The organism is Candidatus Allofournierella excrementigallinarum, assembly GCF_944388085.1.
GTDB classification, from domain to species: Bacteria; Bacillota; Clostridia; order Oscillospirales; family Ruminococcaceae; genus Allofournierella_A; species Allofournierella_A excrementigallinarum.
Window position 1 is genome coordinate 1 of record NZ_CALXHK010000011.1, and the last position, 53398, is coordinate 53398.

Below are 53398 nucleotides of genomic sequence, written 5' to 3' on the forward strand. Positions count from 1 at the left end.
ACCGATCCCGCCACCGGCGAGGTGATCGTGCCCGAGGGCAAGATGATGGACCTGTTCGACGCCGACAAGATCATGGCCGCCGGCATCACCAGCCTGGAGATCCGCAGCGTGCTGAGCTGCCGCAGCAAGCTGGGCGTGTGCGCCCGGTGCTACGGCGCCAACCTGGCCAACGGCAACCCCGTGCATGTGGGCGAGTCTGTGGGCGTCATCGCGGCTCAGTCCATCGGCGAGCCCGGCACCCAGCTGACCATGCGCACCTTCCACACTGGCGGCATCGCCTCTGCGGAAGACATCACCCAGGGTCTGCCCCGCGTTGAGGAGCTGTTCGAGAGCCGCCGCCCCAAGGCGCTGGCCATCATGACCGAGATCGCAGGCACCGCCCACATCGACGACACCAAGAAGAACCGCCATGTGGTGGTCAGCGGCGTGGACGAGAACGGAGCCCCCTGTGAGAAGAGCTATCTGATCCCCTTCGGCCAGCGCGTGCGCGTGGCCGAGGGCGACCAGCTGGAGAAGGGCGACATGATCACCGAAGGCCATGCCTACCCCCACGACATCCTGGCCATCAAGGGCCGCACCGCCGTGGAGAACTACCTCATCCAGGAAGTGCAGAAGGTCTACCGCCTGCAGGGCGTTGAGATCAACGACAAGCACATCGAGGTCATCGTGCGGCAGATGCTGCGCAAGGTCCGGGTGGACGACGCCGGTTCCACCAACCTCATCGGCGGCGCTCTGGCCGACAAGATGAAGGTGGAGGAGCAGAACGAGATCATCCGCCAGCGCATCGCCGACGGCGAGGAGGGCCTGAAGGAGGCCAAGTGGACCCAGGTGCTGCTGGGCATCACCAAGGCGTCTCTTGCCACCGACAGCTTCATGTCCGCCGCCTCCTTCCAGGAGACCACCCGCGTGCTCACCGAGGCCGCCATCAAGGGCAAGGTGGACCCGCTCATGGGCCTGAAGGAGAACGTCATCATCGGCAAGCTGATCCCCGCAGGCACCGGCCTGCCGGAGGTGGAAGAGGAACTCATCCGCCGCGAGGCCGAGCAGCTGGGCCTGCCCATCCCCGAGAAGGCCGAGGAGCCCGAAACGGCCCCCGCCGCCTCCGTGGAGGAATGAGCCGCCTGGCGTAAAATGAACCGAAGCGCGGCGCTTTCCCCGTTGAGGGAGAGCGCCGCGCTTTCCTTTGCGCAAGATCGTGCAATAAACCGGCGGCTTGTATCGTTTTTTGGTATAGACAAAAACATTGCAAAAGGGGGAGGAACACATGAAGCATTGCCGCCGCGTGGCGCTGGCTGTCCTGGCAGCGCTGCTGCTCCTTTCCGGCTGCGCCGCGCCCGCGCCCAGCGTTCCGCCCGCCGCCACGGCGGTCCCTTCTCCCAGCCCCACGCCCGCGCCCACCCCGGAGCCCACGCCCCGGCCCGCCGCGCAGCAGCTGGACCTCGCCGCCAGCGGCGAAGGGCTGGCCCTGGACGGCATCAACGACCACGACGGTTTCAGCAAGGTGCGCCTTTCCGCCGGCACTGCCATCACCCTGCAGGCAGAAACGGACATCGGCGGGCTTTACCTCATCTTTGACCGCCCGGTGGAGTGGCGGCTGGAAACTTCCGACGGAAAGACGCAGGCCTGCGGCCAGAACGGATTCATCCACGAGTATGTGGAGCTGGAGCAGCCCGCATCCTCGGTGACGCTCCACCTGCCAGAGGGCACGGTGCTCTGCCAGGTGTACGCCTTCACGCCGGGGCAGCCGCCGGACTGGGTGCAGCAGTGGCAGCCGCCCTGCGAAAAAGCGGACCTGCTGGTGCTGCCCACCCACGCCGACGACGAGCACCTCTGGTTCGGCGGGGCGCTCCCCTGGTACGCCGGGGAAAAGGGCTATGCGGTGCAGGTGGCCTACATGACCAACCACTGGGCCGAGCCCTACCGCCCCCATGAGCTGCTGAACGGCCTGTGGACGGTGGGGGTGCGCAACTATCCCGTCATCTCCGGCTTCCCGGACCTGTACGCCTCCAAGGAAAGCCTGGAGAGCGCCCGTCAGGTCTATGACGAAGAGGCGGTCACCGCCTGGCAGGTGGAGCAGCTGCGCCGCTTCAAACCCAGCGTGGTGCTGGGCCATGACATCGACGGCGAGTACGGCCACGGGGCCCACATGCTCAACGCCGCCACCCTGCTGGCCGCGCTGGAATGCAGCGCAGACGCGGCCCAATATCCAGAAAGCGCCAACGAATACGGCGCCTGGCAGGTGCCCAAGTGCTACCTGCATCTCTGGCCCGAGAACACCATACAGATGGAGTGGGGCGAGATGCCCATGGCCGCCTTCGGCGGGCGCACTGCGCTGGAACTGGCCGCCGAGGGCTTTGCCTGCCATGTCAGCCAGAGCCAGTGGTTCGAGGTGAAGGCGGGCGGCAGCAACGACTGCCGCAAGTTCGGCCTGGCCTACACCAATGTGGGGCCGGACGAGGCGAAGAATGACTTTTTTGAGCACATTCCCTTTGCCGGGCCGGCGGAATGACGGGAAGGAGCGAGAGAGATTTTGACTACCCTGCAAGACCCTGCGGACAGGACCGCCGCCCAGGCCCGCTGGCCCGGGCGGCCCCGGCGCCCGGTGCTTCGCGTGCTGGCGATGGCGGGCGTGTTTCTGTGCGCGCTGGCCGCGTTCCTGCTGGGGGCGGTCTACATCATCTGCAAAGGCCCCAGCCCCGCCGCGCGGGACCTGTTTGTGCACACGGTGATGGAGACCAGCGCCGCCAAATTCACCGCCCGCCTTTTCCTCAGCGAAGAGGAGGTCCAGGCCATCCTGGACAAAAACGGCGTGCTGGAGACCGGCGAAGTCACCCAGGCCGGCGGTGAATTCGAGGCCGGCGACGCCCAGGTGCCCAAGGACACCATCGAGCTTCACGACGTCACCGGCGGCAGCTTCAAGGGCAAGATGCTGGTGGTCCACGACCCCAGCCGGGTGCGGGTGGCGGCCATCGCCTCCTTCGACCCCGAGGGCAAGGGCCAGAAGCTGGAGCAGCTGGTGGCGGACGCAGGCGCGGTGGCCGGCGTCAACGGCGGCGGCTTTGCCGACGAGAACGGCGTGGGCAGCGGCAGCGTGCCGCTGGGCCTGGTCATCCAGCAGGGCCAGCTGCGGGCCGGCGACATGGACCAGGAATATTCGGTCATCGGCTTTGACGAGAGCGACCACCTGGTGGTGGGCCGCATGACCGGCCGCCAGGCGGTGGAGCGCGGCCTGCGGGACGCCCTCAGCTTCGGCCCGGCTTTCATCGTCAACGGCGAGGCCGCCGAGATCTCCGGCACCGGCGGCGGGCTGAATCCCCGCACGGTGATCGGCCAGCGGGCGGACGGCGCGGTGCTGCTGCTGGTCATCGACGGACGGCAGCCCCAGAGCCTGGGCGCGACCTATCAGGACTGCATCCAGGTCATGCAGGAGTGGGGCGCGGTGAACGCCGCCAATCTGGACGGCGGGTCCAGCACCCAGATGATCTACCAGGGAGAAACGGTGAACGTTTGCGCGTCGCTCTACGGCCCGCGCAACATCCCCACCGCCTTTGTGGTGGACGGGGCAGGGGAGGGGCAGGCATGAGCGAACGGAAATGGCGCTATGGGCGCCCCCGCCCCTTCTGGCCCTGGCCGGTGGGCTTCGCCCTTGTGCTCTTTGCCCTGGGCGGCGCGGCGCTGGCGATGCTTTGGGGCGCGCTGGAACGCTATGAGGGATCCACCCCCGAGGCGGCCATCCTGCGCAGCGTGCAGGCGGTGCAGGCCGGGGAAGTGAAAGAGGAAGACGTGCCCGCAGCCGTGCTGCCCGGGCGTTTTGCCACCGCGGCCCAGTATCTGAAAGAGGCCCGGGCGCTGCTGGAAGGCCTGCCCACCGACCGGGACAGCCTGCGTTTTGTGCGCAGGGGCGAAGCCGGCGGGGCCGAGGAATACGTGGTGGTGGATGAAGAAGGCGGCCGGGCGGAGTTCCTGCTCTTCCCCGAAGAAAAGGGCTGGCGGGCCTGGCCCAGGGTGCAGGCGCTGTCCACGGTGACCATCCGCGCCCCCAAAGGGGTGGCCCTCACGGTGGACGGCCGCCCGCTGGAAGAGAGCGAGCGAAGCGAGACTGCCGCCGTCCCCGGCTTTGAGGCGCTGGGCGAGGCCGCGCCCCAGCAGTGCGTCTGGCAGGTGGAGGGGCTTCTGGAACAGCCGGAAGTGACCGCCAAAAGCGAGGCGGGCAGCTGCCGGGTGGAGTGGGAGACGCCCCTGAGCGCCGTGGTCACGGTGGAGCCAAACGGGCAAGACGCCGCCTCTTTGGAGGAATTCCTTGACCGCACCGCCCGCGTCTATGCCCGCTATGTTTCTGCCGACGCCTCCTTCGCCGAGCTGAAAGGCTCCCTCGTGCCGGGCACGGAGTTTTACAACAGCCTGCGCACCTTCGACTCCAGCTGGTATGTGAGCCACGACTCCACCGCCTTTGAAGAGTTTTCGGTCTCGGAGCTGGAAAGCCTTGGTCCCGATGCGGCGGCGGGCACGGTGCGCTTCACCTACATGGTCTACAAGGAGGGCCTGCGCCCCCGCAGCTATCCCTCGGTGTACCGCATGTACGCGGTGCGGGAAGGGGAGGGTTGGAAGCTGCTGGATCTGCAGGTGCAATAAACAGAAAGAGCCGCCTGTTAGCCGGGGTGGCATAAGAAAACGACGGTTCTGCCGTAGGATTTTGGAGCATAAAACACGCAGAGCGGCCCCACAAGCCACCAAGGCTTGCGGGGCCACTCTTTGTGCTTTCTTCATCCAAAATCCTGGGGCGTGGGCTGCGGGCGCAACAATGATGCGCCCGCTCTGCTTTGCAGACCGCCCAGCCGGTCCAAGGCCCCACCGGGGCCTTGGCCGCTTCGCGGACCCGGACTGCGCAGCACCAGGAAAAGTGGCGATTTTGATGGGAACGCAAGGAAAAGCGCCGCAGAGGCTGCGGGCGCGACGAGGGTGCGCCCGCTCCGCTTTGCGGACCGCCCTGCCGGTCGAAGGCCCCACCGGGGCCTTCGCGGCTTTGCCGCCCCGGCACCCTTGGTGGTTGTCAAGGCGCTTTGACGCCGCGATACCGCAAAAGCGCCTGCTTCCCGGCGCCGTTTTCTTACGGCACCCCGGCTTCGCAGGGCGGCTCTCTTTCTGCCCTGCAAAAAGCGGGCTGGCGCGGCGGCGGCAGGTGTTGTATAATGAACGGGGAAAAACGACCAAAAGGGGAGAAGAGCCGAGTGAGAGGGATACTGAAAACGCAGGATCGCAGCGGGACGCAGCGGAAGCTGGAGTGGTGCCTGTGGGCGCTGGCGGTGGCCGCGGTGAGCCTGAGCCTTGCCCTGGCGCGCGTCGAGACCTGCGACTATGTCTCGGTCAACGGCGATTTCCAAAGCTACAATGTGTTCCGCCGGATGCTGGCGGGCCAGACCCCTTACGTGGATTTTGTCAATTACATCGGCATGGCCCCGGTGTGGGTGAACCTGCCGCTGGTGGCGCTGAACAACACCTTTGCCGGCAGCCTGTTCGCCACAAACTTCACCTCCAACGTCCTGTTCAGCGTCACGGTGCTGCTGTGGGTCTGGCTCATCACCCAAAACCGCCCGGCGGCGATGCTGGCCTCCGTGTGCCTCACGAAATTCGTCTCCTCCGGGCTGATGGCCACCCTCTTCGGCCCGGCGCTGGGGGGCTACTGGGCGAGCCTCTTCCAGAACCTTTACGCCCCGGGCAATTCCATGCGCATCGCCCGGCTGTTTTTGACGTTCCTGCTGGCGGGGCTGGGCCTTGCCTGGCTGCGCGCGAAGGGCGAGCCGGCAGAGGGCACGGCCCTGCAAGAGGCCTTCGCCCGCCTGCCCGCCTGCGGCGTGCTGGGGGCGCTGGCAGGGGCGGGCCTTTTGTGGAGCAGCGACTTCGGCCTTGCCGCCGCTTTTTGCGTAACGGTGCTGTTTTTGCTGGAACAGGCGCTGCGCCTGTGGGCCGGGCCGCGGGCTTTTTTCGCGCGGCTGGGCGTCTATGCGGCGGGCTTTGCTTTGGGCCTGCTTGCCTGCGCCAGCCTTGTCACCGGCCTGCATCCCGGCGTGTGGCTGCAAAGCCTTGCGGCCACCGGCGGCTGGCAGTATTTCTACTTCAACGGCACCGGGGGAAAGGCCCTGCTGCTCTATGTGCTCGCCACCCCCCGCCTTTTGCTGTTCGCGGCGCCCTGTGGGGCGTTTTTGATCTGGTGCCTTGTGGGGCTTTGGAAAAAGAAACTCACCGACCGGCAGCTGCTGCTGGGGTTTGTCGCCTTCACCATCCTCGCCGCCACCGGCGCCTATGTGCTCAGCGGCAGCGGCTACAACTTCAAGGAGGCGCTGGAGGGCTATTCCTGGCTGGCGGCCTTCGCCCTGGCGGGGCGCGGCCTTCTGTGGCTTGCCCGCCGCATCGCGCCCCGGCGTGACCTGGCCCTTCGGGCCGCTGCCGGCACGCTGTCGCTGGCCCTCATCGCCCTGGCGGGGCTGGATGCGGCCCGCTGGCCCTCCGCCGCCCATAGCGGGCAGTATCTGGAGGCCCTGGGCGGCTACACCACCTATCAAAAGGCATTGGTGGAACTGCCGGAGATCACCGGCGGCGAGCCGGTATTCTCCCTGTACGCCACCGGCCTGGAAGCGGTGGAAGGTACGTTCCAGCCCACCGGCTGCGACTACATCATCCACGCCCTGGGCGGCGAAAAGCGGGCGGAATATGTCTCCGCCTTCGCAGAGGGCGGCTGGGCCTGGGCCCAGACCCCCCGCATGGACCTGGAAAACTGGCTCACGATGCAGAACTGGGACGTCTACCGCCATCTCTGGGCGGGGTATGAGCGCTGCTATGCCACCGAATACAGCTGGCTGTGGCGGGCCTGCGGCGACCGCAGCCTGCCGGTGGAGGCTCAGGTGCGCGCCGAGCGGCAAAGCGATTCCAGCTGGGCCGTCACGGTGAGCGCACCGGAGGGGCAGACCTTCACCGCCGACCTTTACATCCGCTGGGAGAGCGGCTTCACCGGCGCGAAAGGTGCGTTTCTCTCCCTGGGGCGCAGCATGGTGGGCTGTGCGGCGCCCCTCTTCGGCGACATGCCGGGGGTGGCGGGCTATTTCCCCGCATCGGGTGAGGCGCATATCCCCGTGCGGGTGGAGGACGGGCAGGGAACGGCCACCCTGTGGAGCGCCGACGAGGCATTCACCGAACTGACCGTCACCGAGGCGCGCTTTGAGCGGGCGCTGCCCGCCCTCGACCTCTACGAACAGGAGGCGGCCCAATGAAACAGACCCTTCGCCGCGCCGCCCCCTCTCTGGCAGGAGTGACTATCGGCCTTGCGGTGTTCCTGCTGGTGTACGGCCCGGCGCCCCTTGACCCCACCCGGGACGACTGGTTGTTGGGCGGCTACATCGAGACCGACCTTTTGCAGCACTACGCCGCTTGGCTGGCCATCAAGAACCGGGGCCTCGGCTGGCCGCTCACCTTCACCGCCGGCCTCAACTGGCCGGCAGGCGCGGCGGCGGCCCTGGCGGACTGCATCCCGCTGCTGGCGGTGCCCTTCGGCCTGCTCCGGGGCCTGCTGCCCGATACCTTCCAGTACTTCGGCCTCTTTGTCTGCGGCAGCCTGATGCTTCAGGGCGAGGCGGCGGTGCGCCTTCTGCGCCTGTTCACAAAGCGGATGGAATGGGTGCTGGGCGGCGCGGCGCTTTTCTGCCTTTCGCCCATCCTGCTGGAGCGGGCCTTCCGCCACACCGCCCTGTGCGCCCACTGGCTCATCCTCTATGCCCTCTGGCTCTACTTCAAAAGCGCCGGCGAAGGCCTTTCTGTGCGCCGGGCGGCGGGCTTTGCGGCGCTGGCGGCGCTGGCGGCTTCCATCCACCTGTACTTCGTGCCCATGGTGCTGGCCATCGCCTTTGCCGCGGGCCTGCGGGCGCTGGCGCTCACCCGCCGCTGGCAGCCCTTTGCCCTCGCCGCCGGCGGCGGAAGCCTTGCCGCGCTGGCGGTGGCCTGGGCGCTGGGCTTCTTCACCGTCAGCGGCAGCGCCGACGGGGGCTACGGCGCCTTCGGCATGAACCTGAACGCTTTGTGGAACCCGGTCAGCCTGGATTGGAACTGGTGGGTGCCGGGCTGCGGCCAGCTGCACTGGTCCCGGGTGCTGCCCATCCGGCCGCTGGTGGCCAACAGCCTGGACTCCTTCAACTATCTGGGCCTTGGCCTGCTGGCAGCCCTGGCGGGGTGCGCTTTCGCGGCGGCGTGGCTGCTGGCGCGGCGGCGCGCCGGGGCAAAAGCGCTGGCAGAACGGGCGCTGAGCCACTGGCCGCTGGCGCTGGTGTGCTGTGCGCTGGCCGCCTTCGCGGTGAGCAACGTGGTCACCGCCGGCAGCCGCGTCCTCTTCACCCTGCCCCTGCCCCGGTGGCTCACCGCCCTGTGCGGGGTGTTCCGGGCAAGCGGCCGCATGTTCTGGCCGGTGTGGTACCTGATCGCGGCGCTGGCGCTGGCGGCGTTGGCAAAACTGCCCCGCCGCGGGCTGGCCGCCGCCGCGTTGGCGGCCGTGCTGGCGCTGCAGGTGTTCGACCTCTCAGGGGCGCTGGCGCAAAAGCACAACTGGTTCGCCGAGCCTGCCCTGCGCGCCGCCGCGCCGGCCCCCGCGGAAGAAGAGCTGGCCCTGCTGGAGGGCTGCGACGCTTTCTACACGCTGGAAGTGTGCACCGACCGGGGGCTGGCGGTGGCGCTGGGCCGTGCGGGCCTTGCCACCAACATCAGCCTGCTTGCCCGGGGGGACGATTCCGCCCTGGCCGCCGGCATCGAAACGGCACGCGCCGCCCTCGAAGCGGGGGAGAGCGCGCCCCTGGGCGAAGGGGTGGCCTTTTACACTGCGGACGAAGCCTTTGCCAACGCTGCATCCGCCGCTTCGGGGCTGCGAAAAGCGCCTTTTTACCAGGGCTGGGTGCTGCTTTCGCCGTAAATATGCCCTTCCCCAAAAAGTTTTTTAAAATTCAGTGTTTTGGACAATCTTTTTCGGCAAATACTGTTGACATGCACAGCCCCAGTGTGTAAAATAAAAACTGTTGCGCCCCCTGGCGTAATTATGCCCTTTTGGTGTTTTGGCGGCTCTGCCGCCTGAACATAAATCATTGAAGAAAGGAGATCACAATGCCTACTTTCAACCAGCTTGTACGCAAAGGCCGTGAGGTGTCTGTCCGCAAGTCTACCGCCCCTGCTCTGCAGAAGGCTTACAACTCCCTGGACAAGTCCTACAGCAATGCCAACAGCCCCCAGAAGCGTGGCGTTTGCACCGCTGTTCGTACCATGACCCCCAAAAAGCCGAACTCTGCTCTGCGTAAGGTAGCCCGTGTTAAGCTCACGAATGGTATCGAGGTAACCTCTTACATTCCGGGCATCGGCCACAACCTGCAGGAGCACAGCGTAGTACTGATCCGTGGCGGCCGTGTGAGGGACCTTCCCGGTGTGCGTTACCACATCATCCGTGGTACTCTGGACACCCAGGGTGTGGCCAACCGCAACCAGGCCCGCTCCAAGTACGGCGCGAAACGCCCCAAGGCCGGTGCCGCGAAGAAGTGATCAAACGTATACCCCGCCATCAAAGGCTTATTTATATAAATAGTAAGACCTTGCATGGCACAACGGGAGTTTATTGCTTTCGAGTACCGATGATATCATTCTGTGAAGGAGGGAAGAAAGATGCCTAGAAGAGGTATTACTGCAAAGCGTGACGTTTTGGCCGATCCTGTCTACAATTCCAAGATGGTCACCCGTCTGATCAACAGCGTTATGCTGGACGGCAAGAAGGGCGTTGCCCAGAAGATCGTTTACGATGCGTTCGACATCGTGAAGGAGAAGAGCGGCAACGATCCCCTGGAGATGTTCGAGAAAGCCCTCGAGAACATCATGCCCAGCCTGGAGGTCAAGGCCCGCCGCGTCGGCGGTTCCACCTACCAGGTGCCCATGGAAGTGCGCCCCGAGCGCCGCGAGACCCTGGGCCTGCGGTGGCTGACCAGCTACTCTCGCAGCCGCAGCGAGCGCACCATGCGCGAGCGTCTGGCCAACGAGATCATGGACGCCGTGAACGGTACCGGTAACGCCGTGAAGAAGCGTGAGGATACCCACAAGATGGCCGAGGCCAACAAGGCGTTCGCCCATTACCGCTATTGATCCTGTCTGGAGTTTTAGGAGGTTAACATGCCAAGAGACGTTTCTCTGGAAATGACCAGAAACATCGGCATTATGGCGCACATCGACGCCGGCAAGACCACCACCACCGAGCGTATCCTTTACTACACCGGCGTGAATCACAAGATCGGTGAGACGCACGATGGCGCGGCTACCATGGACTGGATGGCGCAGGAGCAGGAGCGTGGCATCACCATCACTTCTGCCGCCACCACCTGCTACTGGAGCCACACGGAATTGCTGAACGATCCCGCCGCCGCTAAAAAGAATCGGCACCGGATCAACATCATCGACACCCCGGGCCACGTGGACTTCACCGTCGAGGTGGAGCGCAGCCTGCGCGTGCTGGACGGTTCCGTTACCGTTCTGTGCGCCAAGGGCGGCGTGGAGCCCCAGTCCGAGACCGTTTGGCGTCAGGCCGACAAGTATCACGTTCCCCGCATGGCTTACGTGAACAAGATGGACATCATGGGCGCCGATTTCTACCGTGTTGTGAAGATGATGCGCGAGCGTCTGAAGTGCAACGCGGTGCCCATCCAGCTGCCGATCGGCAAGGAAGACGATTTCAAGGGCATCATCGATCTGATCGACATGAAGGCCGACGTCTACTACGACGATATGGGCAAGGATATCCGCGTGGAAGAGATCCCCGAGGATATGCGCGAGCTGGCTGAGCAGTACCATGCCGAGCTCATCGAGGCCGTGGCCGAGAGCGACGAGGAGCTGATGATGAAGTACCTGGAGGGCGAGGAGCTCACCAAGGACGAGATCAAGAAGGCCCTGCGCCGCGAGACCATCGCCAACACCGTGGTGCCTGTGACCTGCGGCACTTCCTACCGCAACAAGGGCGTGCAGAAGCTGCTGGACGCCATTGTGGATTACATGCCCGCCCCCACCGACATCGAGGACATCAAGGGCATCGATCCCCGCACCGGCGAGGAGACCAGCCGTCCTTCCGACGACAGCGCTCCCTTCGCCGCGCTGGCGTTCAAGATCGCCACTGACCCCTTTGTCGGCAAGCTGTGCTTCTTCCGCGTTTACTCCGGCAAGGTCGAAGCCGGCAGCACCGTGTACAATTCGGTGAAAGACAACAACGAGCGCATGGGCCGCATCCTGCAGATGCACGCCAATCACCGGCAGGACATCGACATCTGCTACGCTGGCGACATTGCCGCCGCCGTGGGCCTGAAGAACACCACCACCGGCGACACCCTGTGCGATCCCAAGAACCCCGTCATCCTGGAGAGCATGGAGTTCCCCGAGCCCGTTATCCGCGTTGCCATCGAGCCCAAGACCAAGGCTGGCCAGGAGAAGATGGGCATTGCGCTGAACAAGCTGGCTGAAGAGGACCCCACCTTCCGCACCTGGACCGACGAGGAGACCGGCCAGACCATCATCGCCGGCATGGGCGAGCTGCACCTGGAGATCATCGTGGACCGTCTGCTCCGCGAGTTCAAGGTGGAGGCCAACGTGGGCGCGCCTCAGGTCGCTTACCGCGAGTGCATCCGCCGTCCGGCCAGCGCCAACACCAAGTACGCCCGTCAGTCCGGCGGTAAGGGCCAGTACGGTCATTGTATCATCGACATCGAGCCGAACGAGCCTGGCAAGGGCTACGAGTTCGTCAACGCCGTTGTGGGCGGTGATGTGCCCAAGGAGTTCATCCCCGCCATTGACCAGGGCATCCAGGGCGCCATGAAGGCCGGCATCCTGGCCGGCTACCCGGTGGAAGACGTGAAGGTCACCCTGAAGGGCGGTTCCTACCACGAGGTCGACTCCTCTGAAATGGCGTTCAAGATCGCCGGCTCCATGGCCTTCAAGGAGGCTATGGCCAAGGCCGATCCCGCCATCATGGAGCCCATCATGAAGGTCGCCGTCATCGTTCCCGATGAGTACATGGGCGACGTCATCGGCGACCTGAACAGCCGCCGCGGCCAGATCCAGGGCATGGAAGCCCTGACCGGCTCGCAGCAGATCAACGCCTTCGTCCCGCTGAGCAACATGTTCGGTTATTCCACCGACCTGCGCAGCAAGACCCAGGGCCGCGGTCAGTATTCCATGGAGCCCAGCCACTACGCTGAGGTCCCCAAGAACATTGCCGAGAGCATCATGGCCGGCCGCAAGAAGGACTGAGCCATCGCCCCCAAAAAGAACTTGATTTTTGGCAAATGTTTTAGTATTATAACCATAGGTTCAATGGTTCAAAAAAAGGAGGACTATTAAAATGGCAAAAGCTAAGTTTGAGCGTACTAAGCCTCATGTCAACATTGGCACCATCGGCCACGTTGACCATGGCAAGACCACCCTGACCGCCGCCATCACCAAGGTGCTGGCCCTGAAGGGCGACGCTGAGTTCACCGATTACGCCAACATCGATAAGGCTCCTGAGGAGCGCGAGCGCGGCATCACCATCAACACCGCTCACGTGGAGTATGAGACCGACAAGCGTCACTACGCCCATGTGGACTGCCCGGGCCACGCCGACTACGTCAAGAACATGATCACCGGTGCTGCCCAGATGGACGGCGCTATCCTGGTCGTGTCCTCCGCCGACGGCCCCATGCCTCAGACCCGTGAGCACATCCTGCTGAGCCGTCAGGTCGGCGTGCCCTACATCGTTGTGTTCATGAACAAGGTCGACCAGGTCGACGATCCCGAGCTGCTGGACCTGGTCGAGATGGAGATCCGCGACCTGCTGAGCGAGTACGACTTCCCCGGCGACGACACCCCCATCATCAAGGGTTCCGCCCTGGCCGTGCTGGAGAGCACCTCCACCGACATCAACGCTCCTGAGTACAAGTGCATCCTGGACCTGATGGACGCTGTGGATGACTACATCCCCACCCCCGACCGTAAGGCCGACCTGCCCTTCCTGATGCCTGTTGAGGACGTGTTCACCATCACCGGCCGCGGCACCGTGGCTACCGGTCGTGTGGAGCGCGGCATGATCAAGGTCGGCGAGGAAGTTGAGATCGTCGGTCTGAAGGAAGAGAAGATGAAGACCACCGTTACCGGTCTGGAGATGTTCCGCAAGCTGCTGGACGACGCCGAGGCCGGCGACAACATCGGCGCTCTGCTCCGTGGCGTGCAGCGCACCGACATCGAGCGCGGCCAGGTTCTGGCTAAGCCCGGTTCCATCCATCCCCACACCAAGTTCCAGGGCCAGGTCTACGTCCTGAAGAAGGACGAGGGCGGCCGTCACACCCCCTTCTTCAACAACTACCGTCCTCAGTTCTACTTCCGCACCACCGACGTGACCGGCGTCATCACCCTGCCCGAGGGCACCGAGATGTGCATGCCTGGCGATAACGTCACCATGGACGTTGAGCTGATCACCTCCATCGCTATGGACGAGGGTCTGCGTTTCGCTATCCGCGAGGGTGGCCGCACCGTTGGCTCCGGCGTTGTTTCCAAGATCTACGAGTGATCGAAAGAGCTTGTGAGGCTTTCAAAGGCCCCCTGCCTTGCGGCAGGGGGCCTTTTTCTCTGCGGCTGCAAACTTTTGCCAGCGCCGTTTAACAGCGGCGTGACCGCCCATACTGCCCTTAGAAAAATTCAAAGGGGCAGTGAACCACACCATGCAGTATCGTTTCAAAGGTTTTTCCCGCCAGGGGGCAAAAATGCTCAACCAGGCGCTCATCATCGCGGGGGAGATGGGGCAGACCCAGGCAGGCACAGGCCACATCCTGCTGGCCATCCTCCGGGGCGAAGCCACCCCCGCAGCCCGCTTTTTGCAGTCGCGCCAGATCGCCGAAACCCAGGTCATGCAGCGGGTGGCCGCCCTGGGAGGCATGAATGAGAGCCGCCGCCTCTCGCCCCGGGACTTTCAGCCCGAGGCATGCAAGGCACTGGATTTTGCGGTGCTGGGGGCCCACGCCGCCCGCATGAAGGAGGCTCAGCCCGAGCATGTGCTCTGCGCCATTCTGGAGGACCCTAACTGTACCGCCAGCCGGTGGCTGACGGAGTGGGGCGTGGAGCTGAGCGAAGCCGCCCGGGAATGCCGTCAGCTCTCCGGCCAGCTGGTGCTTCCGCTCCAGCCGCGGCTTTCCGCCCCCACCCGCGGGGGCAAAGCCACCGAGAAGTACGGCCGCGACCTGACCCAGATGGCGGCGGAAAGCCGGCTGGACCCGGTGCTCTGCCGGGAGCAGGAATTGGAGCGGGTCATCGAGATCCTCTGCCGCCGCCAGAAGAATAATCCCTGCCTTGTGGGGGAGCCGGGCGTGGGCAAGACCGCCCTGGCGGAGGCGCTGGCCCAGGCCATCGCGGCGGGCCGCGCCCCGGCCCAGCTGCTGCACAAGCGCATCCTCAGCCTTGACATGGCCAGCCTGGTGGCCGGCACCAAGTACCGGGGCGACTTTGAAGAGCGGTTCAAAAACCTGCTGGACGAGATATACAAAGACCGCAGCACCATCCTGTTCATCGACGAGATCCATGTGATCGTGGGTGCGGGTGCGGCAGAGGGGGCCATCGACGCCGCCAGCATCCTCAAGCCGATGCTTGCCCGGGGCGAAATACAGGTCATCGGCGCCACCACCCAGGAGGAGTACCGCCGGTGCATCCAGAAGGACGCGGCGCTGGAGCGCCGCTTCGGACGGGTGGTGGTGGAAGAGCCGGACCCGGACACCGCCAAACGTATCCTGGCGGGCCTTGTGCCCCGCTATGAGCGCTACCATCAGGTGACCATCCCGGCCCAGGCGGTGGCGGCGGCAGTGGACCTGTCGGTGCGGTATCTGCCGGGGCGTTTTCTGCCGGACAAGGCCGTGGACCTGCTGGACGAAGCCGCCGCTGCTTTGCGCATCCACTGCGAGCGGGAGAACGACCGCAGCCGCGAGCTGACCGCCGAGGACGTGGCCCGGGTGGTGGCCCGGGCCAGCGGTGTGCCGGTGCAGCGCATCACCGAGGCGGAACGGGAAAAACTGGCCCGGCTGGAACAAAGGCTCTCCGAGAGCGTGGTGGGCCAGCAGAGAGCGGTGCACACGGTGGCGGGGGCGGTGCGCCGGGCCCGCACCGGCCTGCGGGAGGCGGGCAGGCCCCTGGGCGCAATGCTGTTCCTCGGCCCCACCGGGGTGGGCAAGACCCATCTGGCGCGAACCCTGGCCCGCCAGTGGTTCGGCACCGAAAAGGCGCTGCTGCGCTTTGACATGAGCGAGTATATGGAGGCCCATGCGGCGGCAAAACTCATCGGCGCGCCTCCGGGCTATGTGGGCCACGACGAGGGCGGCCTGCTCACCGAGGCGGTGCGCCGCCGGCCTTATGCCGTGGTGCTGTTCGATGAGATAGAAAAAGCCCACCCGGACGTGCAGAACCTGCTGCTGCAGATCCTGGAGGACGGCCGCCTGACCGATTCCATGGGCCGCAGCGCCAGTTTCTGCAACACCATCATCCTGCTCACCTCCAACCTGGGGGCGGAGCATCTTGCAGGGCAGGGAGGCCTGGTTGGCTTCGGCGCAACGCCGGAGACCATCCCCCAGCGCCAGCGCCAGCAGGTGATCGGGGAGGCAAAGAAGTACTTCCGCCCCGAGCTGCTGGGCCGCATGGACGAGCTGGTGGTGTTCGGCCCGCTGCTGCACGAGGACCTGGCCTGCATCGCGGAGCAGATGCTGACGGAGCTGGAACAGCGGGCCCAGGCCCGGGGCTATCGTTTGCAACACAGCCCCGACCTGCCCGCCATGCTGGCGGGAGGCGACCGTCCTGTGTATGGCGCGCGGGATCTGCGCCGCACGGTGAGCCGGGCGGTGGAGCAGGCCCTGGCGGACAGCATCGCCGCCGGGCGGGTCCATCCGGGCGAGAGCTTCACCGCCTGCGTGCAGGATGGGCAGGTGGTGCTGCGCAGTGAAAACGACGCCGCGGGCCAGCGCACCGAGGCCACCGTGTAAAAAGAAGCCGCCCGCGCCGTTCCTTTTTGGGGAATGGCGCGGGCGGCTGCTCGGTTCAGAGGCGGCAGAGAGCGCCGCCCGGTTCAGAATTTTTTGCGCAGCAGCGCAAAATCGAAGAAGGCAGTATAGTAAGAAAGAGAATACATCACCGGCCTTGCCAGCTTGGTGTAGCTCACTTCCTCCATCAAAAGAAGGGCTTCATGAGGCTGGACCGCCAGGATGCGCCGGGAAGAAGGGTCGCCCATCACAGCGCTCACATGGGCCACAGTGCTCACCACCGAAACGCCGGCTACCTCTTCCAGAATGTCAAACACCGGGCGGCCGAAGTCCAGCCGGTCCACCAGCGCGGGAGGAAAGAGGGCGGCGGGCAGATAGTCCACCGACCAGATCACCGGCTGGCGGCCCGCCAGCACCCGCTTTTTCACCATCAGCACCGGCTGCCCCGGCTCGATGCACAGCCGGGCGGCCATGGCTTCGTCCGCGTCCAGGCGCTGCACCAGAACATGGTCGGCGTGAGGGGTGCGGCCCATGGCCTGGATCATGGCGTTGTATTCAAATTTCTGGTCCAGGCGGCCCCGCACGGCCACCACCTGCCGGTTGATGACGGTGCCGATGCCCCGCACCCGCTCCACATAGCCTTCCCGCTCCAGTTCCGCCAGCGCGTCCCGGATGACGGTGCGGCTCACGCCCAGATTTGCGGCCAGCTCCACCTCTGCGGGCAGCCGGTCGGTCCCGGCGTAGCACCCGTCCCGAAGCTCCTCCAGCAGCCGCGCCGCGATCTGCTGGCTGATCACCGCACCGCCCAGCGGGCCGTCCTCCGCCCTGTGTGTCCTTGCCATCAAGCGCACCTCCGCTCCGTGCCCGGCCGGGCACGGCCAAAAATCATACTTTTCATCCCAGTATACCACATTCAGCGAAAAAATGCACGATTCCTGCCGCGCTGCCCTTGCGGCGGGGGCAAAACCGTGGTATCATGGCGGTGCATTCCTGGAAAGGGGAGGGGACACGATGCAGATACGCCCTTACCGCCCGTCCGACTGCGGCTCGATGGCGGAACTGTTCTATACTACGGTCCACACGGTGAACGCCGCCGATTATACGCCCCGGCAGCTGAACGCCTGGGCCGACGGCCAGGTGGACCTGGCGGCCTGGGATCGTTCCTTCCGGGCGCACTGCACCCTTGTGGCCGAAGAGGGCGGCGCGCTCATCGGATTCGGGGACATCACCGCCGGCGGCTATCTGGACCGGCTTTATGTCCACCATCTGCACCAGCGGCAGGGCGTCGCCTCGGCCCTTTGCGACCGGCTGGAAGAAACGGTGGAGGGCTCCGTCACCACCCACGCCTCCATCACCGCGCGCACGTTCTTTGAAAAGCGGGGCTATCGGGTGGTGAAAGAGCAGCAGGTGGAGCGCCACGGTGTTCTGCTGACCAATTTCGTGATGGAAAAACAGCGCTGAGATCAAAGACCGGGCAGGGAAGGGAAGCCTTCTCTGCCCGGTCCTGTATGTTTGTGCCTCAGCGGTTCTGGATGTACTCGTCGATGGCCCTGGCGGCTTCCTTGCCCGCGCCCATGGCCAGGATGACGGTGGCTGCGCCGGTCACCGCGTCGCCGCCGGCGAACACGCCCGGCCGGCTGGTGGCGCCGGTCTCGTCCGTCACGATGCAGCCGCGCCGGTCGGTGTCAAGACCCGGCGTGGTGGAGCGGATGAGGGGATTGGGGCTGGTGCCGATGGCCATGATGACCGTGTCCAGCGGCAGCTCAAAGCGGCTGTCCGGCTTTTCCACCGGGCGGCGGCGGCCGGTGGCGTCCGGCTCGCCCAGTTCCATCTCCACGCAGGCGATGCCGCGCACCCGCTTGTTCTCGTCGCCCAGCACTTCCACGGGGTTGGCGAGCAGCTTGAAAACGACGCCCTCCTCCTGGGCGTGCTCCACCTCTTCGCGGCGGGCGGGCAGCTCCTCCATGCTGCGGCGGTATACGATGTACACTTCCTCCGCGCCCAGGCGTTTGGCGCATCGGGCCGCGTCCATAGCCACGTTGCCGCCGCCCACCACCGCCACCCGGCGGCTGTGCTGGATGGGGGTGCGGCTGCCCGGCTGATAGGCTTTCATCAGATTCACGCGGGTCAGATACTCGTTGGCGGAGTAAACGCCGTTCAGGCTCTCGCCGGGGATGTTCATGAAACGGGGCAGCCCCGCGCCGGAAGCCACATACACCGCCTCGAAGCCCTCTTCTTCCATCAGTTCGTCCACGGTGAGCACCTTGCCGATGACCATGTTGGTCTCGATGGAAACGCCCAGCGCCTTGAGCCCGTCGATCTCCTGCTGCACGATGTCCTTGGGCAGGCGGAACTCCGGGATGCCGTAGACCAGCACGCCGCCCGCCAGATGCAGTGCTTCGAACACCGTCACGGCATAGCCCTTTTTGGCCAGCTCGCCTGCGGCGGTGAGGCCAGAGGGGCCGGAACCGATGATGGCCACCTTGTGGCCGTTGGGCGCGGGTTTTTCGGGGGCGGCGGCGGAGTGGGCGCGGTGCCAGTCGGCGGCAAAGCGCTCCAGCCGGCCGATGCCCACGCTCTCGCCCTTGATGCCCCGCACGCACCTGCCCTCGCACTGGTTCTCCTGGGGGCACACCCGGCCGCACACGGCGGGCAGCGCGCTGCTGGCGCTGAGCACCTGATAGGCGCCCTCAAAATCCTCTTCCGCGATTTTTTCGATGAATTCGGGGATGCGGATGCCCACCGGGCAGCCGGACACGCAGGGCATGTTTTTGCAGTGCAGGCAGCGCCTGGCCTCGTTCACCGCCATCTCGGGGGTGTAGCCCAGGGCCACCTCGTCAAAATTTTTGTTGCGCACGTGTGCCGCCTGGCTGGGCATGGGGCAGCGCTTCGGGTCCATGTTCCGTTCCATCAGCGCACCTCCCCCTTCAGCAGATTGCAGCTTTCCTCGCGGGCGTGGGCCTCGAACTCCCGGTACATGCCGCCTCGCTGCAAAGCCTCGTCAAAGTCCACCAGATGCCCGTCAAAGTCCGGCCCGTCCACGCAGGCGAAGCGCGTCTTTCCGCCCACCGTCAGGCGGCAGCCGCCGCACATGCCGGTGCCGTCGATCATAATGGGGTTCATGGAAACGATGGTCTTCACGTTGTACTTTTTGGTGGTCAGGCTGACGAACTTCATCATCACCAGCGGGCCGATGGCAATGACCTCGTCGTAGCCTTCGCCGGCGGCGATGAGCTCTTCCAGAGGTTTTGTCACAACGCCCTTCTCGCCCCGGCTACCGTCGTCGGTCATCAGGATGAAACGGTCGCTCACCGCCTTGAACTCGTCTTCCAGGATGACCAGGTCCTGGCTGCGGAAACCGGCGATGGCGTGCACCACACAGCCCATCTCATGCAGCTTCTTTGCCACGGGATAGGCGATGGCACAGCCCACGCCGCCGCCCACCACGGCCACTTTTTTCAGGCCCGCCAGCTCGGTGGGGCGGCCCAGCGGGCCCACAAAATCGTGCAGCGCATCGCCCACGGCCAGGCCGTTCAGCTGCATGGTGCCCGCACCCACCACCTGGAAGATGACGGTCACGGTGCCGGCGGCAGGGTCCTGATCGGCGATGGTCAGCGGGATGCGCTCGGAGTCGGCGCAGGCCCGCAGGATGACGAACTGCCCCGGCTGGGCCTTCTTTGCGATCAGCGGCGCTTTTACCACCAGTTTGGTCACGGTGGGGTTCAGCTCGCTGCGCTCCACAATGGTAAACATGGCTTTCCCTCTTTCCCTTGTTTGCCCTCTATGGGTACTTCTTTATAGTATAGCGGAAAAGCGCCTCCCGCGCAAGGGCCCGGCGGCGTCGTTAAAAAGAAAACGGCGGGCTGTGCGCCCGCCGCTGAAACGTTATATGCTGATGGGGTAGGTGCTCTCCACGCCGCCGTTGTCCACCACGTGCAGATGGTATTCCAGTCGGGGGAGGGAAAGGCCGTCTTGGCCGTATCCTTCGTCCCAGGGCAGGACATATTCCTTCTCCTCCAGCGAAAAGCGGAAGTAGTAGATGACCCAGCGCACCGAGGGCAGGGTGGGGGCGTATTCCGTCTCCGGGGGCACAAAGGTGTTGGTCACCGGCATGTTCAGCACATCTTCCCCCGCCAGGGTGGCGGTGACCCAGGCCTTTTCCGGCCAGACGAAGGGCTGACCGTTCTCCCCGTAATACACCTCCACGCCGATCTCGTAATCGCCGGCCTGCTGCCGCACGGTAAAGGTGTCTTCGCTGGAGACATGGCTGGCGCTTTGCATCACGATGGGCTGGCTGCGGACGACCATGTCCAGCTGCCCGAAAGAGATGTCCTCCGCAAGCTGTTCGGCGGAGGTCTCGCCGTTTTGGGTGACGTTTGCGTGCAGCGAAAGGTTTGTCGACGCGGGCACCCAGCCCTCGGCCGCAAAAAAGCCCGCTTCGTTTCGCACCCCGTCCAGCGTCAGGGTCTGGCCGTCGTCGAGTGCCAGGATGAACTGGACGGCGCAGTCATCGGTGAGGGTGCGGGGCATGGCCGCAAAGCGCATCCGCACCGTGCGCTCCGCCGCCGAGAACTCATCCATGCCATACTTCCAGCTGGCCAGCAGGCTGTCGGCGGCAGCGGGCCGGGTCTGTTCCTGGCCCGATGTGTCCGACTGGTCTTGCAGCGCGGCAAGGGAGCCGTCCAGGGCGGCCATATCGCTTTGCACCGAGCCCAGCTGTTCCTCTACCGCATCGAACCGCCGGTCGAAGGCGGCCAGCTGCCCGCCCTGCCAGGCAAGGCCCGCCGCCAGGGCCGCCACCGCCAGCGCTGCCGGAACGCCCAGCCGCAGCGCCGTACGCTTTTGCCGTTTTTGCCGGGTCTTGTCCTGCGCGTCCAGCATGGCCTGGATGGCCTCCAGCGAAAGGGCAGGGGCCGTTTTTTCGCCGCTGCCCGCCGGTGCGCCCGGCTTTCCGCCGCCCGCCAGCAGCGCGTCGATGGTCACCCCCAGCTCTTTTGCCAGCTGGTGCAGGTTATCCAGCCCCGGCAGGCTGGCGTCCGCCTCCCATTTGCCGATGGCCTGCCGGCTGACCCCCAGCTTTGCGGCCAGCGCCTCCTGGGAGAGGCCGGCCGCCTTGCGAAGGGCCGCGATGCGGCTGCCCAGGGTCATGCTTTTCACTCCTTTGCTGTTTTGTCCGCCTTTATTTTATCAGAAAAGGCAAATGCGCGCCACCAACATTCTTTTCCATGGAGAGCAACCAGCGGTTGCCTCCACAAAAAAGGCCGCCCCGGCGGGGCGGCTTTGAAAGAACAGAGGAAAATCACTTCTGCCGGTTGAACAGCCTGGGAGCAACGCCGGCCAGCACCACCATGGCGATCACGGTGAGGATGGTCTCGGGGATCATGTAGGTGGCGTTGTAGACTGCGCTGTACAGCCAGCACAGGGCGTTCTCGCCCATGTTGGCGATGGCTGCGCCCCAGCCGAAGCCTTCCATCCACTCAAAGGCGGTCTCGTAGTCCTTCCAGACGATGTAGCCGGAGAGGAAGCTGCACAGATAACGGCCAAAGCACATGATGACGGTGCTCACGCCCACGCCCAGCGCCAGGGGCTTTTTGGGCCTGGCCACCAGGCAGGCCAGGCCCAGCAGGGTGAAGGCCAGCACATAGTCCAGCAGGATGCAGCCCACCACGGCGCCGAAGGTCTGGCACCAGGCCAGGTTCTTGATGCCCAGCATCAGCTGGATCAGGCTGTGGACAAAGGCGGTCAGCACGCCCCACTTCACGCCGTGGCGGTGGCTCACAAGCAGGATGGGCGCCATGCTCACCAGCGTCACCGAGCCGCCCCGGGGCAGTTCGTAGACAGGAATGAAGCCCAGAATGGTGGCCAGTGCCACCATCAGCGCGCATTCCACCAGGATGCGGGTCTTGGAGAAGGTTTTGTTCATACAGGTTCAGCGACCTTTCAATGGATAGTACATAAAAACAAAAACGCCCCCGCGCAAACTCGCACAGGGGCGCCCGTCAAGCGTCCGACCCTCAAACTTCCTACGCCGGCATTACCCGGATCAGGTTCAAGGCGACCCGAGGCTGCGTTTTGCCTCGATCTCAGCCGGGTATGGCACCCAGCGCCCCTGTTTTTATGTCCGGGGTAAAGTATAGCGCCGAGGGAAAAGATTGTCAAGCCTTGGCGACGGCTTTGCCCGTCTTGCAGATGTCCCGAAGGCAGCAGGCGGCGCAGTCCGGCTTGCGGGCGTCGCACACCGCCCGCCCGTGCAGCACGAAGCGATGGCACAGGTCGCTGCCCTCCTCCGGGGGGATGATCTTCCACAGGGCCATCTCCACCTTTTTGGGGTCCTTTTCGTCTTTCACAAGGCCGATGCGGTTGCACAGCCGGATGCAGTGGGTGTCGGTGACGATGGCGGGCTTGCCGAACACGTCCCCCATAATGAGGTTGGCGCTCTTGCGGCCCACGCCGGGCAGGCTCAGCAGGGCGTCGAAGTCATCCGGCACCTTGCAGCCGTATTCGTCCCGCAGCTTGCGCATGCACAGGCTGATGTCCCGCGCCTTGGAGCGGCCCAGCCCGCAGGGCTTCACGATGGCCTCGATGTCCTCCGGCTCGGCGTCGGCCAGCTCTTTCACGCCGGGATATCTGGCAAACAGGTCCTTCACCACCACATTCACCCGCGCGTCGGTGCACTGGGCGGCAAGGCGCACCTCCACCAGCAGCTGCCATGCGTGGTCATAGTCCAGCGTGCACTCCGCCAGCGGGTAGGCCTGCTTCAGCCGTTCGATCACTTCCAGTGCAAGGGCCTTTGCGGTCATGATTTCTCCCTCGTTTCCGATGTTTTCCGCCATTATAGCATGAATTCTCACAAAGCGCAAACCGGCCCTTGTGCCGGCGGCCCGGCGGGGGTATAATGATAAATATACTGTCCATCGGGGCAAAAGCACGCTGAGAAAAGAGGGGAACTTCATGTACAAGGAAATGATCGACACCATCGGCTTTGTGGCCGGGCAGGACCCGGAACTGGCCGCCGCCATGGAACGGGAACTGGCCCGCCAGCGGCAGAACATCGAGCTCATCGCCAGCGAGAACATCGTCAGCCCGGCGGTGATGGCCGCCATGGGCACTGTGCTCACCAACAAGTACGCCGAGGGCTATCCTGCCCACCGCTATTACGGCGGCTGTGCCTGCGTGGACGAGGTGGAGGAGCTGGCCATCCGGCGCGCCTGCCAGCTGTTCGGCGCGAAGTTCGCCAACGTGCAGCCCCACTCCGGCGCGCAGGCCAACCTGGGCGTCTACTTCGCCCTGCTGGACCTGGGCGACACCATCCTGGGCATGGATCTGGCCGCCGGCGGCCACCTGACCCACGGCAGCCCGGTGAACATGAGCGGCAAAAACTACAACTTCGTGGCCTACGGCGTGGACGAAAACGGCTTTATCGACTACGACGCTGTGCGCCGTCAGGCGCTGGAAGTGCGGCCCAAGATGATCGTGGCGGGAGCTTCCGCTTATCCCCGGGCCATCAAGTTTGACGTTCTGGCGGATATCGCCCACGAGGCGGGCGCGCTTTTGATGGTGGACATGGCCCACATCGCGGGCCTTGTGGCGGGCGGCGCCCACATGAGCCCCATCCCTTACGCCGACGTGGTCACCACCACCACCCACAAGACCCTGCGCGGGCCCCGGGGCGGCATGATCCTCACCAACAACGAGGAGATCGCCAAAAAGGTGAACAAGGCCATCTTCCCCGGCACCCAGGGCGGCCCGCTGGAGCACATCATCGCCTCCAAGGCGGTCTGCTTCGGCGAGGCCCTCAAGCCGGAGTTCAAGACCTACGCCCGGAACATCGTGACCAACGCCAGGGCACTGGCCGACGGCCTGCAAAGCCGGGGCGTGAAGCTGGTGAGCGGCGGCACCGACAACCACATGATGCTCATCGACCTCTCCGGCCTTGAATGCACCGGCAAGGAGCTGGAGCACAACCTGGACGAGGTGCACATCACCGCAAACAAGAACGCGGTGCCCGGCGAAAAGCGCAGTCCTTTCATCACCAGCGGCTTGCGCGTGGGCACCCCGGCGGTCACCACCCGCGGCTTCGGCGCGGCGGAGATGGACGTTATCGCCGGCTGCATCGCCGACTGCATCTTTGATTTTGAAGGCAAGAAAGCGGATGTGGCCGCCCGTGTGGAGGAACTTGTGCGCCGCTTCCCGCTGTACGAATAAAAATGCTGCGCTCCCGGCGGCCGGGCCTTCGTTCGGCCGCCGGGGGTGTTTTGAGGAGAAAAGGCTATGGCTTACATCGAATGCAAACTGAAATCCCAGCGGCTGCTCACCACCGTGGGCGTCAAGATCTATCTACCCTGCGACCTGCCGGTGGAGGTGGGCAACCAGGTAAAGGGCGTGTTCACCCTGCTCCACGGCTTCACCAACAGCGGCGACGACTGGATGCAGATGACCGCCGCCCCCCGCTACGCCGCCGACAACGGCCTGGCGCTGGTGGCGCCGGACTGCGGCAACTCCTTCTATCAGGACATGACCTACGGCGGGGCCTGGGCGGGCTTTGTCACCGAGGAACTGCCCGTGCTGCTGCGGGAGATGTTCCACCTGCCCGCCGGGCGGGAGAAAAACTTCATCGGCGGCCTTTCCATGGGCGGCTACGGCGCGCTGTATCTGGGCCTCAGCCGCCCGGACCTCTATGCGGGGTGCGCCTCCTTCTCCGGCGCGGTGGATGTGGCCATGATGCTGGAGCACTCCCACATTCCCGGCGTCAAGGAGGTGTTTGAACCCATTTTCGGGCCGGACCTGCGCCTGCCCGAGGCCAGCGAGATACGCCGGCTGGCGGCCAGGGTGGCCTCTCTGCCCGCAGACCAGCAGCCCAAGATCATGCTCACCAACGGCTTCCAGGATCAGGAGCCCTACTACATCCGCTACCAGAACGACGCGGTGGACGAGTGCCTGCGGGCGCTGCCTCTGGCCCACTACCGCCGCCTCCAGTGGGACGGCGTGCATGAGTGGAACTTCTGGGACCGCAGCCTCGTCTATGCCATCGACGACTTTGTAAACCCCGGCTATGCGGCCAAAAAACTGAACGACTGGGCCGCGCCGGTCACCGAGACGGGGGGTGCCGCCCGTGGCTGAACCGCTGGCCCAGCGCCTGCGGCCCCGCACCCTCGGCCAGGTGTGGGGCCAGAAGCATCTGCTGGGAGAAGGCTGCGTGTTCCGCCGTGCCATCGAGAGCGGGACGGTGCCCAATATGATCTTCTACGGCCCGCCGGGGGTGGGCAAGACCACCGTGGCCCGCATCATCGCCCAGCAAAGCGGCATGCGGCTGCACAAGCTCAACGGCACCTCCGCCTCCACGGGGGACATCAAGGCCGTGCTGGGGGAGATCGGCACCTTGCAGGGCCAGGGCGGGCTGCTGCTCTATCTGGACGAGATCCAGTACCTGAACAAAAAGCAGCAGCAGAGCCTGTTGGAGTGCATCGAGGACGGCACCGTCACCCTCATTGCCTCCACCACCGAAAACCCCTATTTCTACATCTACAGCGCCCTGCTCAGCCGGTGCGCCGTGTTCGAGTTCAAGCCCCTCACCCCCGCCGACGTGGCCGAAGGCCTGCGCAATGCGGCCCGGCGCCTCTCCGAAATGGACGGCGCGCCCCTGACGGTGGAGGAGGAGGCTCTGGACATCCTGGCCCACGGCTGCGGCGGCGACATGCGCAAGGCGCTGGGCTGTTTGGAACTGGCGGCCGCCGCGGCCCCCGCTGATGAAACGGGTGCGCGCCGGGTGGAAGGGGAGATGGCCCGGCAGGTCACCGGGCGCACCGCCATGCGCTACGACAAAAACGGTGACGACCACTACGACATCCTGTCGGCCTATCAGAAATCCATGCGAGGCTCCGACCCGGACGCGGCGCTTCACTATCTGGCCCGCCTGCTGGAAGCGGGGGACCTGGTGAGCGCCTGCCGGCGGCTGATGGTCTGCGCCTGCGAGGATGTGGGCCTTGCCTGGCCCCAGATCATCCCCATCGTCAAGGCGGCGGTGGACGCCGCCACCATGCTGGGCCTGCCGGAGGGGCGCATCCCTCTGGCGGACGCGGTCATCCTGGTGGCCACCGCGCCCAAGTCCAACAGCGGTGAGGCCGGCATCAACGCCGCCATGGCCGACCTGCAGAAAGGGCGCAGCGGCCCCATCCCGCGCCAGCTGCAGAACAAGCACTTCGACGGCGAGGACGCGGCGGTGAAAGGCCAGCACTACAAATACCCCCACGACTATCCCGGCAGCTGGGTGGCCCAGCAGTACCTGCCCGACGCGCTGGCGGGCGTTCAGTATTATCACTGGGGCGCAAACAAGGCCGAGCAGGCGGCCCGGAGCTATTGGCAGCGGGTCAAGGGCCAGGCGGGCAACGGGGAAGAAAGCTGAAACAATGCGCGCCCGCTCGGGCAGGGCGCCCTTGACAAAATATGTGAAAACAATTACTATTATAAAAAACAACGACGCACCGCACGGCCGTCAGGCTGCAGCGGGCGGGAACAGGAGGGAAAGGACCATGCGCTATTCACGGCAGCGGGAGCTGGTGATGCGGCAGGTGCAGAGCCGCTGCGATCACCCCACCGCCGACGAGATCTATACCGCCGTGCGGGACGACTGCCCCGGCCTGAGCCTGGGCACGGTGTACCGCAACCTGAACGGCCTTGTGGAGGCCGGGCGTGTGCGCCGGGTGAGCGTTCCCGGCCAGGCCGACCGGTTTGACCGCACCCTGGCCGATCACGACCATATGTTCTGCACCCGGTGCGGCCGGGTGGAGGACGTGCAGCTGGACAAAACGCCGCTGGACAAGATGATCGCCGGCAGGCCGGAACTTGCCATCGAGGGCTATGCGCTCACCCTGTATGGGGTGTGCAGCGCCTGCCGCGAGGCGAGCGGTTCCTGACGCATAAAGAAATCCCCGCCTGTTTATTTTGGCAAACAGGCGGGGATTTTCTATGTCCGAAACAGTTCGGCTTACTTCTCGGCGATGGCCTCGATCTCGCACAGAACGCCCTTCGGCAGGGCCTTCACAGCCACGCAGCTGCGGGCGGGCTTGGAAACGAAGTACTTGGCGTACACTTCGTTGAAAGCGGCAAAGTCGCCCATGTCAGCCAGGAAGCAGGTGGTCTTGACCACGTTCTCAAAGCCCACGCCGGCAGCCTCCAGAATGGCGCCCACGTTCTTGCAGCTCCACTCAGCCTGCGCAGCGATGCCCTCGGGCACGTTGCCGGTGGAGGGGTCCACGGGGATCTGGCCGCTGGTGAATACGAAGCCGTTCACCTCAAAACCCTGAGAATAGGGGCCGATGGCGCCCGGCGCCTTGCTGGTCTCGATAACTTTCATCTTGTATGACCTCCTTGCAGTATTCCGTCGTTCAAAGGAGAGGCCTTTTTTGTGAAAAGGCCGTCTTTATCTTTATTATAACAGACCCGTCTGTGAAATCAACCTTTTTTGCACGATGCGAAAAAAATTGCAGGGCCGCCCCGTTTTTGAGCGGGACAGCCCTGCGCGCGTCACTCCGCAGGCTCGCTCTGGCAGCCGCAGCCGCGCTGGTCCGGACCGCACTCTTCGGGTCCGACAGGCTTGCGCTGCTCGGGGGCAGCGCCCCCGAACACCGAGGGGAAATAGGCGCCCATGCCCAGCCCCTCGTAAAAGGCGTCGGCCTCGGTCACAAGGCCCTCCGCCCGGGGCGGGCGGCAGCCGGGCTGATGAGGGTCGGGCACGCCCACCTCGGTCACGGCGTTCTGGTCCTCGTGATGCGTTTCATGGTATTCGTGGTCCATAGATCGTTCCTTCCTTTCTTTTCAAGCGGGGCTCATCGCCCCGCTTTTAGTATGCCCCATGCCCGCGGGATTTCTCACAAAAAGAGGCAGCTTGACAAACGTCCGAAATCGTACTAAAATGGCGAGTACGATTTCGGACCAAAAAGGGGAGCGGAGAATGACCAGGACCACTCAGGAAAGACTGAACCGATTCAACTACCTGCTCGGCGAGACCGAGGCTGCCTACCACGAGCTCAGCCTCAAGATGGGCTACCCGGACAGCGCCATGAAAGTGCTGTACGCGATCTGCGACAATGGGGGCAGCTGCCCGCTGCGCACCATCCGCCGGCGTTCAGGCCTGAGCAAGCAGACGATGAACTCCGCCATCCGCAAGCTGGAGGCGGAGGACGTGCTGCAACTGGAACTGGACGGAGGCCGGGCCAAAAACGCACATCTGACTGCCCACGGCCAGACGGTGGCGGAAGCGACGGCCATGCGCATCCTCCGGATCGAAAAAGACATATTCGCGTGCTGGTCCGAAGAGGAAGTGGAGACCTATCTGCGCCTGACGGAGAGGTACCTCGCCGATTTTAAGGAAAGGACGGCACAGCTGAAAAGAAAGGTATAACATGCAGATACGATTCTCTGACCATTTCACCTGCAAAAAACTTCTGCGCCTGACCTTCCCCTCCATGATCATGCTGGTGTTCACCTCCATCTACGGCGTGGTGGACGGGTTCTTTGTGTCCAACTTTGTGGGCAAAAACGCCTTCACCGCGGTGAATTTCATCATGCCTTTCCTGATGATCCTGGGCGCGGTGGGCTTTATGTTCGGCACGGGCGGCGGCGCGCTGATCGCCAAGACTCTGGGCGAAGGGGACAAAGAAAAGGTCGGGCGGCTGTTCTCCCTGGTGGTGTATGCCTCGGCGGGGCTGGGCGTGGTGCTGGCGGCAGCGGGCCTTCTGCTGCTTCGCCCGCTGCTGGTGCTGCTGGGGGCCGAAGGCCAGCTGCTGGAAAACTGCGTGCTCTACGGCCGCATCATCCTGCTGGCAAACCCCATCTATATCCTGCAATATGAATTCCAGTGTTTGTTCCCCACGGCGGGCAAGCCTGCCCTCGGACTGTATGTCACGGTGGCGGCGGGGCTCACCAACATGGTGCTGGACGCGCTGTTCGTGGCGGTGCTGCCCTGGGGCATCCAGGGCGCCGCGGCGGCCACGGCCATCAGCCAGTGCGTGGGCGGGCTCGTCCCGCTGGTCTATTTTGCGCTGCCAAACCGCAGCCTGCTCCGCCTGGGCCGCGCGCGCATGGAGCCGCGGGCGCTGGGCAAGGTGTGCGCCAATGGCTCCTCCGAGCTGATGAGCAACATTTCCATCCCGCTGGTGAGCATGCTCTACAATCTGCAGCTGCTGGCCATGGCAGGGGAGGACGGTGTGGCCGCCTACGGTGTGCTGATGTATGTCAGCCTTATCTTCCAGGCGGTGTTCCTGGGCTATTCCGTGGGCACAGCGCCGGTCATCAGCTACCACTACGGCGCGCGGAACACCGCAGAGGTCAAGGGCATTTTGCGCCGCAGCCTGGGGCTGATAAGCGTGTTCGCCCTGGCGATGTTTGCGGCTGCCCTGGGGCTGGCACAGCCGCTGTCCCGCCTGTTCGTGGGCTACGACCAGGCGCTCTATGGCTTCACGGTGCGCGCCTTCGGCATTTTTGCCTTTTCCTTCCTGTTCACCGGCTTTGCCATCTTCGGCTCGGCCTTCTTCACCGCGCTGAACAACGGCCTTGTGTCGGCGGTCATCTCCTTTTTGCGCACGCTGCTGTTCCAGGTGGCGGCGGTGCTGATCCTGCCGCTGTTCTGGCAGGTGGACGGAATCTGGGCCGCCACCGTCGCGGCGGAATGCATGGCCGCCCTGGTGGCCAGGGCGTTCCTCTGGCGCTGCCGGGATGAGGCAAACCTCATGGCCGCGTGAGAAAAAAAGCCGCGCCTGCAAGCTGCTGCTTGCGGGCGCGGCTCTTTTTGATGCGAAGAAACGCTTTTTACTCCAATTTGCGCAGATGGGCCTCGGTCTCGCGCAGAAAAGCCTCCTCCTCCGGGCGCAGAAGATGGTCCTTGCGCCATATCACCGAGAAGTGGGCGCGCCGGTTGGTCTCAAGGGGGATGGCGCGGATCTCCGGGTCATTGTCGAACAGACCCTGCAAAAGCACGCAGGAAGCCCGGCCCTCCCGAATGGCTTGCCCGATGCCGTTCAGGTCTGTGGAGAAAAACAGGATGTTCTCTGGCCAGACGTTGTTGAGCAGGGTGCTCATCATCTCGCCAAACTCGGAGCGGCTCATGGGATATTCGGTGAAGGCGGCCAGCGGCACTTGCTGCAGTTGACGGGGGTCCAGGGTGCTGAAACTGCACAAGGGGTCGTCCCGGCGGGTGTACAGTACCACATCGAAACTGGCCAGGTCGTAAACGCAGAATTCCTCCAGGTCCCGGCTGTCCACCGAGGAGATGATGGCGAGGTCCAGAAGTCCGTCCCGCACCGACTGCATCAGATAATCGCAGCCGTAAAACCCCAAAAAGGCGAGAGACTCGCGGGACATGTCAAATCCGCCGGCGAACATCCGCTGCACCAGCTGCTGCACGATGATGGAAATGCCCACCCGCAGGGGCGAGCGCTGGCTGCCGATGCTGCGCATCTGGCGGGAGATGTCCTCAAACCCGTTCAGCAGCGGGCCTGCCAGCTGGGCAAGGCGCTGCCCGGCCTGGGTGGGCTGCAGCGGCTTGGTGCGCAGGAACAGCTTGACGCTGAACTCGTCCTCCAGCTCCTGAATGGCAGTGGAGACCGACGGCTGCGAAACATACAGCGCGTTGGCCGCTCTCGTCATGTTGCGGTATTCATACACCGCCTGAAAGTATTGAAGCTGCAAAATGGTCATGCCCACACCCCCTGACAATCAGTATAGCAAAAACCGGCCTGCCTTGTAAGCTGTTTGTGAAAAAGCAAACATAGTTTTCTTTTATGCCTTTGCCGTTTGCATCGCAAACCCGTATTTCCATTTTGGCGGCGGGGATGTGTACAATGAAAACGGCGCTGAAAGCCAAAGCGCAAAAACAAAAAACGGAAGGATGAGGAAGCATGAAACGGCTGGAAAACAAGGTGGCCATCATCACGGGAGCGGCCATGGGGCAGGGCGCGGCCGAAGCGTATCTGTTCGCAAGAGAGGGCGCCAAAGTGGTGGCGGCGGACATGGCGGAGGACGCACTGAAAGAGACCGTGGACGCCATCAACGCGGATTTCCCCGGCATGGCGCTGGGCGTGCACCTGGATGTGGCCAGCGAAGAGAACTGGCAGCAGGTGGTGAAGCAGGCCGTGGAAACGTTCGGCACGGTGGACATCCTTGTGAACAACGCGGGCGTGGGTTCCCGGGGCGTCAACTATGACAAGACCGACCGGGAAGCCTTTGACCGCATCATGGGCATCAACGCCTGGGGCTCCTTTGCGGGCATCAAAACGGTGGTGCCGGTGATGAAGAAGGCTGGCGGCGGTTCCATCGTGAACGTGTCCTCGCTGGCCGCGGTGGTGGGCGTGGAGTTCAACGCCTACACGCTGACCAAGGGCGCCGTGGTCTCCATGACCCGCGCCGCTGCCGTGGACCTGGGCAAGGACAACATCCGTGTCAACACCATCATCCCGGGCACTATCGTGACCCCCATGACAAAGATCATCTGTGATTACCCCAAGGTGCTCAAATCCTGCGAGGAAAAGACCTGCCTGGGCCACATTGGCGAGCCCAACGACATCGCCTACGGCGTTTTGTATCTGGCCAGCGACGAGGCCAAGTATGTCACCGGCTCCGATCTGACCATCGACGGCGGCGAGCGGTTCAAGGACGCGCTGGAGCTGGAACTGTGAAAAAGGGGGAGCGGGAATGAACGAAAAAAACAAGCGCTGGACCATGCTGGCCCTCTTCCTGGGCCTGCTTGAGATCCTGTTCATCGACGCCATGAGCTCCATCGTGGGGCCGGGCATCGTGGCCGAGCTGGGCAGCACCGATCTGTACGCCTTCATGTACACGCTGACCTTCCTGTGCAACACCCTGGCTTTGCCCATCACCTCCATGCTGGGCAACAAAAGCGGACGGAAATACATCATCGTGGCCGGCGTTCTGGTCTACGGAGTGTCCTCCCTGCTGGCGGGCCTTGCGGGCAGCATGATGTTCCATGTGGTGATGCGCGGCGTGCAGGGCATCGGCAAGGGCTGCATCCTGGGCAATGTGCTGGCCTTCTTTGGCGAATCGCTGGACGAACAGGGCCGCGCCAAGGCCATGGGCTTTTACGGGACCCTCACCGGCGTGGTGTTCGTGGTGGCTCCTCTGGCCGGCGGCGCCATCGGCGACCTGCTGGGCTGGCGGCTGACCTTCTATCTGTCCGTGCCGCTGACGGCGGTGGTGCTGGCAGTGCTGCTGCTCAAAATGCCCAACCTTCGCCCCAAGGACCCGGCGGGCGGTCTGGACTGGGCCGGCACCCTGCTGCTCTCGGTGCTGACCATCGCCATCGTGATGTTCTTCTCCTGGGGCGGGCAGACCTACAGCTGGGTCTCGGTGCAGGTGCTGGGGTCGCTGGCGGTGTTCCTCGTGTCGCTGGCGCTGTTCGTGCGGCACATCAACCGCTGCGAGCATCCGGTGCTCTCTCCCGCGCTGTTCCGCAACCGTGAATTCGTGCTGGTGATCCTGGGCGTGGTGCTCATCGGGCCCACCCTCTATGCGGTGGGTTCCTACCTGCCCATGCTCTGCCAGGCGCTGGCGGGAATGAACGCCACCATGTCCGGCGCCATCACCGCGCTGAAATCCGTAGTGCAGCTGGCGCTGGGCTACGCGGTGGGCGCGTTCATCGGCAAGACCGGGCGCATCAAGCTGGTGCTGGTGACCACCTCGGTGGTCTATGCCGCGTCCAACTTCCTGATGGGCCTCACCCGCTCGCCCGCAGACATGGTCTGGCTCATCCTGGGCGTGCTGCTCTCCGGCCTGGGCACCACCACCTATTCCATGGTCTACACGCTGCATGCGCAGAACGAGCTGCCGGAGTCCCTGGTGGGTGAGGGCACCAGCGCCATCCAGTTCCTGCAGTCCATGAGCGGCACCATCGGCCTGTCCATCGCTGGCATGGTGCTGAACACCTCCTTTGCCCGCGGGCTGACCGGGGTGGTGCCCGAAGGACTGGACGCCTTCCTCTCCGCGGAGGAGCTGAACGGCTACATGGGCACGACTCTGCTCACCGATCCCACTGCCGTGGAAAAGGCCATGGCCGGCCTGAGCGAGCAGGGCCAGACGCTGTTCACACAGTTTGTGGAGAACCTGCGCTCGGCCTACGCCGGCGCCATGTTCAACACCTTCTGCGTGCTGGGAGTGCTGGCGGCCATCACTCTGGTTTTCTCTCTGATGGCGCGCAGCAGCCGGCAGGCAGCCAAAAACTGAGCTTTCCTCTCATAAACGAACGAAGCCCCGCCCTCCTCCGGAATTTCCGGAGGAGGGCGGGGCGTTTTGCGTTTCAGATGTTCAATTGGCAAAATGGGTATGTTTGACTTTCCATTTGCGCAGGGCGATGCCCAGCCAGAAACCATAGATGCCAAGGGTGATGATGGTCAGGAAGAACCACTTGATCCAGTTCCCGAACAGCTGAACGGCGCTGCCGTCAAAGGTGAGACGGTGGCCGTTCACAACGGTGTGCTTGGTTTCCCAGCCATATACCATGCACACGGCCCAGGGATAGCAGATGCCGCAGGTGCACACGGTGATGAGCGTGCCCAGCAGCCGCCAGCCGATCAGCTGCAGCATGCCGCCGTCAAAATACGAGTCGTTCATGGACGATCCCTCCTGTTTGTCTGGTGTCTGTCGGCTTTTGTCTGCCGCCGCTTTAAATGTAGTATACTTGCAACGGATTGTCAATCAAGCATGGAAAAGGACGAGCAGCGAACAACAAAAAAGCGCCGCAAGCGTTTGACCGCTTGCGGCGTTTTGGTGCGAGGGAGGGGACTTGAACCCCCATGGTATATACCACACGCACCTCAAACGTGCGCGTCTGCCGGTTCCGCCACCCTCGCGTATCAGGCGGGAAATTCCGCAAAATGTATTCTACCATAGGATGAGGGCGAAGTCAATACCCAGAATTCTGTTCGCCGGAGGCTTCCTCCTCGCCGGGCAGAAGGGTCACCTGCTGCAATTTGCGCTGGATCTGCCGGGTGCGCACGCCCACCAGATTCTCCAGCTCACTGCTGGCCTGGTTCAGCCGGTTCTGCGCCTGGGCCAGCGCCTGGCCGAAGGTGTCGAACTCGGCCTTCACGCCGCCCAGCACCTTCCACACCTCGCTGCTGCGCTTCTGGATGGCCAGCGTCTTGAAGCCCATCTGCAGGCTGTTCAGCAGCGCCGCCATGGTGGTGGGGCCCGCAACCACGATCTTATATTCCCGCTGCAGCCGCTCGGCGGTGCCCCGGCGCACCACCTCGGCGTAAAGCCCTTCCACCGGCAGAAACATCACCCCAAAATCGGTGGTGTGGCCGGGGTCCAGGTACTTGTCGCGGATGTCCTTGCCGAATCCACGCACCCGCTTATCCAGTTCTTTGGCCGCCAGCTCCACCGCGGCTTTGTCCGCCGTGTCGTAGGCCGCCAGCAGGGCGGCGTAGGCGTCCTGGGGGAATTTCGCGTCAATGGGCAGCCATACCGGGCCGTCGCCGTCGCCCGGCAGCTTGACCGCAAATTCCACCCGCTCGGAACTGCCCGGCACGGTGGCTACGTTCTCGGCGTACTGCCCGGGAGCCAGCAGCTGCTCCAGAATGGCGCCCAGCTGCACCTCGCCCAGGATGCCCCGGGTCTTGACGTTGCTCAGAACCTTTTTCAGGTCGCCCACGCCCGCGGCCAGCGTGCGCATCTCGCCCAGCCCTTTGTACACCAGTTCCAGCTGCTGGCTCACAAGGCCGAAACTTTTTTGCAGCCGGTCCTCCAATGTCTTTTGCAGCTTTTCGTCCACCGTCTGGCGCATCTCGCCCAGCCGCCGGTCGGTCGCCGCCTGCATGGCGTTCAGGCGCACCTCCATGGTAGTGCGGATGCTTTCCAGTTTCTGCTCGGTCTGCACATTGCTGGCCTGCAGGCCGGAGGCCACGCTGCCGGAAAGCTCCTGCCGCGTCTGGCGTATCTCGGCCAGCAGATCCTGCCGCACCTTTTCCAGGTCCTCGCCGGAAAGCCCCCGCGGGCGGCGCAGCAGGTTGGCGAGGCTCAGCACGCAGGCCAGCCCCGCCAGCACTAAGATCACAATTTCCATCATTTTCTCCTCGCAAAGGGGGATAACCTGCCCCCCGGATTCATAGCTATAAGTATACGTGGTTTGCCGTGGCAAATCAACATTGCAGAAGGCGGCGAGATGACATGGGAAAATCTTTGAAACGAAAGCGCAGGCTCTGGGTGATGGTGTGGTGCGTCTGCTGTGCGGGGGCGGCCAGCGCCATGTTGTGGGCGGTGCAGCGCGCCCAGCCGGTGTGCCGTCAGAAAGACCTGGAGGCGACCACCTTCGTATCGGCCCAGGCGCTGGCGGATGAAGACGGGGAAAAACGGGTGTTCCTCACCTTCGACGACGGCCCCAGCCCCACCACCGAGGCGGTGCTGGACGTGTTGAAAGAAAAAGGGGTGCCGGCCACTTTTTTTGTGGTGTCGGCGGAGAACAACAAGGACTATCTGCCCCTCATCAAGCGGGCGGTGGAGGAGGGCCACCAGATCGCGCTCCACAGCTGCACCCATTCCTACAAGACCATCTATGCCAGCACCACCGCGTTTTGGGCGGACATCAAGGAGCTTCGCCAGCAGATAGACCCTTATGTGGATCTGGAGACCGTCCACTGGCTTCGCTTCCCCGGCGGCAGCACCAACACCGTCAGCCGCAAATACGGCGGCAGCTCCATTATGAAGAACCTGGTGGCCCAGGTGGGGGAGAAGGGCTACCGCTATGTGGATTGGAACGTCTGCGCCGAGGATGCGGCGGGCGGCCACCCCAGCGCCGACGACGTTTACCGCAATGTGGTCAAGGGCGCCGAGGGGAAAAATGTCTGCGTGGTGCTGATGCATGACACCAAGGCCACCCGCAAGACCACCGCCGAGGCTCTGCCGGACATCATCGACTGGTTCAAAGAACATGGCTACCGTTTCTGCCGCATCGACGAGCTGGACCGGCAGATATAGACCGCCGCGTTTGTAAATTTTTTGGGAATTATCAGCCCCACACAGGGCTGGCGAATTGTAAACAGGGGCAAAATAGTGTATGATAATAGGGTTGACAGCACCGTTCATCCCATGGTGGGGCGGGCCGCTGTCAGCCCATTTTCTGTGGAAAGGGGCGCGCGGCGTGTTCGGCTATGTCACCCCCGACAAAGGCGAGATGAAGGTGCGGGAGTACGAGTGCTACCGGGCCGTCTACTGCGGGCTGTGCATGCAGCTGAAAGCGGACTACGGCTTCGTGAGCCGGATGCTCCTCAACTATGACCTGGTCACCGTGGCCCTTCTGGCCGACGGCATCAGCGGCGAAAAAGGCGCCCCCTGCATGAAGCGCTGCATGGCCAGCCCCTTGCGCCGCCGCTGCATGCACGCGGGCACTGGCGGGCTGCGGCTGGCCGCCGCGTCGCTGGTGCTGCTGAGCTGGTACAAGCTGGCGGACGACCTGGAAGACGAGCCCCTTGCCCGTCGTTTCGCCTCAGGCGCGCTGCGGCTCCTGCTGTTCCGGGCCCACAAAAAGGCCGCCGCCGCGCAGCCGGAACTGGACAGGCTGCTGGCGGAGCAGACGGCCTGCCAGCAAAAGCTGGAACGGGCGGGCTGTGCGAACCCGGACGAGGCGGCAGAACCAACCGGGCGCATGACCGCGGCCATCCTGGAAAAGTGCGCGGCGCGGCCCGAAGACGCGCACATCCTGGGGCGCATGGGCCTGTTCCTGGGCAAGATCCTCTACTGGCTGGACGCCGCGGAGGACTTCGACAAAGACCGGGAAAAGGGCCGCTACAACGTGTTCCTTCGCATGGGGCTGGACCGGGCCGCCGCCATCGAGCAGGCCGCGCTCCAGTGCCGGCTGGCGGCAGGGGAGGTGGCCCGCTGCTACAATCTGCTGCGGCTGGAACTCAACCGCCCCATTTTGGATAATATTATTTTTCTGGGCCTGCCTGCCGGCATCCGCCGCGCCGGGCAGCCGCAAAAACATGAAAAGCACGCAGCGCCGGTGTGACGCCGGCGCGGAAAGGAAACGAACATGGACGCATATCAGGTGCTGGGCCTGCGGCGCGGCGCGAGCGAGGACGAAGTGAAGGCCGCCTACCGTGCGCTGGCGCAGAAGTATAACCCCGACAACTACGAGGCGGGCCCTCTGAAAGAGGACGCGCTGAAAAAGATGGAAGAGATCAACACCGCCTTTGACCAGGTCATGGCTGAACTGCGTGGCGCCCCGGCCCACACCGGCGAGGCCGGCCCCAGGCAGGACGGGCAGCAGGCCGACCCCGGCAGCCTGCCGGAGATACGGGCGCTGATCCAGCAGGGCAGGGTGGACGAGGCCCTGGCCCGGCTGCAGGCGATGCCCGACGGCCCTGCCAGCGCCGAGTGGAACTTTTTGATGGGCAGCGCCTATTACTACAAGGGCTGGCTGAACGAGGCGCTGCGCTACTTCCAGGAAGCCTGCCGCCTGGCCCCCTCCAACCGGGAGTATGCAGCGGCGCTGCACAACCTGCAGAGCACGGCGAACGGCCAGATGCCCGGCAACCCCTACGGCGCCTACGGAACGGGCCCCCAGGCCAACGCGGTGGGATGCAGCTGCTGTGATATCTGCACTGCCATGATGTGCATGGACCTGTGCTGCAACTGCGGTCAGTGCTGACCATGCGCCGGAGAAAAAGCGGGCGGATCGCCCTGTGCGGCGTGCTGTGCGCCCTGGCCATGACGCTGATGCTGGGCGGCAGCGTGATGCCCTTCGCCACATTCTGCGCCCCTGCCATGGGCGGCATCCTGCTGGTGCCCATCGCCATGGAGTGCGGCATGCGCCTCGCGTGGGTGAGCTACGCCGCCCTTTCACTGTTGAGCGTTCTCTTCGTGCCCGACAAGGAGAGCGCCTTCATCTTCGTGTTCCTGCTGGGGCATTATCCGCTTTTGAAAGCCTACCTGCAGCGCATTCCCTGGCGCTGGCTGCGTGCGGCGGTCAAAACGGCGGCGTTCAACGCCCTGGTGTTTGCCTGCTATGGCGTGGTGCTTTACATCCTGCCCATCCAGGCCATCGTGCAGGAATTCGCCCACACCGCGCCCCTGGCGCTGGCAGGGCTTCTGGCGCTGGCCAATGTGTGTTTCTGGGTCTACGACGCGGCGCTGGACAATCTGATACGGGCCTATGCCCTGCGCATGCGGCCGCTGCTGCGGCGCTTTTTGTAAATTGCGGCATTTTGCGGAAATTCCAACGAAAAGGATCAGTGTGAATGAATCGGAACAACAGATGGAGGCTCAGCCCAAATTTCTTTTCCAACCTCGCTGTGGTCATCATCGGCATCTCCTTTTATCTGGCAATGTCCAACCTGGACCTGGTGTGCCAGGCCGTCAACGGGGTGCTGGGTGTGCTCTCGCCCTTTGTGGGCGGCTTTGTGATCGCCTATCTGCTGGACGGGCCCGTGCGCTTTTTTGAAGAAAAATTCTCCATGAAGCGGGGCCTGAGCATCGCCGTGAGCTACCTGCTGGCCATCGTGCTGTTCGGCGTTCTGCTGAGCTTTGTGCTGCCGCAGGTGGTGCAGAGCGTGATGGTCCTGGCGGACAATCTCAACGCTTATCTGCGCAGCCTCAACACCTTTGTGGCCAATGTTTCCACTCGCTTCCATCTGGACGAGGAACTGATCGAGGGCATGATGCTCTCCTACACCGACCTGATGCAGCAGGCCACGGCCCTCCTGCGCGACTTCATGCCCCAGCTGCTGAACTACAGCATGGCGGTGGGCAGCGGCCTTGTGTCTGCCCTCACGGCTTTCATCGCCTCGGTGTACATGCTCATGGGCAAGCAGCGGCTGCTGGGCCAGATGCGAAAGGTCATCTACGCATTTCTGCCCCTGCGGAAAGCCCGGCGCATGCTGGCCGTGTGCAGCAATGCCAACCGGGTGTTCAACGGCTTTATTTACGGCAAGCTGATCGACAGCGCCATCATCGGGGTGCTCTGCTTTATCCTGATGAGCCTGTTCAAGATGCCCTTCGCGCTTCTCATCAGCGTGGTGGTGGGCGTCACCAACGTCATTCCTTTCTTCGGCCCCTTCATCGGCGCCATCCCCAGCGTGATGATCCTGCTGATGGTGGACCCCATCGTGGCCATCGAGTTCGGCGTGCTCATCCTCATCCTGCAGCAGTTCGACGGCAACATCCTCGGCCCCAAGATCCTGGGCGATTCCACCGGCCTGTCGGCCATCTGGGTGCTGGTGGCCATCATCGTGGGCGGCGGCCTGTTCGGGTTTGCGGGCATGGTCGTCGGCGTGCCCACCTTCGCTGTGCTCTACTCCCTCACCAGCGACCTGCTGGCCCGCCGCCTCAAGGAAAAAGGCATCGACAAGAACGGCGACCCGCTGCCGAAGGACCCCGCCCCCCAGGAAAGCGAGGCAAACGCAGAAAATACCCCCGGGCCCCAGCGGCCCTGAAAGGAACCCAACATGTGGTTTGACCGGGCAAATGTTTATCAGATTTATCCTCTGGGCCTGTGCGGCGCGCCGGAACACAACGACGGCGTGTGCGAGCACCGCATCCTGAAACTTCTGGACTGGGTGGAGCACATCAGGGCGCTGAACATGACTTGCGTGCTGCTGAACCCGGTGTTCGGGAGCGACAAGCACGGCTATGACACCCGTGATTACTTCCGGGTGGACTGCCGCCTGGGCACGGGCGAGGACCTGAAACAGGTGTGCGACGCCTTTCACGCCGCGGGCATCCGCGTGATGCTGGACGGCGTGTTCAACCATGTGGGCCGGGGCTTCTGGGCCTTTGAGGACGTGCGCCAAAAGAAGTGGGACAGCCCTTATAAGAACTGGTTCCATCTGAGTTTCGACGGCAACACCGAATACAACGACGGCTTCTGGTACGAAGGCTGGGAAGGCCACAACGAGCTTGTGAAGCTGAACCTGAACGACCCGGCGGTGGTGGACCACCTCTTCGCGGCGGTGAAACGCTGGGTGGAGGAGTACGGCATCGACGGCCTGCGGCTGGATGTGGCCTATTGCCTCTCGCCGGATTTTCTTGCAAAGCTGCGCGGCTTTACAGACTCTCTCAAGCCGGAGTTCGTGCTGATGGGGGAGACGCTCCACGGCGACTACAACCGCTGGATGAACGACCACGCCTGCCATTCGGTGACCAACTACGAATGCTACAAGGGCCTTTATTCCAGCTTCAACAGCATGAATATGTTCGAGATCGGCCACAGCCTGAACCGGCAGTTTGGCCCCGAACCGTGGACGCTCTATAAAGGCAAGCACCTGCTGGCCTTTCTGGACAACCACGATGTGGAGCGCATCGCCAGCATCCTTGCGAACCCCGCCCACATCCGCCCGGCCTACGGCCTTTTGTTCGGCATGCCGGGCACGCCGGCGGTGTATTACGGCAGCGAGTGGGGCCAGACGGGCAGAAAGCGGGACGGCGACGCCGCCCTGCGCCCCGCGCTGGAGAGGCCGCAGAACAACGAACTCACCGAGTGGGTGGAGGCGCTGGCCGCCGCCCGCGCCTCCAGCCCGGCCTTGTGCGAAGGGGACTATCGCACCCTGGCGCTGACCAACCGGCAGCTGGTGTTCCAGCGCGCGGCGGGCGGCGAGCGGGTCATCGTTGCGGTGAACGCCGGCGGCGAGGAATACACCGCGCACTTTGACGCCGGCGCTGGCCGTGCCACCGACCTCATCACCGGCGAGCCTCACGACTTCGGCGGCGGCAGCCGCCTCGCGCCTTACAGCGTTTACTTTTGGAGGACGGAGTAAGGCGAGAAATTTCATACATGATCGAGCGAAAGAAAAGCACCAACCCTCAAAACGGGTTTGGTGCTTTTATTCGTCTGTATCGTCTTCAAACCTTTATTTATTTAATTCTTTAAAGTCCAAGAATTCCGCCAATGTCATACATCTGCCCTCGTCCTCATCATTACCCATTTTTGGGCTGCTTTGATGATAACAATGGAACCAGGCGGGATTACCCGAATACGGGTTGACAATCAAAATATCGTTGCCCTACAATCCCGCTGGGCCACTGAGCGGCGCAACAGATGGATGCTGGGGCAGGCCGGCCCTGTGGTGGCCTATGCCACCTGCGGCGGGGGCGGCGCGGCGAAGTTCAGGGGCCGCGCGTTCCGCCAGGGGAAGGCGGTCATTGATCTGGGCGGCTGCCGGAATAAACAAAGAGCCTTGAAACCCATCGGTTTCAAGGCTCTTTCTGGTGGAGATAAGCGGGATCGAACCGCTGACCTCTTGAATGCCATTTTATGGGACTATTAGTACAAATGGAAAAGCCGGAAAATATCGCGGAATCAAGCCATTTTCGGGCTCTTTTATTTCTATATTTTAGTTGCAAAATACGCCAATTCAATACCAGTTCATTACGACCTTTGGATGGACAAATTTTGCATCGCACTTGGTACAGAACTCACTGTTTGATCGGTACACACCTGCACCTCTCAAAGCCGGAAAAATCAAGGCTTTATCGGCTGGCACGAATAAAACAGAGGGGGGCGTTTGTGCGCTTGGAGTCAGTAAAGCAGCGGGTATTTGTGATGACCTCTCTTGCTTCTTATCTTCCTGAAGCAGCCATGGATTTATGGTGAAAAATGCCAACTAGCTAGATACTGTTTTTCATTGAAATTATTGTACCAGATTAAGGGCAAAAAATGAAGACCAAACAGCAAAATCGGGGGGTGTTTCTGGCGGTTTCCTACCCACCGATTAGTACAAGATTTTCAGGCTTATATACCAAACCTACCCACCGATTTTTCACCCCCTTTCAAAACGAGGGGGGCAACATAGCTTCACATCAGGACAAACATCTAGAAGGTTTCTTATAGTCTCTTACGTCTACACATTTCTAAGGCCATCAATGTTCGCTATCGAGTCAAAGATTACATGTTTTGACCTGATCGGAGATTATGCTCAACCTTTCTCGCTGTAAAAAATCTAGTGGTCACTTTAGTACACATATTGCACCAACAGCCGTGAAATTCCACTGTAGCTGTAGATTTAACAGCGTTGCGCACCATACTAAAAGCGGATTTTTTAGGCACCACTGGTTATCCCAAAAGTACTTCTCTTGAATCTGTCCTGATTTTTATAGGCAGCAAAAAATGCTTTGTATCAGCCTTCTCACAATCTTCACTTTCTAACCTGTACTTCGAAGTGAAAACAATTGTTAAATTGATTTGGTCTATTTGAATTTCAACGCCTAAATCTGAAGGATAGTAGTGTAGTGTGGATGCTCCTTCTTCTGCGCTTCCAACAAGCTTGATAGGCATACCAGGCAACACTTTTTGCTCGCGTTCTACTGCCAGTTCCAATCTTTCCTGATATTCAAACTGATGCGATGAATTGGAAAATATAACGCTAATACAAAATCCACCTACCGAATCATCTTTGCAACAGCGCATCGCATAATTGAATGCTTTTAAATACTCATTTAAATGCGAGACATCCGCCATCCTATATTTCTGCAAATGCCTAAATGCATCTTCTGAACCGATCCAAGCAGAGGAGCAATCTCTTTGTATCGTTTGGTTCTTTATGCAGACTATTTCCGTTTTATCCGCTTCATCCGCTAGGCATATAATGAATTCTATCTCATTTTCTGCGGCACTGCTATGGATTTCCCACGCTAAATCTATTAATTCATCTTCTTTAAATTGTTTAGCTTCAAATAGCTTGTATAGCAATCTGTGTGCATACGCTATATTATTTCCGGCAAAGGAGATGCAGCATCTAGGCCCTACAATCATACTCTTAATTAGCCCATAATGCTCTATCATCTCTCTAGTCTGGGTTCCCCAGTTGGATTTACAAGTTCCGTCAAGGGAAATCTTCGTATCGCTGTATATGTACGTCAATTCACGCATACAGCTATCATACTTGATAATCTCTTTAACAGCATATACAAAACTCATTTTTAATACGTCTCTTTTGATACAGTAAGTTGTCGTACATAACTCAATCAGAAAAATCGCCTGTATCGGTAAGTATCCAATTCACAAAAATATGATTTGAAAGATTGTACTCATAAGCTTCATTTTTCGAAAACACAGTTCTCAATTTATATAACAGATAGAAAAAAGGAGCATTACTTAGGCCCCCGAGTTCTTCATCTATTCCTTTTGCAGCCCGAAGTATTTCGCGGCAATGATAATCGCAGCAGGACAAGAATAGTTTCAAGGTTTTTCCAAGAGAGCCGTCTTCATAACGATATTTTGTTACAGTTGCTTGGAATTCCTTATACAATTTGCGATTCTTTTCCTCTTCTAAATCAATTGCTGGATACATCCTGCCACTGGCATAGACATTCGCCTCATATTCGAATTTCTTCTGACAAACGGTTAATAGCCTTTTTTGAAAGTATACGCTTTTGATAAAGTCATCCACAGCGTAGTGTATTTGTATGTGATAGTTAAATTCAGGGTCGTCATTTTCTATTTCTTGAAGCGATTCGTTCTCCAAAATATACTTAGCAAGATAAATGTCCTTTGCTGCTGTGTGAGCAATGGCTATTACTCTTTCATCAGGTTCACCATCTTGAAACTCGTCGATAAGTCCACATTCTATAATGTCCAGTTCGGTATTGACTGTTTCTTGTATATACGAAACATCTTTTATCAAATACTCGCTTAATGGTCTCTCCGATGGGTTTTGTTTCAAGCATCTCTCTACAATCGTATCCAGTTCCCAATATTGAGGATAAACGTCACGAATTAATTCATAACTCAGTCCCGATGGATTGCTTTTCGTAAATAGCTCACTTAATATTTTCCCAAGCGCATAAACATCGCTTGCCGCAGATACACTGTTTTCATTTTCCTTTTCCAGTTGTTCGGGCGCGGCATAAGATTTGTTCCCTAACCACGCATCCGTCTTGGTCATAGTTGAGTCGCTAAAGTGTGCAATGCCGAAGTCTGCAAGGACCAGTTCGCCGGTGTCGTTAACGAAGATATTTTCCGGCTTTATATCTCGGTGATAAACGCCGATGCTGTGAATGTATTGAACAGCTTTCGCAAGTTTGAGCCAGTAACCTAGTAAAACCTCTGCATCTGTTTCTTTCGAAATAACATCCCGCAATGTTTTTTCGTACAGGGGCATAATATAAAATTTTTCATTGTCATTAAATGTCCCATAACCAATTATCTTAATTATATTGGGATGAGTTTCCCGTTGGCAAAACGCTATTTCTTTTTCGAAGCGCGTAATTTTCTCAGTATCTTCGGAAGCAAGAAATTTGATTGCATATTGTTGCTCCATACCTTCTTCTTGCGCGCGCCAAACACTTCCATTTCCGCCGGAGCCGATGGCATCTACCAATTTATATCGTTTTTGCCCGACGGTTACATACTTTCTTTTGTAGTGACTCATCGTAAATCTCCATTACTTAGCATTAAGGGAATGCCCCATAATTGTGAGGCATTCCCTTTGCCATTAGATAATTAGAAAGACAACTGTTCTGCGGGGACCCGGTTATCCATAAGATTGCGGAAACTGGAATTCAGGCGCACTTCATCATGCGAAACGAGGGCATACACCCAAGGCTTTCCATTGTGCTCCACATTCCAGGCGCTGGCAGCAGAACAATATACCTGTGCCGCTTTGGCCTTTTCGAGAACCTCTGGGTCCGAAAGTTCTTTGCTCATCTTTGTTTCCACCATATAGATGGTACTCACTGTTTCCACGACAAAGTCCGGCTCATACCGGCTATATCCACCAGGTCCATAATAAATATTGAACTGCTTCGGCGATGGGCGCATCCATCTAATGACCTCTTTGTCGTTTTCCAGAACGATTGCAAAGGTGCGCTCGGTGTTGTTGTCAAATTTGTAGAGAGTGTGGCAAGCTTTTTTGAATCCGTTAAACACCTTGCTGCGAACCTCACCAACGGGGACTGATGCCCGAAGGTCGTAAATCTCATCCGACTTGATTTTTCCACCGAAGCTAGATTCAATGCGGGAGAACGGCCGCATTTCAGTCGCACGGAAAACGGATTTTTCCCGGAAGAAGTGATCTCTCATCTGTGCGTGAATGATTTCCGCAATTGTCTTTTGCCGGTCGCGCATAACACGCTCGGCCTCTTCTTCCGAGAGATACGTCAGAAAGTGTTTTTTAACATCGCCGACAAGAGAATACAGCAAATCGGCGGTAGTCATATAGTCGATATCATCATAAACAATCAGATGCCGGACAATTTCATTTTCCGGTGTATCGACGGCCTCTCTGGCGTGAAAGTTTGGATCATACTCGAAAGTCTTTCCGTCCGTCTGCAATTCTGTGCCAATCAAAGTATCATTTCCAGGATGCCAGTTCATGTTGCGGGTATCCAGAGTGAACATATAATACCCTTGTTTGACCTCAGTGAACGGTTGCACGACCGCTTGCGGAATAGGGATCACTTTGTCTGTCAGTGCCTGCACGCAGGTTTCGATTGCCGTTTGAACAACCGGCGCAACGTCCTCCGGGCGCAAATTCAATGAAGGGAATTGCCGAAGGGTGGCACTTACGACAGTCTGCTGGACAAACTTCTTGGCAGATTCGTCTTTTGCCGCATCATAGGTTTTCACCTGCTTATTTAACTCCAGCACGGATTTTGCCGCGAAATGAGCCACAAATTTGGCAACTTCAAGCGCCTGCTCCTGCGTTTTTGTTTCTCCGGAACTGTACGAAGCGGGAGTCTCTTGCATGAAGGACATCGCAAGCTGCTCCGTAAAGCTGGCATCGTTGGTAATGCTGTCATAGGCCGTAGTGAGCTCCACCGTCTCTCGCGGCTCCTCAATATCCGGACTGTCATCATCAATGTAATACACTTTGCGAACCAACGAGTTGGGGTCGTTGGCCAGGTTTACGATGGCTGCATATTTGTCGTGACTGACAATGGACAGCCGGTCCACTTCCTCTATCCCGGTACGCAAGCCATACGGCAACCGCAAGCCGCGCCCAATCGTCTGTTCCGTCAAGGTCTCAGAGGCTGAGGCCCGCAGGGGAATGATGGTATACAGGCTGGTCACATCCCATCCTTCCTTGAGCATATTCACATGGACAACGATTTCAATTTTGTTTTCCGGTTTCTCAAGAGAAAGAAGCTGTGTGATGTTTTCGTCCTTCTCGGCTCCGCGCTGTGCGGAATTGATTTCCAGCACTTTGTCTTTATAGTACCCACGGAAGAACTCATCCGATGCCAGATACTCTCGAATCTGCCGGGAGTGCTCCGTATCCTTGGCGACTACCAGAACAAACGGTTTTACCAACGGCTTGCCATAGGTGCGGGCATAAATCTCCAATTGGCTTTTTGTATCTTCGTGGATGCGCACGCCGTCATTCAGCTTTTCTTTGTCCAGTTGTTCCGGGGTATATTCCTCCGCACGGAAATCTTTGCGTGTAATAACTGCCGGCACCTTCACATATTGTCCATCGTTCAGCGCATGAGCAAGCGTATATTCGTAAACGACATTTTTGAAGTTGACCTTCTTCGCACCTTTTTGAATCTGCGGCGTTGCGGTCAGCTCCACACCGAGAATAGGCCGAAGCTCGTTGATAACTTCAAAACTTTTGTCGGCGTGATAGTGATGGCTTTCATCCATGAAAATGCAGAGATCCGGGAGCGATTGCAGATAGGAAAAATACGATTCGCCCAATACTTCGTTCAGCCGTTTGATGCGTGCCGGATTGCCGTCCTTCACCTTGCTGTCCGAGTTCAGCTTGGAAATGTTGAATACATTGATCACCACATCGTTGACGCCAAAAGCAGTCTGCCGGAAATCGGCATAGTTGTCCCCATCGATGATGCGAGGCGGGCTGACAAAGCGGTCCAGGCCACGGAAAACATACTTGGGATTGGAGATATTGCCCAGGTCATCTTTCAGCTTGTTGTATATTGTGAGGTTGGGCGCCATGACGAAAAAGTTTTTGATGCCTTTTTCATAGTGCAGATAGGCGATACACGCCCCCATCAGCCGAGTCTTGCCGATGCCGGTGGCAAGCGAAAAGCAGACGGACGGGAAATCTCGTTCAAAGGAAGTCAGTGTGGGGCACAAGTGCCGCACAGCTGCCAGGTCTTCCCGGTAAAACTCCTCTGCCGTCTGGCTCGCTAACTCTGAAATGCGTTTCTGCCGTTTGTCATCCGTTTCGCAGGCGTCCAATTCCGCCTGATGGGCCGCGCTGATTTGCTGCACCGTTGTCGGATTTTTCCTCAACGACAGGGTATCGCACAGCCGCGCAAAAATTTCGAGGCTTTCGTGCTGCGGCGGCCGCAGGGACAGAGCGTTGTTGATGTATTTGGAATGGTAAGAGTAGAATTTTTCGGTATAGGATTCTTTAATCATCTTCCCATTCCTCCTCGTCCAATACCGGCGGGTCGATAATATTCAGGTTGTAATTGTCCACACCATACTGGCATTTGTCGAGTACCGACTGGGGAATTTTGCGCACGGTAATGTTCTCATACCGCTTGTTCAGACCGGTGTCAAAGGCAGGCGCACAAATCAACAGATTTTCAAACGCTCCCACTTCCGCTGCGATGCCGTCCAGCACTTCTCCAGTCAGGTATTGGGTGGTGACATAAATGAAGCTGTTATCCTGGCAGAAGCCCTGTTTCCAGAAGGTTTCTGAATCGGGAGCATAGTGGTATCCATTGATCTTGGCCACAGCCGCGACCAGCATTTCCGGGCTGTACTGCTCAGAAAACACGGGATTCCCGTACTTGTCCTTGACGATTAGGGTAGGAGCCAGTTCGTAGAACTTGTATCCGCCGCCGCCATGCCAGTTGACATCTTCAGAAATGCCTGTTTTATCGCCATCAATCACCCTTGTCAATCTCGAAACACACAATGTATAACAATGATTGCCAAGTTCAATACCTATATATCGACGATTCATTTTGTGTGCAACAGCAGCAGTTGTCCCACTACCCAAAAATGAATCCAAAACCCAATCCCCCTCTTTAGTGAAGTGGGAAAGTAATGTTTTAATGAGAATTTCTGGCTTTTTTCCGCCTCTGAACTCTGCTCCACCTTCTTGTCTGCAATTGCCAAAATAAGAGGCCAAATCAATAAATCCGTTAATAGGCACTTCTCTGGTCATCTCACCACTTTCAAGTTTGTCCAGTGGAACTCCTTGATAATATTTTCCTTTTGTTGCTCCTTCCTTATTGGGCCCGGTAAAGAAACGATAATCGTACCTATCATCTCCTATACCGTAAACCTTATAAATAACACCATATCCATCTTCTACATAGCGCCCTGTCAAATAGTCTCTGAAAAATCTTCCCGATGAATTCCCATCTAAAATTGTTCCGGAGGCCCATATTTCTTTCAAACCATATTCCGAGCCCATCTCCTCAGTGATAGTGTAATCTCCTTTTTTATACACTTCCACCCTTTTTCCCCCAAGCTCTAAAATCTTAACCGGAGCCGAAAGCGTCTCAATTTTGAATTTGAATTTCTCGTATCCAGAATCGACTTTATCCAATATAGGTTTGGCGCGATTGCTCTTTCTATAAATATGAACTTGTTCAATTTCTTTATGAAACGCCATATCTTGCTTTAGCGTCTTTTCCGGATATCTCACTCGGACGTAAATTGTCGTTTGATAATAACCATCTCGACCAAAAATTTCATCCAGCATAATCTTTAGATAGTGGCCTTCTGAATCATCAATTTGGCAGCAAAAAAAGCCATCATCTGAAAGTAAATTTCTTAATATCCTTAGCCTTTCATACATTAATCTCAGCCAAGTAGAATGCTCCAAGTTATCATCATAGTTCTCCAGAGCTTCACCTGTATTATAAGGCGGGTCTATGTAAATACATTTTATCCGTCCCGCATACTCCTGCTCCAACGCCTTCAACGCCAACAGATTGTCTCCATGAATCAGCATATTCTCGGTGTTGGGGTCACCATAATCTTTAGAAGGGTCATGGAGCAGGATGCGCGGTTCAACAGCCGGGTCTTCTCCCTTACCAATCCATGTCAATTCCAATCTTTGATTAGCCATTGTCACTCATTCTCCTGTTCTTGTGTAATCGTCGTCACCGCTGAATATGCATCAACATTATACAATTTATCGTAAAACACATCCAAAATCTCCATCAAAGACGTTTTATCAATGCCGATAGTAACCCCAAAATGGACATTAGTGGAACAATATGCCAATGTTGTGACCACGTTCCGCTTTTGTTCTTCAACACTATTTATGAGCTGGTTCAGTTGCTCCTTTATTTTTATGCGATAGTCAGCTATTTCAGGGTACTGCGCGTCGAAAGAAAGCGGCAATATACGGTCAAATTCGAAACGCACCATAAAATTCATGGTTTCCAGTAAGTTGTCATACGCACGAATTGCATCATTTACCGCTCCGGTCTTTTGGGCATCGTGAAGCATGGACAGAAATGCTTTATCTGCCTCAATTACTTTATCGCTTATCTCCTCAATCGCATGAATGATTGCCAGATACTTTGACCTTGTCAATTCGTTTTCAAAGCCAATCTGATATATTCGTCTGTTTTCTTCAATTGCCTTTTGATTGGTTTGGTTTGCCTGCTTGTTTTGCCATACGGCGACAGCCCCTAAAACAGTTGCTCCTGCAAATGATAAGAAGCCACCCCAAAAGCTGAGCCAATCGCTTTTGTAAATATCCTTTCCCGTTGGGGCCACAAACCCCACTACAGGTAAGCCAAACGCAAACCAGAAATATGTGAACCCCAGTAAAAGCAAGCAACCAATTATACAAGAGCGCACAGGATGCGATAACAACGAGCGTTTTATTCTGCTTTTAAGTCCATCTTTTTTGGGCATTTACGCCACCTCAAATTCAATCACCATGATATTCTGGGTAGTACAATTACCTTCCAGCTTACGGCGGACTTCTTCCTGCAGGCGTTCCTTTTCGGCATCGATCTCATCTTCCCGGTCGTAAATCTCCCGCTGCATTTTCTTCCGCTTCAGTTCCAGCTTATTGATTTCATCCTTCATTGCCAGCATTTCACTGAGCGGCAAAGCTGTGCTGGCACGGAACATCTTTTTCTTTTCCGTGATGGCTTTTTTCAGTTCTTTCAGCTCTCTCTGCAAGCCCTCTTTCAGGTCTTCGCTGTATGCATCCAGCTTATCGCATTCTTCCAGATAGTATTTCTTGTTGCTTTCCTCTACCTGCTGACGCTGCAATTCCAAGCGTTGCTGACGAGCTACTTGCAAAGCCTCGGTTTCACGCGCACTTGCGCTTACCACTGTTGCAGGCAGTTCCAGCATACTGTTGATGGTGTCCTCATCCATTACGGTTCCGTCTTGGGTAAGAACGGAGAACACCAAATGTTCTTCTTCGCCGATTCCCTCGTAGGAAAGCTTGTCAATAGACAGGATGCCTTGCAGATGCGGATGTGCATTCAGGAAAGAAATGTTCCGTTCCGAGTGGGTATGGTCAAAGCGGATTTTAACAGGAGGCAGCGGCTGCTCCATGGCCTCGGCCAGCCAGGACTCGTACAAGGGGTCTTCCCGGCGCAGGAAAGTATCGCCTTCTTCCTCGGCGTCCTTCCACTTCAGATTATAGACGCGTTCCGTATCCCCGTCTTTGAATTTCAGGCGCCACTGTTCCAGCGGCTCTACGCGCTCAGCACCATGTATCATAAAGAAGTAATAAACCCACTGCGTAAATTTATCCAGGCTGGCGACGGTATTTGATTCACACTCCTTGAGCCGCGAGGCAACCACTTCATCGAAGTTTTCCAGAATAGATTGCCGGGCCTGCACCATCTTCTCCTGGATCTTGTCCGACAGTTCCGCCTGCAACTGGTCAAACTGCTGCTGGATTTCTTCGGCCGTTTTGCAGGTCTGATAAATGTTAGCAATTCGTTTTTCAAAATCAACACCGGATTCGATGGAACCCAGCACATCATCCGAAGATCCGAACACCCCTTCGAACAGACGGAATTTCTGAGAGAGCAACTCATACACACGACAGTCGGCAGCGTTCTTGCGGTTCAGGAAATTGATGACGACCACATCGTTTTTCTGCCCATACCGATGACAACGGCCGATGCGCTGCTCAATGCGCTGCGGGTTCCAAGGCAGGTCATAGTTGACCACAAGACTGCAAAATTGCAGGTTGATGCCTTCGGCCGCCGCCTCCGTTCCGATGAGGATACAGGCGTTATTGCGGAATTCCTCCACAACAGCCGCCTTCATATCCGCCTGGCGTGAACCGGAAATCGCGCCATCATTTTTGTGCCGCTCTTTCCAATCCGCATAGATTTGTTTGGAAATATCGTCGTTGTTCATGCCGTTCAAAAAGACGATCTGACCAGCATATCCGTTGTTGGTGAGCAGGTTGAAAAGATACTCCTGGGTGCGCCGGGACTCTGTAAAAATAACCGCCTTGCGCTGGCCGCCCAACTCTTCAATTTTATCAAACCCCTGCTTCAGCGCAAAAATCAGATTGTCACCCTTCGCATTGGTCTTGATGCTGGAGGCCAGTTCCGCAAATTGACGCAGCTGTGCCAGTTCCCGCAGAATGCCTTCCCGGTTACGCTGCAGGTCTTCTTCGGACATTTCGCACTTCTCCTGTGCGCCGTCACCTTCATCGCTCAATTCATCGAAAGAATCATAGTCTTGCAGGTCGAGCTCTGTTTCCATTCCGTTCAAGAGCTCTTCCAGGCGGCTGATGAGAGAATTCAATGTTCCCGCAATGGCGAACGAGGAAGAAGCCAGCAGTTTGCGGAGTACCATGGTGATGAGCGTCCGCTGACCTTCCGGCAACGCATACAGCTTGTCCGTCTGCAGATAATCAGAAATAAAATTGTAGAGTTTTTCTTCCGCCTCGGTAGGTGTGTATTCCTGCAAAATGGGATGCCGCTCTGTGTATCGAACATACTCCGTAACCTGTTTGCGAAGTGTACGCTTGCAAAAGCCACCCAAACGGGTGCGAAGATTACGATTACGGAGTTCTGCATTATTGACCGCCACATACATTTCGCGGAACGTCTTGGCATCGCCAAATACATGGTCATCGATAAGGCTGACTAATCCGTAAAGCTCCATCAGATTGTTTTGGAGCGGAGTCGCTGTGAGCAAAAGCTTCTTTCTGCCCTGCAGCGCTTCTTTCAGTTTCTTGCCGGTGACATTATCGGGTTTATAAACATTCCGCAGGCGATGCGCCTCGTCAATAATAACAAGATCCCAAGAAACGCGACGGAGCTCATCCTCTTTCCTGGCAGCAAAATTGTACGAACAGATAACGACCTGATTTTTAGTATCAAACGGATTGAAGTAGCCTTCCTTTTTCAGCTTATTGAAGCTGGTCGACTCCATTATGAGGGCGTCGATATAAAACTTCTCTTTCAGCTCCGAGCGCCACTGGGTACGCAAAGCCGCCGGCACAATCAAAAGAATGTGGCGTTTGCGTTCGGCCCAGTATTGCGCCAAAACAAGGCCAGCCTCGATCGTTTTGCCAAGGCCCACTTCATCCGCCAACAGAGCACCTGCGCTCAGCGGAGACTTCACTGCAAAAAGAGCGGCATCGACCTGATGCGGGTTCAGGTCTACCTTTACTCCGGACATTGCCGAAGCTAGGCTGTCATAGCTGGATTGTGGGCGCTTCAAAGTGATTTGCTCGGCAAAATAGCGAGCTTGATAAGGTGTATAGTCAACCATTTATGCGTCCTCTTTATTGTGAAAATAAATCTTGTTCAAATTCACTCAGAATCGTCTTCTATGTATTCCATCAAATCGCCCGGTTGACACTTCAACACTTGGCATAGTTTATCAATTGACTTCTCTGTTAATCCACCTTTTCCATTTTTAATGGCAGTCAACGTGCTTTGCCCAAGCAGTCCTTCTTTTCGAATCCGATACGTTGTGTATCCTCGCTCTTTCAATAGAGCAAAAAGTTTGTCATATTTTATCGACATTCGCATACACCTTCTCTCATAGTTATAAATCAAGTATATATGCGAAATGTGCACCATGTCAAGTGCATGTTTTGCATAAAAGTCAATTAGCAAAAGGAACAAATATTCAAGCCGCAATATGCACTATATTTGGTGTATATTGCGGCTTGTTTTATGCACTTATTTTGGTGTATAATGAGATTGTCGAAAGGGACACACCGCCCGGATAAACCTAATTCCAAAGGAGGAGAGACCAATGACCACACTTCATCACTATATTAATAATTTCATTTATCCGACTGACAACATCCCGGACCATCGAAGCCGCCGGTTCGGCTGCTGCCCTTGCCTGATGGCCATGAGATGGTTTGCTGCATTCCAACAAAAAAGCCGTGTTCAGGAGGCCACCCGAACACGGCAAGCGCAAAATCAACCCACTTTAAATAAGTCCATTCTGCCCTTTCATCATAACATGCCGG

The 53398-nt window shown here is 59.7% G+C and carries 45 protein-coding genes, 1 tRNA gene, 1 pseudogene and 1 riboswitch; of the genes and pseudogenes, 28 read left to right on the forward strand and 19 right to left on the reverse strand.

What is annotated here, in order from left to right; translation table 11 throughout:
* The 11 genes and pseudogenes from ACH2AT_RS03355 to ACH2AT_RS03405 all read left to right on the forward strand — a co-directional run.
* A pseudogene (locus ACH2AT_RS03355) lies at positions 1-1116 on the forward strand (DNA-directed RNA polymerase subunit beta'); the annotation flags it as partial.
* A gap of 148 nt (positions 1117-1264) precedes the next feature.
* Positions 1265-2509 (forward strand): hypothetical protein, encoded by a 1245-nt coding sequence (locus tag ACH2AT_RS03360; RefSeq protein WP_394963620.1) that lies wholly within the window; start codon positions 1265-1267, stop codon positions 2507-2509.
* Positions 2510-2530: 21 nt separating this feature from the next.
* Positions 2531-3583, forward strand: a complete 1053-nt coding sequence (locus ACH2AT_RS03365; RefSeq protein WP_394963622.1) for a phosphodiester glycosidase family protein — start codon at positions 2531-2533, stop codon at positions 3581-3583.
* A complete protein-coding gene (locus ACH2AT_RS03370; protein ID WP_394963624.1) occupies positions 3580-4632 on the forward strand; it encodes a hypothetical protein in 1053 nt (350 codons plus the stop codon). The genes ACH2AT_RS03365 and ACH2AT_RS03370 overlap by 4 nt, the downstream gene beginning before the upstream one ends.
* A 596-nt stretch (positions 4633-5228) precedes the next feature.
* Positions 5229-7265: a hypothetical protein gene (locus ACH2AT_RS03375; protein WP_394963626.1), complete on the forward strand. Its 2037-nt coding sequence runs from the start codon at positions 5229-5231 to the stop codon at positions 7263-7265.
* Positions 7262-8947, forward strand: coding sequence for a DUF6311 domain-containing protein (locus ACH2AT_RS03380; protein ID WP_394963628.1), 1686 nt, complete (start codon positions 7262-7264; stop codon positions 8945-8947). The genes ACH2AT_RS03375 and ACH2AT_RS03380 overlap by 4 nt, the downstream gene beginning before the upstream one ends.
* Before the next feature lie 188 nt (positions 8948-9135).
* Positions 9136-9564 carry a 30S ribosomal protein S12 gene (rpsL, locus tag ACH2AT_RS03385; protein ID WP_394963630.1) on the forward strand — a complete coding sequence of 143 codons (429 nt, stop codon included), beginning with the start codon at positions 9136-9138 and terminating at the stop codon, positions 9562-9564.
* A 120-nt stretch (positions 9565-9684) separates the two neighbouring features.
* Positions 9685-10155, forward strand: a complete 471-nt coding sequence (rpsG, locus tag ACH2AT_RS03390) for a 30S ribosomal protein S7 (protein WP_177522823.1) — start codon at positions 9685-9687, stop codon at positions 10153-10155.
* 27 nt (positions 10156-10182) lie between these two features.
* A complete protein-coding gene (fusA, locus tag ACH2AT_RS03395) occupies positions 10183-12303 on the forward strand; it encodes an elongation factor G (protein ID WP_394963632.1) in 2121 nt (706 codons plus the stop codon).
* Positions 12304-12394: 91 nt separating this feature from the next.
* Positions 12395-13597: an elongation factor Tu gene (tuf, locus tag ACH2AT_RS03400; protein ID WP_394963634.1), complete on the forward strand. Its 1203-nt coding sequence runs from the start codon at positions 12395-12397 to the stop codon at positions 13595-13597.
* 193 nt (positions 13598-13790) lie between these two features.
* Complete coding sequence (locus tag ACH2AT_RS03405; RefSeq protein WP_394963636.1) at positions 13791-16046, forward strand: ATP-dependent Clp protease ATP-binding subunit; 2256 nt, start codon at positions 13791-13793, stop codon at positions 16044-16046.
* Between the two features lie 83 nt (positions 16047-16129).
* Here ACH2AT_RS03405 and ACH2AT_RS03410 read toward each other — a convergent pair whose 3' ends face one another.
* The gene (locus tag ACH2AT_RS03410) at positions 16130-16885 is read right to left on the reverse strand and encodes a GntR family transcriptional regulator (protein WP_394963638.1); all 756 of its coding nucleotides are present in this window, start codon (positions 16883-16885) and stop codon (positions 16130-16132) included.
* 169 nt (positions 16886-17054) lie between these two features.
* Here ACH2AT_RS03410 and ACH2AT_RS03415 point away from each other — a divergent pair, with 169 nt between their 5' ends.
* The gene (locus tag ACH2AT_RS03415) at positions 17055-17504 is read left to right on the forward strand and encodes a GNAT family N-acetyltransferase (protein ID WP_394963640.1); all 450 of its coding nucleotides are present in this window, start codon (positions 17055-17057) and stop codon (positions 17502-17504) included.
* Positions 17505-17562: 58 nt separating this feature from the next.
* On the opposite strand, the gene gltA is transcribed toward ACH2AT_RS03415, so the two are convergent.
* The 5 genes from gltA to nth all read right to left on the reverse strand — a co-directional run bounded on the left by gltA (position 17563) and on the right by nth (position 22843).
* Entirely contained in the window at positions 17563-18954 is a 1392-nt protein-coding gene (gltA, locus tag ACH2AT_RS03420; RefSeq protein WP_394963642.1) for an NADPH-dependent glutamate synthase, read from the reverse strand.
* Positions 18954-19796, reverse strand: coding sequence for a sulfide/dihydroorotate dehydrogenase-like FAD/NAD-binding protein (locus ACH2AT_RS03425; protein ID WP_394963644.1), 843 nt, complete (start codon positions 19794-19796; stop codon positions 18954-18956). Before ACH2AT_RS03425 ends, gltA begins: the two co-directional genes overlap by 1 nt.
* 132 nt (positions 19797-19928) lie before the next feature.
* Positions 19929-21191, reverse strand: a complete 1263-nt coding sequence (locus tag ACH2AT_RS03430) for a helix-turn-helix domain-containing protein (RefSeq protein ID WP_394963646.1) — start codon at positions 21189-21191, stop codon at positions 19929-19931.
* A gap of 151 nt (positions 21192-21342) precedes the next feature.
* Positions 21343-21966 (reverse strand): energy-coupled thiamine transporter ThiT, encoded by a 624-nt coding sequence (locus ACH2AT_RS03435; RefSeq protein WP_394963648.1) that lies wholly within the window; start codon positions 21964-21966, stop codon positions 21343-21345.
* A gap of 80 nt (positions 21967-22046) precedes the next feature.
* Positions 22047-22164, reverse strand: a riboswitch (TPP riboswitch).
* A gap of 34 nt (positions 22165-22198) precedes the next feature.
* On the reverse strand, positions 22199-22843 hold the full coding sequence (gene nth / locus ACH2AT_RS03440) for an endonuclease III domain-containing protein (RefSeq protein WP_394963650.1): 645 nt from the start codon (positions 22841-22843) through the stop codon (positions 22199-22201).
* Positions 22844-22994: 151 nt separating this feature from the next.
* On the opposite strand from nth, the gene glyA reads away from it, so the two are divergent.
* From glyA to ACH2AT_RS03460, 4 genes are all read left to right on the forward strand, one after another.
* Positions 22995-24248: a serine hydroxymethyltransferase gene (gene glyA, locus ACH2AT_RS03445; RefSeq protein ID WP_394963652.1), complete on the forward strand. Its 1254-nt coding sequence runs from the start codon at positions 22995-22997 to the stop codon at positions 24246-24248.
* Positions 24249-24314: 66 nt separating this feature from the next.
* Complete coding sequence (locus ACH2AT_RS03450) at positions 24315-25163, forward strand: alpha/beta hydrolase (protein WP_394963655.1); 849 nt, start codon at positions 24315-24317, stop codon at positions 25161-25163.
* Entirely contained in the window at positions 25156-26445 is a 1290-nt protein-coding gene (locus tag ACH2AT_RS03455; RefSeq protein WP_394963657.1) for a replication-associated recombination protein A, read from the forward strand. Before ACH2AT_RS03450 ends, ACH2AT_RS03455 begins: the two co-directional genes overlap by 8 nt.
* A gap of 127 nt (positions 26446-26572) precedes the next feature.
* Positions 26573-26956, forward strand: coding sequence for a transcriptional repressor (locus ACH2AT_RS03460; RefSeq protein WP_394963659.1), 384 nt, complete (start codon positions 26573-26575; stop codon positions 26954-26956).
* 71 nt (positions 26957-27027) lie between these two features.
* Here the strand turns inward: ACH2AT_RS03460 and ACH2AT_RS03465 are convergent, their stop codons facing one another.
* Both ACH2AT_RS03465 and ACH2AT_RS03470 read right to left on the reverse strand, forming a co-directional pair.
* A complete protein-coding gene (locus ACH2AT_RS03465; protein ID WP_177521153.1) occupies positions 27028-27396 on the reverse strand; it encodes a RidA family protein in 369 nt (122 codons plus the stop codon).
* Between the two features lie 170 nt (positions 27397-27566).
* On the reverse strand, positions 27567-27836 hold the full coding sequence (locus ACH2AT_RS03470) for a hypothetical protein (RefSeq protein WP_394963661.1): 270 nt from the start codon (positions 27834-27836) through the stop codon (positions 27567-27569).
* 157 nt (positions 27837-27993) lie between these two features.
* Between ACH2AT_RS03470 and ACH2AT_RS03475 the strand changes: the two genes are divergently transcribed.
* Both ACH2AT_RS03475 and ACH2AT_RS03480 read left to right on the forward strand, forming a co-directional pair.
* The gene (locus ACH2AT_RS03475) at positions 27994-28443 is read left to right on the forward strand and encodes a MarR family winged helix-turn-helix transcriptional regulator (RefSeq protein WP_394963663.1); all 450 of its coding nucleotides are present in this window, start codon (positions 27994-27996) and stop codon (positions 28441-28443) included.
* A 1-nt stretch (position 28444) separates the two neighbouring features.
* Positions 28445-29782 carry an MATE family efflux transporter gene (locus ACH2AT_RS03480; RefSeq protein WP_394963665.1) on the forward strand — a complete coding sequence of 446 codons (1338 nt, stop codon included), beginning with the start codon at positions 28445-28447 and terminating at the stop codon, positions 29780-29782.
* Between the two features lie 67 nt (positions 29783-29849).
* Here the strand turns inward: ACH2AT_RS03480 and ACH2AT_RS03485 are convergent, their stop codons facing one another.
* A complete protein-coding gene (locus tag ACH2AT_RS03485) occupies positions 29850-30737 on the reverse strand; it encodes a LysR family transcriptional regulator (RefSeq protein WP_394963667.1) in 888 nt (295 codons plus the stop codon).
* Between the two features lie 200 nt (positions 30738-30937).
* On the opposite strand from ACH2AT_RS03485, the gene ACH2AT_RS03490 reads away from it, so the two are divergent.
* Positions 30938-31714 carry an SDR family NAD(P)-dependent oxidoreductase gene (locus ACH2AT_RS03490; RefSeq protein WP_394963669.1) on the forward strand — a complete coding sequence of 259 codons (777 nt, stop codon included), beginning with the start codon at positions 30938-30940 and terminating at the stop codon, positions 31712-31714.
* A gap of 16 nt (positions 31715-31730) precedes the next feature.
* Positions 31731-33275, forward strand: coding sequence for an MFS transporter (locus tag ACH2AT_RS03495; RefSeq protein WP_394963671.1), 1545 nt, complete (start codon positions 31731-31733; stop codon positions 33273-33275).
* An 81-nt stretch (positions 33276-33356) separates the two neighbouring features.
* On the opposite strand, the gene ACH2AT_RS03500 is transcribed toward ACH2AT_RS03495, so the two are convergent.
* From ACH2AT_RS03500 to ACH2AT_RS03510, 3 genes are all read right to left on the reverse strand, one after another.
* Positions 33357-33662: a DUF898 family protein gene (locus ACH2AT_RS03500; protein ID WP_394963673.1), complete on the reverse strand. Its 306-nt coding sequence runs from the start codon at positions 33660-33662 to the stop codon at positions 33357-33359.
* A 154-nt stretch (positions 33663-33816) separates the two neighbouring features.
* Positions 33817-33901, reverse strand: a tRNA-Leu gene (locus ACH2AT_RS03505).
* Between the two features lie 53 nt (positions 33902-33954).
* The gene (locus ACH2AT_RS03510) at positions 33955-35115 is read right to left on the reverse strand and encodes a DNA recombination protein RmuC (RefSeq protein ID WP_394963675.1); all 1161 of its coding nucleotides are present in this window, start codon (positions 35113-35115) and stop codon (positions 33955-33957) included.
* 104 nt (positions 35116-35219) lie between these two features.
* Between ACH2AT_RS03510 and ACH2AT_RS03515 the strand changes: the two genes are divergently transcribed.
* From ACH2AT_RS03515 to ACH2AT_RS03545, 7 genes are all read left to right on the forward strand, one after another.
* The gene (locus ACH2AT_RS03515) at positions 35220-36026 is read left to right on the forward strand and encodes a polysaccharide deacetylase family protein (RefSeq protein ID WP_394963677.1); all 807 of its coding nucleotides are present in this window, start codon (positions 35220-35222) and stop codon (positions 36024-36026) included.
* A gap of 163 nt (positions 36027-36189) precedes the next feature.
* Positions 36190-37056, forward strand: a complete 867-nt coding sequence (locus ACH2AT_RS03520; RefSeq protein ID WP_394963679.1) for a DUF5685 family protein — start codon at positions 36190-36192, stop codon at positions 37054-37056.
* A gap of 24 nt (positions 37057-37080) precedes the next feature.
* Positions 37081-37698 (forward strand): DnaJ domain-containing protein, encoded by a 618-nt coding sequence (locus ACH2AT_RS03525; RefSeq protein WP_394963681.1) that lies wholly within the window; start codon positions 37081-37083, stop codon positions 37696-37698.
* 2 nt (positions 37699-37700) lie between these two features.
* Positions 37701-38243 (forward strand): hypothetical protein, encoded by a 543-nt coding sequence (locus tag ACH2AT_RS03530; RefSeq protein WP_394963683.1) that lies wholly within the window; start codon positions 37701-37703, stop codon positions 38241-38243.
* 44 nt (positions 38244-38287) lie between these two features.
* Positions 38288-39481: an AI-2E family transporter gene (locus ACH2AT_RS03535; protein ID WP_394963685.1), complete on the forward strand. Its 1194-nt coding sequence runs from the start codon at positions 38288-38290 to the stop codon at positions 39479-39481.
* A 12-nt stretch (positions 39482-39493) separates the two neighbouring features.
* A complete protein-coding gene (locus ACH2AT_RS03540) occupies positions 39494-40801 on the forward strand; it encodes an alpha-amylase family glycosyl hydrolase (protein WP_394963687.1) in 1308 nt (435 codons plus the stop codon).
* A gap of 515 nt (positions 40802-41316) precedes the next feature.
* Positions 41317-41637 carry a hypothetical protein gene (locus ACH2AT_RS03545; protein WP_394963689.1) on the forward strand — a complete coding sequence of 107 codons (321 nt, stop codon included), beginning with the start codon at positions 41317-41319 and terminating at the stop codon, positions 41635-41637.
* 459 nt (positions 41638-42096) lie between these two features.
* Here ACH2AT_RS03545 and ACH2AT_RS03550 read toward each other — a convergent pair whose 3' ends face one another.
* From ACH2AT_RS03550 to ACH2AT_RS03580, 7 genes are all read right to left on the reverse strand, one after another.
* Positions 42097-42960 (reverse strand): hypothetical protein, encoded by an 864-nt coding sequence (locus tag ACH2AT_RS03550; RefSeq protein ID WP_394963691.1) that lies wholly within the window; start codon positions 42958-42960, stop codon positions 42097-42099.
* Between the two features lie 43 nt (positions 42961-43003).
* A complete protein-coding gene (locus tag ACH2AT_RS03555; RefSeq protein WP_394963693.1) occupies positions 43004-44413 on the reverse strand; it encodes a serine/threonine-protein kinase in 1410 nt (469 codons plus the stop codon).
* Positions 44414-44484: 71 nt separating this feature from the next.
* Positions 44485-47367: a DEAD/DEAH box helicase family protein gene (locus ACH2AT_RS03560; protein WP_394963695.1), complete on the reverse strand. Its 2883-nt coding sequence runs from the start codon at positions 47365-47367 to the stop codon at positions 44485-44487.
* Positions 47360-49036, reverse strand: a complete 1677-nt coding sequence (locus tag ACH2AT_RS03565) for a site-specific DNA-methyltransferase (protein WP_394963697.1) — start codon at positions 49034-49036, stop codon at positions 47360-47362. Before ACH2AT_RS03565 ends, ACH2AT_RS03560 begins: the two co-directional genes overlap by 8 nt.
* A 2-nt stretch (positions 49037-49038) precedes the next feature.
* Complete coding sequence (locus ACH2AT_RS03570) at positions 49039-49836, reverse strand: hypothetical protein (protein ID WP_394963699.1); 798 nt, start codon at positions 49834-49836, stop codon at positions 49039-49041.
* Entirely contained in the window at positions 49837-52683 is a 2847-nt protein-coding gene (locus ACH2AT_RS03575) for an SNF2-related protein (RefSeq protein WP_394963701.1), read from the reverse strand.
* 41 nt (positions 52684-52724) lie between these two features.
* Positions 52725-52940: a helix-turn-helix domain-containing protein gene (locus ACH2AT_RS03580; protein ID WP_394963703.1), complete on the reverse strand. Its 216-nt coding sequence runs from the start codon at positions 52938-52940 to the stop codon at positions 52725-52727.
* Positions 52941-53175: 235 nt separating this feature from the next.
* Between ACH2AT_RS03580 and ACH2AT_RS03585 the strand changes: the two genes are divergently transcribed.
* On the forward strand, positions 53176-53398 hold a 223-nt coding region (locus tag ACH2AT_RS03585; RefSeq protein ID WP_394963705.1), incomplete at its 3' end, for a hypothetical protein.

Bases quoted from the DNA above. Each gene is read 5' to 3' on its own strand.
- ACH2AT_RS03490 (WP_394963669.1), top strand. From the start codon at position 30,938: ATGAAACGGCTGGAAAACAAGGTGGCCATCATCACGGGAGCGGCCATG.
- ACH2AT_RS03560 (WP_394963695.1), bottom strand. From the start codon at position 47,367: ATGATTAAAGAATCCTATACCGAAAAATTCTACTCTTACCATTCCAAA.
- ACH2AT_RS03360 (WP_394963620.1), top strand. From the start codon at position 1,265: ATGAAGCATTGCCGCCGCGTGGCGCTGGCTGTCCTGGCAGCGCTGCTG.
- ACH2AT_RS03540 (WP_394963687.1), top strand. From the start codon at position 39,494: ATGTGGTTTGACCGGGCAAATGTTTATCAGATTTATCCTCTGGGCCTG.
- ACH2AT_RS03555 (WP_394963693.1), bottom strand. From the start codon at position 44,413: ATGAGTCACTACAAAAGAAAGTATGTAACCGTCGGGCAAAAACGATAT.
- glyA (WP_394963652.1), top strand. From the start codon at position 22,995: ATGTACAAGGAAATGATCGACACCATCGGCTTTGTGGCCGGGCAGGAC.
- ACH2AT_RS03525 (WP_394963681.1), top strand. From the start codon at position 37,081: ATGGACGCATATCAGGTGCTGGGCCTGCGGCGCGGCGCGAGCGAGGAC.
- ACH2AT_RS03380 (WP_394963628.1), top strand. From the start codon at position 7,262: ATGAAACAGACCCTTCGCCGCGCCGCCCCCTCTCTGGCAGGAGTGACT.
- ACH2AT_RS03425 (WP_394963644.1), bottom strand. From the start codon at position 19,796: ATGTTTACCATTGTGGAGCGCAGCGAGCTGAACCCCACCGTGACCAAA.
- ACH2AT_RS03545 (WP_394963689.1), top strand. From the start codon at position 41,317: ATGGAAAAGCCGGAAAATATCGCGGAATCAAGCCATTTTCGGGCTCTT.
- fusA (WP_394963632.1), top strand. From the start codon at position 10,183: ATGCCAAGAGACGTTTCTCTGGAAATGACCAGAAACATCGGCATTATG.
- ACH2AT_RS03530 (WP_394963683.1), top strand. From the start codon at position 37,701: ATGCGCCGGAGAAAAAGCGGGCGGATCGCCCTGTGCGGCGTGCTGTGC.
- ACH2AT_RS03580 (WP_394963703.1), bottom strand. From the start codon at position 52,940: ATGTCGATAAAATATGACAAACTTTTTGCTCTATTGAAAGAGCGAGGA.
- ACH2AT_RS03535 (WP_394963685.1), top strand. From the start codon at position 38,288: ATGAATCGGAACAACAGATGGAGGCTCAGCCCAAATTTCTTTTCCAAC.
- ACH2AT_RS03415 (WP_394963640.1), top strand. From the start codon at position 17,055: ATGCAGATACGCCCTTACCGCCCGTCCGACTGCGGCTCGATGGCGGAA.
- ACH2AT_RS03435 (WP_394963648.1), bottom strand. From the start codon at position 21,966: ATGAACAAAACCTTCTCCAAGACCCGCATCCTGGTGGAATGCGCGCTG.
- ACH2AT_RS03430 (WP_394963646.1), bottom strand. From the start codon at position 21,191: ATGACCCTGGGCAGCCGCATCGCGGCCCTTCGCAAGGCGGCCGGCCTC.
- ACH2AT_RS03515 (WP_394963677.1), top strand. From the start codon at position 35,220: ATGGGAAAATCTTTGAAACGAAAGCGCAGGCTCTGGGTGATGGTGTGG.
- rpsL (WP_394963630.1), top strand. From the start codon at position 9,136: ATGCCTACTTTCAACCAGCTTGTACGCAAAGGCCGTGAGGTGTCTGTC.
- ACH2AT_RS03565 (WP_394963697.1), bottom strand. From the start codon at position 49,036: ATGGCTAATCAAAGATTGGAATTGACATGGATTGGTAAGGGAGAAGAC.
- ACH2AT_RS03475 (WP_394963663.1), top strand. From the start codon at position 27,994: ATGACCAGGACCACTCAGGAAAGACTGAACCGATTCAACTACCTGCTC.
- ACH2AT_RS03510 (WP_394963675.1), bottom strand. From the start codon at position 35,115: ATGGAAATTGTGATCTTAGTGCTGGCGGGGCTGGCCTGCGTGCTGAGC.
- ACH2AT_RS03500 (WP_394963673.1), bottom strand. From the start codon at position 33,662: ATGAACGACTCGTATTTTGACGGCGGCATGCTGCAGCTGATCGGCTGG.
- ACH2AT_RS03550 (WP_394963691.1), bottom strand. From the start codon at position 42,960: ATGAGTTTTGTATATGCTGTTAAAGAGATTATCAAGTATGATAGCTGT.
- gltA (WP_394963642.1), bottom strand. From the start codon at position 18,954: ATGGAACGGAACATGGACCCGAAGCGCTGCCCCATGCCCAGCCAGGCG.
- ACH2AT_RS03465 (WP_177521153.1), bottom strand. From the start codon at position 27,396: ATGAAAGTTATCGAGACCAGCAAGGCGCCGGGCGCCATCGGCCCCTAT.
- ACH2AT_RS03450 (WP_394963655.1), top strand. From the start codon at position 24,315: ATGGCTTACATCGAATGCAAACTGAAATCCCAGCGGCTGCTCACCACC.
- ACH2AT_RS03470 (WP_394963661.1), bottom strand. From the start codon at position 27,836: ATGGACCACGAATACCATGAAACGCATCACGAGGACCAGAACGCCGTG.
- ACH2AT_RS03410 (WP_394963638.1), bottom strand. From the start codon at position 16,885: ATGGCAAGGACACACAGGGCGGAGGACGGCCCGCTGGGCGGTGCGGTG.
- ACH2AT_RS03405 (WP_394963636.1), top strand. From the start codon at position 13,791: ATGCTCAACCAGGCGCTCATCATCGCGGGGGAGATGGGGCAGACCCAG.
- rpsG (WP_177522823.1), top strand. From the start codon at position 9,685: ATGCCTAGAAGAGGTATTACTGCAAAGCGTGACGTTTTGGCCGATCCT.
- ACH2AT_RS03460 (WP_394963659.1), top strand. From the start codon at position 26,573: ATGCGCTATTCACGGCAGCGGGAGCTGGTGATGCGGCAGGTGCAGAGC.
- ACH2AT_RS03485 (WP_394963667.1), bottom strand. From the start codon at position 30,737: ATGACCATTTTGCAGCTTCAATACTTTCAGGCGGTGTATGAATACCGC.
- ACH2AT_RS03570 (WP_394963699.1), bottom strand. From the start codon at position 49,836: ATGCCCAAAAAAGATGGACTTAAAAGCAGAATAAAACGCTCGTTGTTA.
- ACH2AT_RS03480 (WP_394963665.1), top strand. From the start codon at position 28,445: ATGCAGATACGATTCTCTGACCATTTCACCTGCAAAAAACTTCTGCGC.
- nth (WP_394963650.1), bottom strand. From the start codon at position 22,843: ATGACCGCAAAGGCCCTTGCACTGGAAGTGATCGAACGGCTGAAGCAG.
- tuf (WP_394963634.1), top strand. From the start codon at position 12,395: ATGGCAAAAGCTAAGTTTGAGCGTACTAAGCCTCATGTCAACATTGGC.
- ACH2AT_RS03495 (WP_394963671.1), top strand. From the start codon at position 31,731: ATGAACGAAAAAAACAAGCGCTGGACCATGCTGGCCCTCTTCCTGGGC.
- ACH2AT_RS03370 (WP_394963624.1), top strand. From the start codon at position 3,580: ATGAGCGAACGGAAATGGCGCTATGGGCGCCCCCGCCCCTTCTGGCCC.
- ACH2AT_RS03575 (WP_394963701.1), bottom strand. From the start codon at position 52,683: ATGGTTGACTATACACCTTATCAAGCTCGCTATTTTGCCGAGCAAATC.